The sequence below is a fragment of the Marinobacter sp. HL-58 genome (assembly GCF_001314605.1).
In the GTDB taxonomy this organism is placed as follows: domain Bacteria; phylum Pseudomonadota; class Gammaproteobacteria; order Pseudomonadales; family Oleiphilaceae; genus Marinobacter.
Genome location: NZ_LIHP01000004.1, coordinates 57,672 through 114,942 on the forward strand (window position 1 = coordinate 57,672; position 57,271 = coordinate 114,942).

Genomic DNA, 57,271 nt, shown 5'->3' on the forward strand with positions numbered 1-57,271 from the left:
CGGTAGCCATCCATGAGCAATAAGGGCTATATCGATCCGGCGTGTGCCTGCTGCGGCGTCTACGGCGGTCTGAATGGCCTCGGGTTTGAGAAAATCTGTTGTGAGGGTAGCGAATTCTGATCCGGGGCTTCGAGCCTTCAGATCATCCGCTACTCTCTGGAGTCGCTCTGCACTGCGGCCTATCAGCGTAAAGTGCGTTGCTTCCTCCTCAGCCCAAATCCTGGCGCACTCATGCGCCATGGCAGACGTGGCACCCACGATTACGATATGCTTCATAGTTGTCACCTAGCTCCCAATGAGACGGCGAGAAAGGCCGGAGCTGATGCCCAGATCCCGATATTGCAGAAATTCGTCCAGGCGAGAATAGCCTGACTCAAAGAGTTCTTTTGGCATTCTTGCATCCTTTGCGGGGTAAATTCTGCCCCCGGCTTCCTGGACGATTGCGTCCAGTTGTTTGAACAGTTGGTGGGTATGGGGCCCTTTATTCGGGAAGTCGAGTGCCAGGGTTACACCATGCATGGGAAAACTCATCATGCCGGCTGCCGGCCTTTTCCCAAAAGTTTTCAGTACAGCGAGGAACGAACCTTCTCCCGAACGCTGTATTGCGTCCAGCATAGCGCGCGTGGCGTCTAGGCCATTAATGCGGGGGATTACACTTTGGTACTGGTAAAATCCTTTAGGTCCATACATTCGATTCCAATTCCGAATGTTATCCAGAGGATAAAAGAATGGCTGATAGTGACTGATGCCTCGACCAGCCTTGCGGGTCTGAAGATAAAAATAGGCAGTATTGAAAGGCTTTAGTGATAACTTGTTGATTAGTGAAACCGGTGGCACAAACGGCATGTTCAGTTGTTTGCTTTGCGGTGGAAAGTCTGGTGAGGCGGTCGTGGGGTTGCCGCGCATAAAAATACCACGGCCCTGACGTCCACCCAGGCAATCAATCCAGGATACAGTGTTTTCCCAATGGGCTTCGGAACTGTCTGCCAGTTCAAAAAACTCTTCGAGGCTATGATAGGGCAGAGTTTCGGTTTCCAGCCACGGGCCATCCACTGCTCGTAATTTGATTTCTACTTCAAGAACTACTCCGGTAAGCCCCATGCCCCCAACCGTCGCCGCAAGCCAGTCCTTATTTTTTGTCGTTGAGCACTCGACTATCTGGCTGTCTGTTCTTACCAGCCTGAGATACTGGACATGATCTCCAAAGGTACCGAATCGATGGTGGTTTTTACCATGAACATCGTTAGCGATCGCGCCACCTACAGTAATCAACTGGGTGCCCGGGGTTACGGGCAGCATCCAGCCTCTTGGCACGACAACCTTCTGAATGTCTTTGAGTAATAAGCCCGCCTCACATCGCAGAAGTCCGGATTTATCATCAAACGAAATGAAATTATTTAGATCGGTGGTTTGCCAGGCCGTCCCCCGTGGGTTAAGGCAAATGTCGCCATAACTTCTCCCCATGCCATAAGCAATTCCGGGAAACGGTGGCCCGGAGATTTGTTCTGAGGCTTTCTCTCGCGATAGTGGCACCGCATAGTGCAGTGGCGCCTCCAGTCGCCCCCAAGAACTCAGCGGTGTCATGTTCTGGCTTCCTGTCTAAGGCTTCCAAATGCATAGTCAATATAGAAGAACAAAAACGGTAAGAAAACGAAGTGGAACCGAGTGGTACCAAAGAACACCATGTACACGAACGTGCCAGCAAATACCGCAAGCACCGGTATGAACTGGCTGTAAGATTGTGTTTTTAAGCATTGTCTTGCCGTGTAAATAACGCATGGGACAGCCAGAACGACCAGTAGCATATAGGGTATCTGTGCCGCCCATTTGGCAACGTGGAGAGAGCTCTTCTCAAGTTGACTGGGAGATTCTATGCCTTCGAGGTTCCAGGCGATGCCTTCCGCATCGGTTTTGTATAGCGCAATCAGCTTTAGTGGAATCATTTTAATGAAAGTGACGGGCTCATCTCGAATAAACTCAATGGCGAGTTTTTTCGCTTTCTTGTCACGCTCTGTTTCATCTAGCCCCTCCAGCGGCGCAACAACCTCATCGTCATATTTGTAGCCACCGCTGGCGTGAGGGTTGTTGCCGATGTAAAGGTTGATACCACCGTTGTTGGATACCGGGACCACCGCATCAAAGTGTTCGTAATTTCTTAGACCCCAGGGTATAACCATCACGATAGTGGTCAGTGCGATGATAGCAAGATGGCCCAAGTGGGCGGGGCGGCGGTGGAGAAGGGCAAAGAGAAGCAGAACAGCGCCAGGAAAGATCACAATTTGGGGCTTGACAAACGCCCCAAAGGCGGTCGCCAGTGCTGCGCAAATAATCAATTTCGCGCTAGATTGTTTGACGATTCTTATCAGGAGATAAACAACCAGGCTTACAAAGAACAGGGCCAGAGGTTCGGACGCATAGAGATTGGCGTAGGCAATGTGATTGGGGGATAAGGACAAGTAGCCAATAATGAATAGTCCAATGCCGGTTTTCTGGTACAGGCGTGCAATCCTGAAAAAGATGAATGCCGTGACGATGTACAAAACAATATTTACGAGTTTTCCTGCGAGGAGGGAGCCCTGGGCCAGCCAGAGAACACTGCCGAGAAAGGCCGGATATCCCACTGGCCAATACGCAGTCGGTTTACCGTCCGGATACACATAGCCTTCGCCCGCGGCGATCGACATCGCTCGGGAAAGATAAACCATCGTGTCGCTTACTGGCGAGGTATCTACGAGCGAAATCCAGATAATCCTGCTTAGAACTCCTAAAGTCAGCAAAGAAAAAAATACGCTTCTGGATGAAGCTTTCTGGTAAACCTTGGAAAGTTCCAGCAGAGTAGGTTGCATTGGATTATATCGCCTCCGTGCGAAATACATAACGTTTGTCGAGATGGTATTTGGCCACATAACCAATGGCAAGCCCAATGATTCCTCCGAGATAACGCATTTCTTTGGTTTCGAAGAGAAAGTGAAAGCCGAACTCGAACCCCCAGAAAATGACGGTAGTGGCGACGCCCATCACGGTGTAGAGGACAAATGTCTGGCCATCATGTACCATATTTTTGCTCTGGAATCCGAAGATGTAACGTTTATCCAGTATGTATTTGAGCACAAGGCCAACGCCTGTCCCGACGATGACGGATGCTATCAGGCTGAAATGCCCTGAGTAGACGCGGAGAGTCAAGTCCTGCGCACCAATATTTGCTGCCGTAGCGATTAGTGCGAGAATTGCGTAAACCAGAGCAAGTTTCATCAGGAAGCCGGTATATATTAAAGGGATATTAGGGTTATGAGCCATGGATAGTACAGCAGTAAACCGCTCGCCTCTACGGCAGTTGGCGGGTTTGATTAAGCTCATGCGCCCGCGTCAGTGGGTAAAAAATGGTTTTGTTCTGGCTCCGCTTGTTTTTGCCGGCGAATTTCTCGATCCCTCTTCCGTAAGCAGCGCTCTCCTGGCAGTCGCGCTATTTTGCCTGGCCTCCTCTGCCACCTACATTATTAATGATGCCCGGGATATTGAAGACGATCGGAGGCATCCGACAAAGTGTCGCACCCGCCCACTGGCGGCTGGGACAGTTAAAATGCCTGCAGCTATGGTTTTGCTGGCGTTGTTGTATGCAGTCTTGGTTGCCGCATGGTTTGTTGCCCCTGCCGTCGTGGCAGTTATTCTGGTGTATATGGTACTTAACCTGGCGTACAGCTTCAGTTTGAAGCACCAGCCGGTACTGGATATTTTCACTATAGCAATCGGTTTTGTATTGCGAGTATATGCCGGAGCCGTCGCTCTGGATGTACCAGTCTCAGAATGGATGTTTGTCACGACTCTTTGTCTGGCCCTGTATCTTGCAGCTGTGAAGCGTCGGCAGGAAATCAGCCAGAGTGGCAACGAGGGGCGGAAGGTCCTGGGTAGTTATTCGGTTGCGCTTGTCGATCGCTATGCGGAAATGTCGGCCACCGGTGCCCTGGTGTTTTACAGTATGTTCGTGATGGAGTCGCGGCCCGAGTTGGTTATGACAGTACCTTTGGTGTTATTCGGGTTGTTTCGTTATTGGTACGTGGTCGAGGCGTTGGAGGGCGGCGAATCTCCTACAGATGCACTGCTATCTGACTGGCAGTTGCTCGTGACGGTCGTGTTGTGGATTGGTGCTTGCGCGTGGTCACTCTGGCCGATGGCGGTAACATAATGGATTATTCTTATGCCCTTACGCCCTTTTTGGCTTGGTTGGTAGCCGGTGGGCTAAAGTTTGCCATAAACAGTGTTAAGGCGGGTAAGCCTGCGTTCGGTCTAATTGGTTACGGTGGTTTGCCGAGCAATCATAGCGCCATCGTAAGTAGCATTGCGGCCTTGATCGCTTTTAAAGAAGGCATTGAGCACCCGGCATTTGGGGCGGCAGCGGCTCTGGCATTTATTGTTGTGCTGGATGCAAGCAGCCTTCGCCGCCAGATCGGTAGGCAGGCAGATGCGATAAATCAGCTAGCAGAATCCCAGGGGATGTCCATCCCTCAACTGAGGGAACGGATGGGTCATACCTTGATCGAAATAATTGCCGGCATAGTCACGGGTATTTTGACTGCAGCGGGTGTACATTGGGGAATGCAAATTTAATGTAACTTTAGGTGGTGATCACATTTAGTTCGGTTCGTTGCCTCTACCGCGGCTACAATCGATTTTAAGTGATCGTTGCAGGGTTTAGTTTATCGAGTGTTCGGCAAAGAAATGTGTGTTTTTGAAATCCTGTGCTGTGAGTCGCCGATCAGGAAGGCTGTCAGGGTAATATAAGTCGAGATTACAGACACGCCTAAGATGTATATTTGGAGAAGAAAATGAAAAGCCGAAATGTGTATAGCTTGGCTACGGTGTTAGTGGCGTTTTCACTCGCTTCCCCGCTAGTGTTTGCTGCCCCCCAGATTTCTCAGGTTACAAGTCAATCATTGGAGCAGGGAGGCACGCTGACAATCCAAGGTTCCGGCTTCGTCCGCGAGTCGTCTGATCCTCATGCAGTTATGTTCGATATGGTTGATAAAGCTTATATTAATGGCGAAACAAATACACACCATGAGTCTTTTGATGAGTTAGATCCGGTTTTGCGGATAGATGAGGATCCAGATACCCTTTGGTGGAAACCGTCACGGGGCTCGACAGATGCATTGCAGGCGCCAAGTATTGTGAGGGATTTAGACGGTAGAGGAATTCAAAACGGAGCACTCTATCATCTGAAGGGTTATAACTCATGGCTCGGTTGGCCTTCAGCCTACGGGGGAAATGACACGCCAGCGGACAACACGAAGCTCTATGTTGCTTGGTATCTGAAAATGTCTTACGACCCTAGGTATTATTGGACAGTCTCTCCTCTTGAATTGGAGGGTCAATTTATTCCCAATGAAAAGATAATAGTTAATGGTTTTGAAGGAAGGTATATTGGAATCGGAACAGAGGGTCACTCCGAAGGGATGCTTCATTTCGAAATCCTCGGCAAAGGCAATACGAATGATATTCGCGGAGAGGAAATCGTAGGTCAATCTTCGGGGGCTTCTACAGTTTTCCCTACCGATTCGGCGCGCGGCACCGGTGTTGGTTTTGAAAATCCAGGCTCAAACAAGTATCTTCGTGTTTGGGAAGACCCTCAGGGGAAAGAGGGAATCAGGCTATCGTGGACTCAAATGACGGTGCATGATGAGTGGGAGGCGGCACCTGTTACGCCTGGTGAGTGGCACTTAATGGAATTTATGCTAGATACTGATGAGGGTGTGGTCCGAGCTTATACCGACAGGCAGCTTGTTGCTGAAGTCGATGTCAGTGATAAAGAGAATTACCCTGGTAAATGGAGTCCCACCATCGCGTTGCTAGGTTTCAATGGTAAAACTCAAGAATTCCAAGACATCCAAATCGATGACATCTATATGGATAGTAGCTTCTCACGTGTAGTAATTGGAGACAAACCAAAATATTCAGAATTGGACCACTATGAGTTGCAATATCCTATCAAATGGAAAAGTGGGGAGATTGAGGTAAGGCTTAATTTTGGGGCAATTGACCCTAAAACCCAAGCTTACCTTTATGTAGTTGATGAGAGTGGAAAAGTAAACGAGGAAGGTTTTTCATTATGTGATGATTGCCGTGTTCCTCCTTCGAAAGTCCAGCTTGATGTCAATTAGCTATTACAGTTGTCCAGTTGATTTATTGGCGGGTTGAAAGAAAATGTATTTATCAATTATATATTTTATAAAATCGGTTGTTAAGAATGGAATCAAGGCAAGGTTTAGTTTCAGTCGTTATCCCCTCGTATAATCGGGCAGCTTATATTGAAGAAGCAGTAGATTCGGTTCTTAAGCAATCTTATAAGTCTATACAGTTAATTGTTGTAGATGACGGTTCAGATGATGGTAGTTATGAAAAGCTTGGAAATTATGAGGCTTTGGGTGTACTTGATTTGTTGACACACCCTGATCGTCAGAATCGCGGTCAGTCTGCGGCCATTAACCTCGGAATTCGTCACGCAAGCGGAGAATATTTTGCTGTACTGGATAGTGACGATATGTTTGCTAGCGAAAAAATTGCCAACCAAGTAACTTTTTTGGAAGAGCACCCGGATATTGGAATGGTTTATGGACAAGGGCACGCAGTTGATGTGGAGGGCAATTTCCTATTCAAGGTTCCCGGAGACGAACATTTAGAACTCGGAGATCCTAATTACCTCTTGCTCGACTGCTACATGGCTCTTCCTGGCGGGGCGTTGATTCGGAAATCGGTTTTAGACGAAGTTGGATTTTTTGAAGAGTCTTTTCGTGCTGGGCAAGATCACGATATGGCTTTGCGGATTATGGAGGCCACGAAAACAGCTTATCTTCCGAAACTTGCGTTTTACTACCGAAAGCATGGAGATTCCATAAGCGCAAAAGGTTTGGAGCGCCGCTGGAAAACCGGCATGGAAATTCTAGAGCGCGCCCGCCAGCGTTATCCTTATGAAAGTAGCACCATTCGTAAACGCAAGGCTGTTCTGCACTTCCGTTTGGGCCAGACCTATTGGCGGGAAGGTGATAGAGTGAAGGCATTGCCGCATCTGGTCACCTCTGGTGCACTTGATCCAGCCCGAGCGCTATCCGTTATCCTTGGCCGGGAACGGGTTTAGGCCAATAGCTATAGCAGGAAGCACAATTAATGCCACAGCAGGATGTTCCCCAGCCAATCCTTTTTGTAATTGACCATTTCCGTAATCCCAATGCCGGCACGGAAGGTCAGTTGTTCAATCTGGTCAAAGGGTTGGACAGGGCCAGATTTGAACCCATTCTTTTGGTGTTTCGTGATTCCGAGTATTTGCAGCAAAATGGCTTCCCCTGTGACTACCATGTCCTGGGGCACACAAGGTTGTTCGCTCCGGCAACCTGGGTTGCACTCTGGGCATTGGCCCGAAGGTTCGGGGCTTCTGGGGTTCGGTTGGCTCACATTTTTTTCAATGATCCTTCCGTAATCTGCCCCCCGGTGTTCCGGTTGAATGGCATAAAAACCATTATCTCCAGGCGTGATATGGGGTACTGGTACACGACGGCCTATCGTGCAATGCTGGCTGTATCGGGGCGATTCGTGTCCGCGGCTATCACCAACAGTGATGCGGTAAGGCAAGTGACCGTGAAGTCGGAACCATTCAAGCTGTCCAGGGTCCATGTTATCTATAATGGTTACGATGGGGGGGAGACAGGTTCTGACTTGCCAGATGATCTTGTGAGCCTCAGGAATAAGCATCCGAACGCTGTGTTTGCTGGGCTGGTTGCCAACATTCGTCCGATCAAGCGGATGGAAGATGCCATTAAAGCTGTTGGTCAGCTCCATGAAAGTGGCCATGATCTGCACCTGATATTGATTGGCGATGGCGACCAGGCGGATCTGCGGTTATTGGTCTCAAAGTATGGAGTCGCTGATAAGGTGCATTTCCTTGGCCCCAGAGCCGATGTGAAAGCCTGTCTCAAGGCGCTGGATATTGGTCTGTTATGTTCAGAGTCCGAGGGGTTTTCCAATGCGATTGTTGAGTACCTGCAGGCAGGTCTGCCGGTGGTTTGCAGTAATGTAGGAGGCAACCCGGAGGCGGTCGAACATGGTGAAACGGGGTACCTGTACCCCTGCGGTGATATTGCAGAGCTGACAAACCACTTGCAGGCGTTGACCAATAGTAGTGAATTACGCGAACGTATCGGCCACAATGCCATTAAGCGAGCCAGGGAGCGATTCAGTATGGAGACGATGGTGGCAAAACATCAAGATATTTATGAAGAGCTGATTGAGCCCGGGAGCGCCGGGTAATGGGACTGTTTTCCAAATCAATCCGCAAGCTCGGCCCTATGGGTGGTTACCGGTTTGCTCGCCAGATCTGCAGGAACCAGCCGAGAATACTGATGTATCACCGTTTTTCGGATCTGCCGGTCAAAGGCTGGGCAAGCCCTGAGTTTTTTGAGCAGCAGGTCAGGTATATTCGGGAGCATTACAACCCTTATTCCCTGGTCGGGCTGATGAAGTATCTGCGAGAGCATGGCCGCATGCCTTCCCACGCGGTGGTCATTACAGTGGACGATGGCTACCGGGACTTCTACGAGCACGCCTTTCCCATTCTGCAACGCCATGGCGTGCCGGCCACCCTGTTTGTGACAACCGGGTTTATAGAAAGACGACTATGGCTCTGGCCGGACAAGATCACCTGGATTCTGGATCAGATCACCCATATCGACCGGGAATTTACGATTGGTTCCCTTACCGTAAAAGTGGGGGCCCTGGATGGCGGTTTGCGGAACCAGCTTTGGAAGCAGTGGATTGCTCACGCCCTTTCTTTACCCGATGAAGACAAGCATGAGTTCATAACGGCTCTGGCCAGCGAGCTCGGGCTCAGCTTTCCAAATGAAATTCCAAAGGCCTTTGCACCGCTAAATTGGGTTGAGTTAAAGGAATTGCAGGCTGGAGGCATTGAGATTGGCGGCCATACGGTAACCCACCCTTCACTGGGGCGCGTTACTGAAGCCCGGGCAAGGGACGAGATTTTCGGCTGTCGTGATGCGCTTAATCAGCACGTTGGACAGCGGGAGCGTACCTTTTGCTATCCCAATGGCCAACCTTCGGACTTTCAGCATTTTCTGCCAGAGTTGGTGCGGGAGGCAGGTTTCCTTGGCGCCGTTACTGCATTCCCCGATTCTCAAGGAATAAATGATCCATACCTTATGAGACGGCATGCCAGCGGAGATAATATGTTTCAGTTTCATAAAGCTGTTTCGGGTTTCGAGCTTCTGGGGCATCGAGTAAAGGGCGATCGAAGGCTTGAGCCAGGTTCTTCTGCCGCATGAAACAGGGAATGATGACTTCCACTCGGCAAGCAAAGCAGGGCGTCCTTTCGAAACTGGATACAGAAATCGTAAATCAGTTCAGCTTCGTTTTGTATCTATATTTCATCCTCGACTTTTTTCTCCGTTTTTCATCCCGGATTCCAGGATATGGTGTCATCAGACCAACCTTGGTGGCCGTAGTTGTTATTAGCCTTCTATTATTTTTGCAGCGTGAAAAGCTGAGGGGCCGTTTCAACGATCCGATCTTTAAAGCACTCTTTGTTCTGTTTGGTTATATCGTCATCAGTCTGCCTCTGGTCGAGTGGCCGGGGAGTGTAATCCGCTCGAACCTCGATCCGTTCATTAAAGCCGTTGTGTTTTTGTTCTTCACAGCACTGATTGTGGATACAGAAAAGCGCCTTAAGTGGTTTATTGGCGTGTTCGTGTTCTGCCAGGTGTTCCGTGTGCTGGAACCGCTATACATGAATATTACCCAGGGTTACTGGGGAAGTTCCACGCACCTGAGTGGGGGTGATTTTGCGGATCGACTGGCAGGCGCTCCGGCCGACGTGATTAACCCCAATGAGTTGGGTTTTGTGATTGCGACCGCCATTCCATTTCTTCATTACCTGCTATGGCCGCTGGGCTGGAAATCCAAGTTAATTTACCTGGTTTTGATGCCGGCCATGCTATACGCACTGCTTCTTACCATGTCCAGAGGTGCATTTGTTGCGCTGCTGGTCGTTGCGTTTCTTGTGTTCAAGGAGTCGCGGCATAAGATGGGGCTGATTGTTATGGCCGTGGTATTGGTTATTGGCGCTCTTAATGTGATGACGCCTCTTCAGAAAGATCGATATCTTTCGCTGGTAGATAGCAACACTGCGGGGGGGGCCTCGGCCGACGGTCGTTTGAGAGGTATGGTAGGAGAATTCAAGCTTGGATTGACGCGACCCGTTGCAGGTCATGGACTTGGAACTACTCCCGAAGCAAAGTATCACAAATGGGGGTCAACAAAGGCTAGCCATAATCTCTATGCTGAGATTGTTATCGAACTGGGGTTGATTGGATTTGTCATTTTTCTCCGTTTCCTTTACCAAATTGCACGCAGACTCTCCGTTGTACGATCGCGGTTCGCGGCTCTGGACAAGAATAACCAATCCTATTATTCAAGACTGAACAAGTGCCTTATTGCGGTGTTCTGGATGTACGCAGTGTACAGCCTGAACTATTGGGGCTTGTCCCAGTACTATTGGTATCTTTTGGGGGGGCTGGTGATCGCCTTCGGGCGTTTGGTGTCGCACGAGCTTTCAGCCTCTTGCGAGCTATCTTCGTCCTCCAGACACACTGACGAGGTCCGGCCCAGCTATCCTTTGGCAAGCAGGATAAGAGGGTGAGTGTGAAGTGGCTTGAAAATGAGTTCAAAGAAATTCAATTTTTTCTGTACCGGGCACGCAATCGCTTGTTCTCCCAGCAAGACTGGGTTGTCCTGTGTAAACTGCTTGATGGGAATGAAGTCAGGACGGCTGCAGATTGCATTGACGTAAAAGAGGTGAATGAGAGTGATCTTGAGCGTGTAGCTGATGCATTACCGGATGAGCTTGCAGGCCGGCTCACTGATGAGAGGCAGTTAGCAATGGTCAGGTCTCGTTTCAAGGCTGGCGTGCCCTGTGTAATTGCATTCAATACCAAAACGTCAGAGATTCTCGGTGGTTGCTGGTGCCGCCCTCTGGCTAACGAACATGCTTTACGTTCATTGATTCCAAATTGGTCCAGCGTATTTGAGATATCAACACTTTTTGTGACCCCCGAGGCAAGGGGTAAAAGAATCGGAGCTGTGTTGATAAATAGGGCCTGTAGCCTTATGAAAGGAAAAGGGGTTCAGGGATGTGTTTCGCTGGTCTGGTATACCCGCTCCCCATCCATCAAGTCCCATCTCAAACTCGGGTTTCGGCCGGTTGGTGAAAAGGTTACAGCATCGGTTATCGGCTTCAGGAAGACCTGGTTTCGCGCTCAGTATCGTTCCAAGGCGCTCCCGCAATACGAAGGACACACTTCATGATGGTTCCTGCCTTGATGTATCACCATATCTCACCGATAAATGGACCGCATTCGGTTTCGCCGGCAGTATTCCGCGAACACCTTCAGTTATTTGCTGAGCATAATGTTCGGACGCTCTCCCTGTCTGAATTTGAAGCCTGGAGGGCAGGGGAACTAACTCTGAGTCAGCCGGCTGTGCTATTGACGTTCGATGATGCCTGGTTGGACAACTGGGTGCACGCGCTTCCTATATTGCAGGAATTTGAGTCGAAGGCCGTATTTTTCGTGGTGACATCATGGCCCGGAGATTTGGGCCCGAGGTGGGATCTTCAGGGCTCAGATAGCTGGAAGCAGCCCTCTCATGCAGCTTCAATGGCGCTTGCTGGAACACCTGAAGGTGATGAAGTGTCAATGAGATGGTCTGAGTTGTTGGCTGCCAGAGATACGGGCCTTGTGGACCTGGCCAGCCACTCCCATCGGCATGGCAACTGGTGGGAGCAGGGAGCCACTTGGGAGGAGAAACTGGCTATTTTGGAAGAGGATCTTGCCGAAACCCGGGAGGTGTTGCAGAAGAGGGCGGGCGAGTGCTCTCCAAATTTTTGCTGGCCAAAAGGGCAGTTCAGTAATGAGATGGTCCGGATTGCGAGGAGTTGCGGGTTTTCCTCGCAATTCTCAACTCTGCGTGGTGGGAATGGCATGGGTACTTCGAAGCTTGTCCGCCGTATCAATGCAGAGAACAAGCCTGCCTCCTGGCTGGAAAAGCGACTGATAACCTACCGTAATCCGGTACTGGGTAACGTCCTGGGTCTGGTTCATCAAAAACTGCATGGTGCTCGCCTGGCCAGGCGTTTTGCTTCCGCGCCGAGGAGCGAGTTCCGTTTTCCCCTCCTGGCTTCAGTTTAGACAGGCCTGTTTTGCGTGCTCGTAGATCTCCTGGTCAAACCGGCACATTTCCTCCACTTTCTTCCTTAGCTCCGGGGTCACGATTTCTGAAACCTTCTTGTCGCTGGTTGTGCGCTTGTTCTGCACGCCAAAAGAAACCCGGACCCCAAGTTCCCTGCGAACATCCGCCTCGAAGCGCTCCATGTCATCGGTAAAACCGATCACGGCGAAGTGCTTCAGGTTCGCCTTGGCCCTCTCAACCAGCCTGGCCGGTTCATCGATAACCAGCTTGGTATCGCCACAGAAGTATTCGCAGAATTTCAGGGCGTTCCGCTGGCCCAGGGGGGAGTCCAGGTAGCTTTCGAAATCCAGTTCAATCCTGGATTGGTGGTCCCGCTGGAAGTTATAGAAGTATTCAGAGATGAAACGCTCTACTGGATCCCGTAGCACGGTAATCAGCTTGTATCCCTGGAACTGGTCGTAGGCTTTGCTATTGAATGGAACGTGCCCGCCAATAAAGTAGATATCTTTCCACATCAGGTAGTGGAGCAGCTCCACCCGAAATGTACGTATGCGGTTGAAGTCTTCCAGGCGGGAAAAATCCAGGGGGCCGTGCTGGCGCTCCATTACTGCGGCTGTTCCCGGTGCAGCGATGGATTCCTCGGATAGAAAGTAGCGCAAACGCAAGGCCCGGGACACGGACGTGCCAGCGCACTTGGGCACATGGTGAAACACAACACGCTTGCCCATGATCGCCTGTTTGAAGCGGTTGCGATTGTTGTAGAGGTTCTGGATCCAGCTCATTTCATCGTCCCTGGTGCAGTTGAAAATAGTGGCGTTGTCCGGCCTGTTTCCGCTGCGGATTCTCCCATAAATGCAGAGAAACTCCTATCGTTGGGGGCGTGCTGAGGTTATTTGGGTACTGGATAGCTACGGCGTATGACATTCACGCTCACTTGCCTCATAATGCTCTGTCTGTTGGGAGTTGAGCCCGTAATACGGGTTTGCGAGTCTTGGCATTCGTTGTCGCTAAATCCAGGATGGAATTAAGCAATGCGCATTCTCATGTCTGCTCTTCAGCCCGGTGGGGGCATTCGCACCTTCTTTTGTTACATTTATAGCCAGCCTTGTTTCAGTGAATGCAGTTTCACTCTGGTCGCACCCGATAATGGCCTTTCTGATTTTCTGTCCCAATATGTTCCCGGCAACCGCATCACCGTATTACCTGCTCGGCGGGGTAGTGCTGCGTTTACCAGGCAGCTCCGGGAACTGATTGCCAGGGGTGAGTTCAACCTGGTCCATTCCCATGGCTTTTCTGCTGGTTTGTTATCTGAAATTGCTGGAACTGGCTACGATGTACCGCACCTGATGACGGCCCATGATGTTTTCCTGCCTGCCCAGTTCGCTGGGTGGAAAGGAAGGGCTAAGCAGCTGGCAATGTCGCTGCTGTTCCGACGCATGACGGCCATTCACACGGTTACCGAAGATGCGAAATCCAACTTGCTGGAGTTTTTTCCAGCAATAGATCAGAGCAGGGTGCATGGGATTCTGCATGGTGTCGATACGGAATACTTTCGGGACCGTGAGCCAAGAGCGCTCAAAGCGGAACTCGGGCTTGATGAGAAGACCCCCTTACTGGGATTTTTTGGCCGCTTTATGGGGCAGAAGGGTTTTCGTTTACTCGTGGATGCTTTTGAAGAGATACGCCAAAGTGGAGCTCTGGATCCCTTGCCCCATGTTGCCACTTTCGGTTGGGGTGGGTTTATTCGAGAGGACTATGAATATCTGACGAAAAAAGGGTTAGACAATTATTTTCATCAGTGCGATCAAACGAACGATATGGCGGCGGCGATCAAGGGCGTTGATGTGGTTGTTATGCCTTCACGCTGGGAAGCTTGCGGCTTATTGGCAATGGAAGCACTGGCTGCGGGAAAACCCATCATTGGGTCCAACTGCATCGGTTTGAGGGAAGTTCTTGAGGGAAGTCCTGCTGATATGTGCGAGGTTGGTGACTCGCAAAGCCTGAAAATGAAGCTTGTTGATTACGTTCTTGGAATAAATGAGAAGGTTCAGCAATTTCAGGATTATCAGAGCATCGCAGTAGATAGGTTTTCCATCAGTAAACCCGCCAACTCTCTGAGGCACTTATATACAGAGATGGTGAATAGGTGAGGTCTAGGTTATGAGTGGGGAAAACTCGATTGATGTTAGGCGTGCAACCATCGACGATATACCGATGCTTGAAGCATTCTACGATAAAGTATATGGGCGAAGAAAAAAATATAAGTATCCGGAACGATGGCACTGGCTGATGTCTTCAGGAGACCTGGGACATTTAACAGAGTTTCCGGTTTATATTGCGGTGAGTGATGGCCGGGTCGTCGGTCACAATGCAGCATTACGAGTTAATTGTAAATTATTTGATAGAACTGTGCCTCTGGCTTGGAGTATTGATACTTACGTTTTTAAAGAATATCGGGGAAGCGGTTTAGGAAGTCAGTTACAAAAATTAAATCGCCAGGATCACAACTTTTTTGCGAGTCTGGCAATGACACCAACAAATCAAAGGCTAAAAATTAAGCTTGGTGCCCATATTGGACCCTCCTCGAAATTATACTGTAAGATTTTTAAATTTAGAGGACAGCCTGAAATAATGAAACAGCGTTATAAAGGGTTTTCGGTCTTGGCTGTGGGGCTAGGGTTTGTTGCTTTTTCTTCCATTAGAGCAATCGGTTTAGTGAAAGAGCGTTTAACCGGTAAGGAGCATAAAACGCTTAAAACTTCAGATCCGAAGCCAGCGATTTTTGATGAGCATGATTCTGAATTATGGCGTAGATCCAGAGAGCGTTATGATTTCGCTGTTGAGAGAGACCAATCCTATCTATCCTGGAGATACACCCATGCTCCCTGGATGAATTACTATTGCATACGGGCCTATGACACTAATAATAAACTTTCAGGATTGCTTGTTTTCAGGTTGGCCGATGAGGCAATCGAAAAAAGCGCAGTTATATGTGAGCTTTTTGATAGAGAAGGCGATATTTCGGTAATAGCCAAGTTGTTAGAAGTGGTGGAGGGCTATCTGCGAAGAATTGAGGTGGTTCAAGTTCAGGTGGCATCCAGTGATAATATTTTAATTAATATTCTAGCAAAGAAAGGTTATTTACAGGTTGAGAATCGTCCGTTAGTAATTGACAGTAAGTCGGAAGATTTATCAATGGTCGATCCTGATATTTCCACGCTCTTGACTAAAGGAGATCATGATTGGGATCAATATCCAAGGTTTAGATTTTATGATGTTGTTTACCCTTTGTATCAATGGTTAAAAAGAGTGACTCAGTTGACGGGTCGGTAAGTTAGGTCAGCGCACTTCAATAATTATACACACTTCAAGTGATCTTATTTGATGCTAAAAAGGATAATTGTTAACACTAGTTCAAACATGGCCCAACTGATTGTCAGTATGGTTGTTACCTTTGTGATGGCACCTATTTACCTAAAAGCAATGGGGCACCATGACTACGGCCTGCGCGAGATGGTGCTGGCTTTGGTGGGCTATATGGGGATGCTTGACTTGGGTATGCGACCGACTGTCAGCCGATTCGCTTCTATGTACAATGCCCAGAAAGACCGTGACGCACTATTGACCGTTTACGCTTGCAGTCTTGTTTTTCTTGGAATCGTAGGTTTTTTACTTGCGAGCTTTTTCTGGATATGGGCGACGACCTATCCTGAGTGGCTTAATCCCAGTGGTGAAGAAGAGATGGCGAAGTATGTGCTTTTCTTGCTGCTTGTTGGGGTGCAATTGCTTTTTGTTTTTCCCAAATATGTCACAGAAAGTTATCTGGAGGGTCTGCAGCGCTATTACTTCAAGAATATGGTCAATATTCTCACGACCATAGCCATAGCCGTTATTAGCTATATATATATTACACCTGAGAATGGTCTTGTTTTACTTGTGGGGCTGGGAGCTGCATCCCAGGTGATCAAGCTGCTGATTTTCGGTCTAATTCTCCTTAAACCTGCTCTTGGCACTATTTACCCCAATATTCGGTACTTTTCTCGGAAGAAACTCCAAGAGATGCTCTCATTTGGGCTTAAGTCGTTTATTCAGGGCGCTGCCTACAAGGTTGAGCGGCTTTCAGACAAACTCGTAATCGGCTCCATACTTGGGCCCGCTGCGTTACCCGTATATACCATTCCCTCTACTCTGGTGGGATATATTTCAAGTGTTACGATGACGTTGACTCATGTGTTTATGCCTTTGTTTAGCGATCTCAACGCCAGAAATCAGCAAGACAAAATTAAATCAATATATATGGTTGCCAGCAAACTGGTGGTTGGGTTGGTCATTCCAATGGGGGTGGGGGTCTGCCTTATTGGAGGACCATTCATCGCCATTTGGCTTGAGGGGGAGTTTGATCCGGCGCTGGTAGATGCGATTATCGTGCTGCTTGTTGTCTACACCCTTGTGCCCAAGCTAAATCCTTTCGCAAGCCGTTATCTAACCGCTATTAACAAACACGTAATTTTTGCCAAAGTTGCGCCACCAGCCGCGCTGGGAAATTTGGGCCTTAGCATCTGGCTGGTTTTTGAATATGGCGTCATTGGTGCGGCGTTGGGTTCAGTGTTGCCAGTATTTGTCGTTATGCCGATATATCTGAAGGTCGTTGCAAATAATCTGGAGATAACAATGCTTCAGTTTGTGAAGCAAGTGATTCTGCCGGCACTTATTCCGGTGACTGTTATGGGTGTTGGCCTCGCCTTGTGGCGGGTTGAGTATGGGTTTCCGGGCTACCTTGATATTGTTTTGTCCGTTGTGGTGTCGGGCGCGGTGTATGGCCTGCTGTATTGGCTGGTGGCCCTCAAAGAGGAGGAGCGTGAATTGCTGATGCGTATTGTGCCAGCATGTTTCAGGCGGAAAGTACCATAAAGGGAGTTTTCTGAGTGTGTGGGTTTGCAGGATTTGCCGGGACGGAGTTGCCTGGTACCAGAGGCCAATGGGAAACTGTACTGGATAGCATGGGGCAGGCCATTATCCGCCGAAGCCCGGATGCGGGTGGCGTCTGGTTTGACGGGGACTTACGCCTGGGGCTGACCCACCGCAGCCTGGCCATTATTGACCTGTCCGAGCTTGGCGCTGGGCTATTAACGCTGCATCATCTTATCTACTTTTGCCGACACCTCTGAATGTCCAGTATGGTATCGGTAAACAGATGTTGCGGTCGGTGCTATATCGCCACGTGCCCCATAAACCCATCGCTATGGAGCGAGCCAGTATCCATATTCGCATTGCCAGTTGAATGTTTAGTATCTGGGAGACCAAAGTCCTGAAACATTTAGGTTGAACTTAAATAGGGAAAATCAGAATGGATATAAAGAAAAAACCTCCCATTTTCGAAATTGGTGTTGCTCGGTCAGGGACTACAATTCTGAGCTTGATGCTGGACTCCCATCCCAGAATTGCGATTCCCTACGAATCCCATTTTTTTACCGAATATTACAGGCATAGGGAATCTATCAATGATGAGTTGAATCAACCAGAACTGCGGCAAAACGTGGTTGAAAGAATCCTTAATGAGAAGTATGTGAAAGGATGGGATTACACGCCGTCCATCGAGGCCATCGATTTATCGAACTGCAGTAATTTGGCGGAAACCATTCGCGAATTATACGTCGCCTATGCCCGACACCATGGAAAGGATATCTGGGGGGATAAAACGCCAAGCTACATAACGAATATTGATGTGCTCAATAATTTATTTCCTGATGCCAAGTATATTCATCTGGTGCGGGATGGGAGAGACGTTGCACTGTCATTAATGCAGCAATGGTTCGGACCGAATGATTTTATAACTGCGCTAAATTTCTGGAAGGAGCGTATCATGGTCGGCCAGAAGATGCTGGCTATGCTACCGCCTGATCGGGTATTCCTGCTCAAGATGGAAGACCTTGCGGAGGCGCCGGAGGAGAGGCTTCATGATCTTTGTGAGTTCCTCGAGGTAGACTATGCGCCTGAGATGCTCACTGCTTTCTCACGGAAGGCGGCCAATAAGGTAGGTAATCGGATAGATAGCCACCATGCGGGGCTTTCTGGGCCCATTGATATTGGAAACGTGACAAAGTGGAAGAAAGTTCTCTCTGGGCCTGATCAGGCCATTGCTTGGGAGTATGCTGGAAGCATTCTCAATGAACTAGGCTATCCTCCCGGCACAAAGCGTCATTGGGCGAAAAATATTTTCAAGGTTAAGCATCGGCTTACTGAAGCGGTGAAAGCGAGACCAAGACGATTGTCTAGATCAACCTAAAAATAGGAATTCGATAATCCGAGGAAGCGTCGTCTGCTTTCTGGACTCAGATAACTAGTGGGGCAAAACAAAGGTCGCTGAGAGATGCTGATGCGCATTATACAGGCACCTTTCAGGCGGGGCATATGGCAAAGGGAGTTTACTGAATGTGTGGCTTCGCAGGATTTGCCGGGCCAGTGCCACCTAGTGGCAGGGAGCAATGTGAATCCATACTGGACAGCATGGGCCAGGCTATCATCTATCGTGGCCCCGATGCGGGTGGCATCTGGTTTGACGGGAACTTACGCCTGGGTCTGACCCACCGCCGCCTGTCTATTATTGACCTGTCCGAGCTTGGCGCTCAGCCCATGGCCTCCGAATCTGGCCGGTATGTTATTTCCTTTAACGGTGAGGTCTATAACTTCCGGAACCTGAAAGCGGAACTGGAAGCGGCTGGGGCCAGTTTTCGCGGCCATTCCGATACGGAGGTGATGCTTGCCGCGTTTGAGGCCTGGGGCGTTGAACAGGCGCTGACGCGGTTTAATGGCATGTTTGCCTTTGCCGTGGCAGACAGGGCGAAGCGAAAGCTTTATCTGGCTCGGGACCGCATGGGCGAGAAGCCGCTGTATTATGGCTGGCAGGGCCAAACCCTGTTGTTTGGATCAGAACTCAAGGCCCTTACGCGCCATCCGGCCTGGCAAGGGGAGATCAACCGTGGTGCATTACCGCTGTTATTGCGCCACAACCTGATTCCGGCGCCCCATTCCATCTATTCCGGCATTTATAAGCTGCTCCCGGCTTCCTTCGTAAGCTTGGACCTCGACCAGCTGGTGCCCGGAAAATTGCCCGACTCCACCCGCTATTGGCGCCTGGAAGATCAGTTTGTTGAGGGGCAGGACTGGACTTTCAACGATGCGTCCTCCCATCTGGAAGCGCTTCTTGAAGATGTGATCGGAGATCAGATGGTATCGGACGTGCCGTTGGGAGCCTTTCTGTCCGGCGGTGTGGATTCCTCCACCATTGTTGCCCTGATGCAGAAGCAGGCGAGCCAGCCCGTTCGCACCTTCAGCATTGGCTTTAATGAAGAAGGCTTTAATGAGGCGGTACACGCAGCAGCAGTGGCAAGCCACCTGGGCACCGACCATACTGAGCTTTACGTGACAGAACAGAACGCCAGGGATCTGGTTCCGCGGCTGCCGCAGATTTACGACGAACCGTTTGCCGATTCTTCCCAGTTGCCTACGTATCTGGTCAGCGAGATGACCCGCAAGCATGTGGCTGTCGCGCTTTCCGGCGATGGTGGTGACGAGCTGTTCTGTGGTTACACTCGCTACCCAGGCATGTTGCGGGCATGGCAGCGGCGTGGTTCGGTACGGTCCCGAATGAAAGCGCTTTCCGGCCGGCTTCCGCCTGGACCAACCGCCAGGGCTATTCGCGCTCTTGTTCCGTCCCAGAGAGGGCGCAGTGTGGATGCAATTAGGTTGCTCCTGGCACGGGCCCGAACCATTGCTTCTGCACAGAGTCTGTCAGAGTTCTATCGCCAATCTGTTTCTATTTGGCCAGACCCGGCTATGGCGTTGGCAGAGTCAGGGGAGGGCGATTACGGGCTGAGAGGGCCACTTCCGGATCAGGTGCCGGAGGATGACTTGAAAACGCTGATGTGGCGGGATCTCAACTGGTACCTGCCCGATGATATTCTGACCAAGGTGGATCGCGCCGCTATGGCCTGTAGCCTGGAAACCCGCATTCCCATGCTGGACCATAGGGTGGTGTCGTTTGCCATGGGGCTGCCTACATTTCTTAATATGAACGGTAAAGTAGGGAAGCAGGTGCTCCGGTCGGTGCTTTACCGCCATGTTCCCCGGGAACTGATTGATCGGCCCAAGCAGGGGTTTGCGGTTCCTGTCGCAGCCTGGTTGAGGGGATCTTTGCGGGAGTGGGCTGAAGAATTACTGGAGCCGGTGCGCCTGCGTGAACAGGGCTACTGGAAGCCCGAGATGGTTCGGCAGGTATGGAACGAACACCTTTCAGGTCGGGAGGATTATAGTTTTGAATTGTGGGGTATTTTGATGTTTCAGGCCTGGTTAAAAGATCAGGAACATGGATTGGTTCAGGAATGAAAAATGAATAAGTCGACTAGCCCCCTGGTGAGCATAATCACCCCCACCTATAACCGGGCTGACTTTATAGAACAGGCGGTCAATAGTGTTCTCGCCCAGACTTTCACGAATTTCGAGTTGCTGATTGTTGACGACGGTTCAACAGATAATACCTGGGACCTGCTCGAGCCTGCATTGGCGGATTCACGGGTCCGGTATTTCCATCAGGAAAATCAGGGCCAGAGCGTTGCCCGCAATCTTGCCCTGGTCGAGGCAAAAGGTGACTTTGTATGTTTCCTGGATTCAGACAATTACTGGCCCGCTGAGAAGCTTGAGCAGCAGGTTGAACTTTTCAGGGAGCATCCGGACTACGATGTTATCTATGGAGACATCATCGTTATCGATGAGGATGGCAAGGAAGTGACCCGAAAGAACATGAAGCGGTATTCGGGCCACATAGCCACTTATATGATTCGTGACAACTGCGTGAGCATGAATACGGCCATGGCACGACGCCGATGTTTCGACGAGCTCGGTGCGATGAGCGGTACGCGGCGGGTTGCCGATGACTATGATTTGTGGCTTCGATTTTCGGCTAGGTTTCGATTTCTCTATGTCCCGCAGTATTTCGCCTACTACCGGGTAATGGACGACCAGATTTCTTCTGACAAGACCCGACGTTTTGATTCCAACTGGCAAATCATCAATGATTTCAGGCGGGAATTTCCGGATGCCATGTCAGAGAAGGAGTTCGATTTCGGGTTTGCGGCTTTTCACAGTAGAAAGGCCCGCTACCTGGCTAGCCATGGCTCGAAGCGCGAGGCGCTGGGGGAGATGGCAAAGGCGCTTCGGCGAAGCCCGTTTCGTCGTGCCACTTGGCGCAGCCTTGCCGCCGTTGTGCTGAAATAGGTGATGCCTGGAATGGTATCAGGGGTTTGCAATGGCAACCGTTAGCGTAGTGACGCCAACCTACAACAGGGCCCGGTTTTTGCCGGATGCCGTTAACAGCGTGCTGGCCCAGACTTACCCCGACTTTGAGCTGATCATTGTGGATGATGGCTCTATGGACAATACCCGCGATGTGCTGGAGCCGTTCCTTGCTGATCGGCGAGTTCGTTATTTCTACCAGGAAAATCAGGGGCAGAGCCGCGCTCGTAATCTCGCCCTTGACCAGGCTGCGGGAGATTTTATTGCGTTTCTCGATTCTGATGACACCTGGGCTCTGGATAAACTTGAGAAGCAGTTGGCTGTACTTCACGCACATCCCGACGTTGAGATCGTCCATGGTGATGAGGCCACCATTGATGAGCATGGTACAGTTATCAGCGTTGAGAACATGAAGCGGTACTCAGGCCGGATCACGCGACAGCTTTTGGCTGACAACAGCGTGAGCATCACCACCGCGCTGGTCCGGCGGCGGTGCTTTGATGAGATGGGTGGTTTCGATACCTCGGTGGGCGTTGCCGATGATTACGAACTCTGGCTTAGGTTTTCCGCCCGTTACCGTTACCACTATGAGCCGGGTGTTGTTGCCTCGTATCGGGTGATGGCAGATCAGATTTCATCCGACAAACGCAGGCGATTTGCCGCCAATGAGCGGATTATCCGGGCGTTCCTGGCAAGCTACGGGGAAGTCCTGTCTCCGTGGGAGCGTCGCTGGGGCCTGGCCAGGTTCTTTTGCCGCAAGGCAAGGTATCTGGCCCGCGAGGGAGAACGTGGTAAGGCTGTCGGCGCTATCGCAGGTGCACTCACTAACGCGCCTTTGGATGCTGTTGTCTGGAAAGCCCTGTACCGCGTAATGGTGCCGCGCAAATGACGCAGGATGCGAAGGTAAGGTCCGTGTCGGTAAGTGGCGGTTTGCCCCGGTGTGTTCCCTGGCAGGCAAAATACCGCGAAGGTGTGCTCCAGCTTTTCGGCGATGTTCCCTACAAGGCTGAATTATGGCATTGGCAGTTCGAGTCCAATCCGTTTGGTTTGCCGTTTACGCCCGTTGTACTGGTTGATGACGACGACAGGGTAGTGGGGTTCAACGGGGTGATGGCAGTTCGCGCATCCGATCGGGGGAAAGGCCTATCGGTACTATGGAGCTGTGATTTTTACCTCGCTGAACAGTGGCGAGGCAAGGGGCTGGGCAGTGTCATCAAACATGAGTTGCATACGATGGCGCCCGTGATAATGGCCTTTGGGATCAGTGACCGGGCGTGCGAAGTACTCCGTCACCTTGGCTGGGTTCCCGATGAATCGGTAAGAAGCTACAGGATGCTGCGTCGCAGGAAGGGGCTCAGGAGCTGGTTGCTGACTTGTCTTCAGTGGTTGAACAGGTTAAGGAAGGCTTTCTCTGAGAGGCCCGACGCTGCAGGATTGCGCATCAATGTGTGCTCCCGACTCCCCGAAAAAAAGCGGGTTGATGAACTCTGGGAGCATTGCGTTCCAGAGTACGGAAGGGTTGTTCAGAGACGCTATGCCTACCTCGACTGGCGGTACCAGAAGCACCCATTGGCCAGGTACGGGTTTGTCTGCGCCTGGCAGGATGATGAACTTAAAGGAATTCTTGTTACTCGCTTCAGCCGGGGTTCGCTCCGTATTGTTGATTATTGCGGCCCCGCCCGGAATCACCCCCTCAAACGAACTCTTGTGGGTACAGCCGTCCGGCACTGGCCCCATGCAAATCAGGTGGTCTCGGTTACTTCAGACCCTGAATTGGCAGCAATTTTTCGGGCTGAGGGTTTTGTGCAACTAAGGGGGCGGCCACGTTTCTACATTTATGAACCGGCGGCGGAGAACTCCGCTGACCCGTCATCATGGTTTGTTATGGCCGGTGATTCGGATGGTGAATTCCTTCAGGCTGCGGGTGATTTCTATACCACCGAAACCATACCCGGCGTGTCAGCCGTGGAGCGCACGCCATGCTGAGTATCAAACCTGTTTCCGAGGCAAGATTTGCCGCAATGGCAGAGGAATGGCAGGCGTGTCTCGGCGCTTCTGATTCAGATCCGCTGTTCATGAGCTGGCCCTGGCTTTACAGCTGGTGGGAAACATGGTCTCAGGTTCTCGGTATGGAGTTGGTGCTTTTAGAGGTTTTTGATCAGCAGGGCGAAGTGGTTGGCATTGGCCCTTTCTGCCGCCGGGTTCTGATGACCCCAGCGGGGATTCGAGTCTCTCGTCTTTATATGCTTGGCAATGCATGGCGACTTGCCCCGACTGTGCGAACAGAGTATTGCGGGATTATTGCTCGTCGGGGTTACGAAAAACCAGTTGAAGCCGCGATTGTTTCGGCCCTGGAGCGTCTGGGGTGGGATGAGCTGATCTGTTCGGATGTGCCCGAGAACCAACTCGAGATGCTGAAGACCGGATGCTTTGCCGGGCAGGGTGGCTGCCGGGTTATTCCACGTACTGACGATGCAGGCATTCGTATTGATACGACGGGATGCTTTGATAACTGGTTGGGGGGGCTTGGAAAGAATACCCGGCTTAAAGCCTATAACCGCAGATCGTACCTGAAAAAGCAGGGTGAGCTGGCTCATCTGGACCACGATGAAGGCCGGGATGGCGATTTTTTTTCGTGTCTTAATGCTTTTCATATGAAACGTTGGGGGAAACCGGCGTTCGAGCGGGAAGCGCTCCGGTTCCATCGGCTGCTTCTGCAAAGGCTCCATCTGTGTGGCGGTACGCAGGCGATGACGGTGATTCTTTTTAACAATCGTTGTGTGTCTGTTTTGTATGATCTGGTGGTGCGGGGTTGCCGGTACAATCTTCAGGCAGGGTATGAGGAGGAATTCGACACAAAAGTGTCTCTTGGCTATCTTCACCTAGGTTTTGCGATTGAAGCGGCTTTCCGCCACCACACTACGGTTGCTTACGATTTACTGGCGGGAAACGGGAAAAAGCAGTTCTATAAATCACACTTCCACGGCGAAACGGTGCACTTCTCAACGTTTCAGGTTGTTCGCAGCCCGCTGCTTAAGGCTCTGTACCGTGTCCAGGCCGCCAGCCCCCCGCTTGTGGCAAGGGCGTTCAGCCGTAGGGTGGGTTTGTAATCCTGTCGTGGTAATAACTACTGCGTGCAGGCACAATGAGTTGAAGGTCGACTAACACGCAAGGGATGTAAACGTATGACTTTTGAAGGGATTCGTTTTCGGAATTTGATCCAGTCAGTATTTCCATTCTTTGTAGTATTCGGCGCGCTTTTCCTGCTTATCTGGCCTACTGTTGAGGGCATTGTCAGCCGTTGGTTCAAGTTTGACGAATCCTACTCCCACGGATTGTTACTTCTTCTGGTTTCCGCTGTCCTTATTGTCAGAACCGTAAAACGGGAAGCGCCGACTCCCGGATTTTATCCTTTGTGGCTGGTGCCGTTTGCCCTGGCGTTGATAGCGTATGGCCTCGGCGATATTTTGCGTGTGCAGGCACTGCAACAGTTGATGGTTATTCCCCTCTTTCTGGGCGCTCTTGCCATTCTGCTGGGTTGGGGGCAGGTGAAGGCATTTATTCTTCCAGTCGGGCTGCTCTTCTTCACGGTGCCGATATGGGATTTCCTTTCCTGGCCGCTTCAGTTGATTACGGTTGAGATCGATCAGTTGCTGTTGGGGCTTTTTGACATCGAGTTTGAAGTGGAGGGCGTGTTTGTCTATCTGATCGGTGTGGGGGCTTTTGAGGTTGCACACGGGTGCTCTGGTTTGCGGTATCTGCTGGTCGGGCAATCACTGGCCTCGCTCTATGGCGAACTGAATTTTCGGCGCTTGCAATCCCGCGTCCTATTTTTCCTCATTGCTGTGCTATTTGCGCTGATGGCCAACTGGATCCGGGTTTTCGTGATTATCTATATGGGCTATGAGACTGATATGCAGACCAGTCTGATCGAAGATCACGATAGTTTTGGCTGGTGGGTGTTTGCCGCCACTCTAGTCCCCCTGTTTTTTATCGGCCGCAAACTGGAAATGACCAAGGCGGAACAGGACACCACTCCAGAACCTGTGCGGTCTGCTTACGCAACAAAAAGCAGTCGCCATACAATATGGACGGGTGTTCTGGTCACCTCGGTTCTGCCAATTCTCCTTCTTGTAATCTTGCCGTCATCTTCGGGAGAAATAAAGCCGTCACCGGATTCGTTTGAGCTGAGTTTGAACACTGAGCGCTATGGACCATTATTCGAGAATCGGCTGAATGGCTGGAAGCCGCAAGTTCGGAATCCGGATCTTGTCTATGTACAAACAATGTATGACATAGGATCTGTTACAGGGAGTTCAGGTCCTGCCCAGAGACTGTATGTGGGTGTTTACAGTTACGAGTACCAGCGCCACAGGGCAGAACTCATTCAGTATTTTAACCGTATCTATGATGGCGATGAATGGCTGCCAGAAAGGTTTTTCGAAGTAATCTCGCCTTCTGGCGTGCGCTTGCAGGGTGTGACGCTTCGCAGCATGTCCTCGAGGGAGCATGTACATCTTGCCTATGGGTACTATGTGGCTGGTTTGTGGGAGACAGATCAGTGGCGAGCTAAATTCGCACAAATATTGAGCTTTTTCAGTCCACGCACGGACGCATCCCTGATTATTTTTGGCGCGGCATGTGACGACTGTGACGGTGAGTCCGCAGTGCAAGAGTTGGTTAGCGATGTGATGCCACCGATTGTTAGTCAGGTCGATGGGCATTTTCAGGAGTAACGTCTTATTGCGCTGGGCTCGGATTACTCGCTTATTTCGTGAGAAACGATTTCTGATGGTGGGCTTCCCAGGCCGTTCGTATCAACTACTCTAATTGTAAAATACCAGGTGCCGGGCGAGAGGTTGTTGAACTCGTAGGATGTTTCCGCACCATCAATAGGCTGGTTTTCAGTCAGGTTCTCAGAATTCTGACCGTATTGAATTTCGTAGTAGTCTATTTCACTTAGGGAGATTGATGTCCCGTCCATACGTGTACCGGGTGGGGTCCAGGAAAGAATAACCACGCCTCCTGCGGGCGCTTCTGGTTGGCTGGTTTCGGGGTCGGTAGTTTCTGGGCTTCCACTGGCGGTGATCGCCGGCTCCAGTGTCCACGGGTTAAGGTTATTGTTGTAGGCTTCCCGATTTGAAACGCCATCACTATTAACTATCTCCAATGCGTCGTTTCGCCAAGGATTCAGACCATGCCTTAGCTCCCAGGTATCTGGTATGCCGTCTCCATCTGAATCCTTTGAATGGCTGTCATTCAGGTTGGGAGCCAGCATCGTGTTTTCAACCGAAACAGTGTCTCCGTTCGAGAGGTCGGTAATCGAGAATTCTGCAATGGCAGCGCCCCGGCTCTCGAAGAATTCCACGGTCACACCTACCGTTTCCCCTGGTTGCATTGTTGCAGTATGGTTGAAAGCCTTTAATGAATGAGCGCTCCAATCATCGATGACCATTTTATCGTCGAGGTAAAGACGATTCCCATCATCTGTTTTAACGGTAAAGCGATAATCCCGCCCGCCATTCGTATGAGGGGCTGTGAACTCTCCACTCCAGCGCACACTGAACTCATCCTCGGGTATTCCAGGGAAAGGCTTGCCTCTGCCCCAGTTAAAGTCGATAAAGGAATCGTGGCGAGCGTTTACAAACTCATCGAAATTCGTGCCGGTAAAATACTGGCCTACGAATCCGGTAGAATAGACGGGTTCGGTCTCAGGCATATCACTCGAATCGTTCATCCCGGTGCCGGCAGAATACTCTTCCAGATTGGTGAAGCCGTCGCCGTCCAGATCACCCAAGGCATCATCAGGATCTATGGGGTCAAGGCCAGCAGCGTATTCCATACCGTCGGGGATGCCGTCTCCATCTGTGTCCGGATTGTTTTCTGCGGTTCCGATCAGGAATTCATCCGCTGCTACAATGAGGTCATTGTCAGGGTCTGACAAGGCATCGTCAGGGTTTGTCGGATCCAGGCCATGGACCACTTCCCAATTGTCATAGATGCCGTCCCGGTCTTCATCGAGAGGAGGGAATTCCGGATTAAAGGCGAGCGCCTCGGTGCCGTCCAGAAAGCCGACGCGGTATCCGAGGGAGTAGGCTTCTGCAGTTGCCAACTCATCGCTTGATGACGGCTTTCCCAGAGAGTAAATATGGTCACTGCCAATGACTTGTTGGCTGATTCCAGGCCCTTGCCAAGCCACACTGAAGTGATCGTCTCCCAGTCCTTCTTTGAACCGAACTTCAAAGTAATAACGGTTACCTCCGGAAAGGGATTGGATGGGAGAGGTTTGGGAACTGTATTTGTTATATCTGTTGCGGGTGGTGTATCCGGTAACGGACGCGATCAATGAAAGATTGTCATCCGTACTGTCAGTTGAGAGCCATAGCTGGGTTTGATCGTCGCCACTGACAAAGAAAGTGTAATCGCCACTGACCGGGGGCACTATGAACCCTCGTGCCAGCGCTCCGTACTTATCCCCCCTGTTTTCGACCATCTCCAGAGAAGTCATTTCGATAACTTCATCGGGATTGTCAGGGTATTTTGGGCTTTCAAGAAGCTCTTTAATCCTCGAACCTGGTATGTCCTCGAATAATCTCAGCTCCACTCTTCCCCGTGTGCTGGTGTCGGGTAAAGACGCAGTAGGCGGCAAAGATTCAACGTCGCCAATCTGCCAGCTTTGGCAGCCACTGACTACAATCACGAAACCCGCAAGTCCCAACAGTCTTGCCTTTGCCATGCCACACCTTCCCTGCGCAACATTACGATGTCTGAAGTATTGTTGCGAAGCATGGCAGGCGCCACCAAACCCTTGGAACGTTTTGGTATGGCGCAGATGTAGTTATGCCCTTTCTTTCTTTTTCGTCCTTAACCCTGATTACTAAATTTTTCCAGCACTCGTTTTGCGTCAGATTCGCGGCCCGCGGCACGATATGCTTCTGCCAGATGCATCGCAATTTCCTCTGAATCGGGCTGCAATTCGTGAGCTTTTTCCAGTACTGGCAGGCTGTCTTCTGTTTCCCCGGCCTTGAACAGAATCCAGCCATACGTATCGGCGACGGCGGCGTTGTCGGAGCTGAGTTCAAAGGCTTTTCTTGCCAGTTCCATTGCACGATCGTCCCCTTTTTCGTGGTAGATCCATGCTAGATTGTTCAGGGCTACAACATTCCGGGGTGTAATCTCCAGTAGCTCTTCGTATGGTGAAATTGCCTTTTCGGGTGCTTCGTCTTCCTGGTGCAGCATGGCCAGGTTCATCAGAATCTGAGGGTTGCGTGGAAACTTCTTGCGGGCATTCTCAAGTGATTCTATCGCTTTACTGCGGCTGCCCGACCGGGCAAGTGCCCGGGCATGGGCAACTTCGAGTTCTGCTGTCTCTTCCTTATCGAGTGCAAGCTGATACAACTCTGCAGCTTCCTTGTGTTCTTCCTGTCTTTCGAAATAGCGGGCTTCGACACGGAAGGGGGCTGCAGATTCGGGATGTTGTTGTTTGACGTCTCTCAGGATCTCCCGGGCCTCGTTGGTGTTACCTTGGGTGAACTGAATGGCAGCGGCCTGAATGCCGATTTCTTCATTATCCGGGAAGAGAATGCGCCCCCTGCGCAACACATCGGATGCCTGCTCTGTTTTTTCTCTTTCGGCCAACTGAGTGGCGATACCATGATATATCGAGGCTACCAGCGACTCAGCCGGGGCAGGGTCGGATTCGCCTTCACGTTCCAGCAAGCTCGCTGTCAGTTCATCCGCCTGTTCGGTATCGTTGTTGATCAGCGTCGATTCCAGCAATACCAGCCTGGGGCCATATGCCTCGGGGTTTTGTTCCCTGATCCGCTCCATCAGTGTTGTCAGCTCTTTTCGCTCCATTACGGAGGAGAGACCCCGAAGAGCCTGCCGGTTATCCGGCGACATTTCAATGGCTCGGCGATAGTAGTCTCTTGCCTCGTCTCTTTCATTACGTATTCGTGCCAGATCGCCAAGGGCATTTAGCCCGGCTGGATTCTCTTTGTCCGCTTCGACAGCTCTCTGATAGAACTCTTTAGCCTGTTCAATATTATCGGCGTTGGCGGCAACATTGCCGCGAGTAACCAGTGCAGCCACATTGTCTGGTTGTTCTTCAACCCAGTCGGAAGCGGCGTTGATGGCTTCATCGTTATTTTTTGCGGATACATGGGCCTGGACGACCAGCATTCGTGCCTGCTCTGATTCCGGATCGCTCTCCAGTACCTGATTGGCCTGTTTGATGGCCTTGTCAGTTTTACCTGATCGTATCAGATAAGTCGCATACCTCAGCCGTAGGTTGGTGTTATCTGGGGCCAGTTCGAGGGACTTCTCGATGAATTGTTCACCGCTTTCGGTATCCCCGCTAACCAGTGAGGCGATACCGACGAGTGCCAGAGTTTCCGGGTCTGAATCCTGGTTTTCCATGTTGGCAAGTATGTCTCGCGCGCCTTCCGGGTCGCGCATCTGCAAGCGGGTGGCTGCAAGGAGCTTTCTGGCCTGTTCGGAATCACCCATGTCCGCAACCGGCGCTAGCAGGTCTTCTGCTTCCTCGGCACGTCCCTGGCGAAATCGGACCAGACCAAGCATGAGTGATGCCTGTTCGTGCTCAGGAACCTGAGCAAGAACTTCCTCAAGGTAACGGCCCGCGTCATTAAGTTCGCCGCTGTTAAATGCTTCCTGTGCTGCTTCAAGGTTACTCTTGATAGTGCCCGGCGCTGATTTGGCCAGAATCTCCTCGTAAACGAAGGCTTCAGAGGATTTACCCTGTTCGCGCAGAACATCGATGAGCGCAGACATGGTTTCATACTTCTTGTAGGTCATTACATCAATCTGGCCAATCGTTTCCAATGCATTTATGTACGCCTGTTCAGCTTCTGGCCAGTCTTCTTCTGAATGTGCAATCTCGGCTTTCCAGAGCCAGAGTTCAACATGCTCCGGGTCGAGTTCCTCCGCCTGGGCAATGTAGTCATCGGCCTTATCACGGTCACCCTGGGTGAAGGCTACTTTGGAAAGTCCGATCAATGGCCGGGCCGCGCTGCCATCAGTTTCCCGGGCAGCGGAATACGCTTCTTCTGCCTCGTTTGGTCGGCCGGCTGCGAGATGGATTTCTCCCCTAAGCAGCGAACTTTTCAGTTGTTGAGTACGGTCTGGATCTTTGAGCTCATTCAGAGCCGCCAATGCATCTTCATACTCTTGTTTGATCAGCCTGGCTTCGGCTCGGATAAGTGAAGCATCATTCAGGTTCTGCTGATCAATTGCCTTCTCCCCAACGTTATCGACCAGTTGGTCGAGTTGTCGCTCAGCATTGCGGGCGTCCCCTGCGGTTACCAGGTTGTTGATTATCACCAGGTACGGCTCTATCTGATCCGGCTGTATCTCGATCGCACTGCGTGCCTCCAACGTGCTAGCCTTCAGCTCCCCCTGGCGCTGGAAGAAGCGCGACTGGTCCATATGGCTGAGGTACTCGATATCCTCCTGGCTCATTTCTTCATCGTTGTCACCGCCACAGCCGGCGAGGGCCAGCGAGATGGCAACTGAAAGAAGGGTGGCACGTACTGCTGAAGCTGGTTTCATGGCCCTGTTCCTTTCCTTTCCAGGTATTGTTTTGGATTCCCTGCCTGTTACTCAGGCGCTTGATGATTCTGCTGAAGTTTCTATCCGGTACTTGTCTGTCAGGTTATAGAGCGTTGGCCGGGTAATGCCCAGCAGGCGCGACGCCTGCGCCATGTTAAAGCCGCAGGACTGTAGTGCCTGTACTATGGCTGCCCGTTCGGCATTTTCCCGCACCTGGCGGAGATTTAGCTGGCTTTCGGTGGCATCCTGATCACAACTGAGTTCAAGGTCTGCGGCGGTTACCCGTTTGCCGTCCGCCATGATCGTGGCCCGTTTGACCTTGTTGATCATTTCCCGCACGTTGCCGGGCCAGGGGTGGCTCTTGATGGCTTTGATGGCGTCTTCGGTAAAGGCGAGGTTGGGGCGGTCCATCTGCTTGCCCAGGGATTGCAGTAACGATTGCGCGATCACCAGGGCGTCACCCTCCCTGTCTCGCAGCGCCGGCACATCCAGGGTGATTTCGCTGATGCGGTAATAAAGGTCTTCGCGAAAGGTACCTTCGTTTATCAGTTGCTGCACATCCCGGTGGGTGGCACAGACTACCCGTACATCCACGGGAACCGGTTTTACCGAGCCAACCCGGTCTACCACACGCTCCTGCAGGAAACGCAGCAGTTTGGCCTGCAGCGCCATTGGCATGTCGCCGATTTCGTCCAGGAACAGGGTGCCGCCGTTGGCATTTTCGATCTTGCCTTTCTTGCTCTGGGTGGCGCCGGTGAAAGAGCCTTTCTCAAACCCGAACAGTTCGCTTTCCAGAAGATTCTCTGGAATGGCGGCGCAGTTGATGGCTGCAAAGGGCTTTTCGGCCCGGTGGCTCAGGTCATGGAGGGCTCTTGCCAACAGTTCCTTGCCGGTACCGGTTTCGCCGGTGATCAGCGTGGTTACATCCGTGGGCGCGACCTTTTCCAGCGTGCGGCAGATGGACAGCATTTGCGGGCTGGCGGCTACAATGCCCTTGATGGTGGTGCCGTTGCGCTGGCGGGCCAGCTCCCGGTTGTCCCGCTCCAGCTCTGCCAGTCGGAAAGCGCGGTTGACAACGAAGGTGAGGATGTCGGCGTCCAGGGGCTTCTGGTAGAAGTCGCTGGCCCCCATGCCGATGGCCTTGACGGCATTTTCTTTGTCTTCACGACCGGTGACCACGATGATTTTGCTCATGGGGGCCAGGCGCAGGATTTCCTCCAGCAACAGGAAACCTTCTGACGCTCCGCCGGGGTCGGGGGGAAGCCCCAGGTCCAGCGTGATCACGTCTGGTTCGGTTCTTCGCAAGGCTGCCAGGGCAGACTCACGGTCGGCGGCAACGGCTACTTCCAGGTCCTCGCTGAAACACCAGCGCATCTGGCTTTGCAGTCCCGGATCATCCTCTACGATTAAAAGTCGTCTACTCACAATGGCCACAAATCCCTTTTCTGTATTGTGATGGTCTTGCAGGGCTTATTCTTTACCCCTGATTCTTAACCGAACATTGACACTTTGCAATGACAGTGTGCGATTGATTTGATTTGCGCCAGTTATTTGGCGTTTTGCTGCTGCTCTGTTTCGCCGGTAACCAGACGCTCTGGCTCATCTTCGGCCGGTTTTGTTGCCTGTGCTGGCCTGGCCAGTGGAAACCGGATTGAAAAACAGGAGCCCAGGCCGGGTTCGCTGGTAACGTCTATGTTGCCCCCGACGTTTCGTACGTACTCCCGCGCCTGGTAAGCGCCAATGCCCATGCCGGTGAGCCCCTTGGTGCTTTCAAAGGGCTTGAACAGCTGGGTTTCGATAAATTCTTCAGTCATGCCGGAACCTGTGTCCTGAATGAACAGTGCCACGGTGTCCCTGGCGGTTTTCAGGGTGAGGGTAATCTCACCATCCGGCGGTGTGGCATCCTGGGCGTTCTGTATCAGGTGGCCGAGAATACTGTAGAGCTGTTCCTTGTCCGCATTAATGTAGATCTTTCCGGTGTCCCCGGCTACCCGGGGTGCTGGCTGACGGCGGCCGTAGTGGTCCGCCAGGTGCCTGACCACGTCGCTCAGCTCGATCACCTCGGTCACCAGGGTGTCGTCCGCCGGCCTGCGGATATGGTCCACCAGGTTGGACATCTTGCGAACGGCGTGGTCGGTGGTGTTGATCATATCGTCGATAAAGGCCGGATTATCCCGGTGCCTGGGGGCGTTTTTTACCAGCAGGGACAGTTGGGCAATGAGGGTTTTCAGATCATGCACCATGAAAGCAGACGCCTTGCTGACGGCCTCGAACTGCATGGCCCGCGAGAGCCGGTTGCGGGCGTCTTCCTGGGCCAGCAGGTTACAGGTTTGCCGGGCCACAACCTTGATCAGGTCAAAATTCTCCCAGTTCAGTTCCACCCGGGCGTAGGGGTTGCCGATCATGGCGATGCCGTACAGGTCGTTACTGAGGTAGAGCGGAATCACCAGCCAGCCCTCAGGAATTTTCGAGATGGAGTCTGGAATTTCCAGCAGGTTGTAGCTTACCGGGTCACTCTTGTACTCGTGCAGGTCGATGATCCACTCCCGGTTGCCAAAAAACCGCACCAGTTCCGAATCGGCGTCAATGGTTGTGTATTTCGGGGTTACCATGTTGATGGCGGTTTTGAGCAGGAAATCGCCCCGGTCCTCCCGGATCCACAGCGCTCCGGCGTTGCTCTCCACCAGGCTCGTGAGGATACGTATGACCCTTTCCGGTAGTGGCGGGTTGTCACTGAGGTCCGCCATTTCCCGGGTCATTTTCAGCCACTCTTCCCGGTAGTCGTACTTGTAGTCGAAGAAGTTCTGGCTGATAAACACCATCAGCCGGGCCCTTACGCGCCTTGAGGTGAGCAGGGTGGCAAGGAACACCAGGGCGATGGCAAGGAACAGAACCTGCAGGGCTTCTCCCCACTCGCCGCCGAGGGTTTTGACATAGTAGCCCCCCAGTGCCAGGAACAGGAGATAGGCGCCGGCCAGAAGCAGGGTGCCGGCGTGGAATACGGCGGACCGGGAGAGCTGGAAATCCACCGGCTGTTTGCGGGTGTTGATGACATTGACCGCGAACAGCGGAACCAGGGCCGCGTTGAGCAGGCCACGGGCGTTCCAGAAGGAATCCGCCACCTGGCCAAACAGCAGCGCATCGGCATACATGAAGAAGTCAAAGGCGAACAGGGTGGCGACGGCAATGCAGACATACTTCATGCTGGAGCGGCCGAACGACAGCGAGTTGCGCCAGATCTGTTCAACCAGGGAGAGCCCGAGCAGGGAGAGGGCAATCTGGCCTACCACTTTGGTTTTGCCGTCCAGGATGGTGAGCCCGAAGAAGAACTCAAGTACCCCGGAACCCAGCAGCAGTACGACGAGAGTCACCGTGGCTGTGGCGAGGATGCGCCGCAGACGGCCCACCAGATTGGATGTGCGGAACGAATCCCGCAGCAAGGCAAACAGCACAGTAATCCAGGCCGCGTCCCTTAGAAGTTCCAGCATGTAGCGAATGAAGAAGCCGGGTTCGCCCCAGAGGCTCTGGGCGATGAGGGAACCGGCCCAGATGAGGGTCACCACGGAAGCCAGCAGCAGGGACCGGTCGATATCGCGCCGGAGGTATCGGGTGGCAATAACCAGCGCGAGCAGCCCATAGGCAATGGCTGCCGCGGAATGACTGATCAGGCTGAAATCGTCCAACATGGCTCGCGTCCTGCGTTATGCGCCATTACTCAGACCGGTTTTTTGTTCTCGCGGTAAAACCGGAATATTTCTTTCAGCGGCCGCCTGGGGGTAAATCCGAATTCCCGGGCGAATGCTCTGCCGTCTATGACGACAGGATACTTGAAAAACGCCATCAGATACGAAGGAAAACTTCGCAGATTCAGGGTACGCAATATCATCTTTGGCAGCACGGGCGGTATGGACGGTATCGGCAGTGGTTTGCAGCCGCAGAGTTTCAGTGCGTGCTGATAGGCCACCCAGTCTTCCGGTGCCACATTAAAAACGCCCCGCTGGGGCTTGTTATAGGCCAGCACGATGGCGTCTGCCATATCATCGATATGGATAAACTGCATCATGGGTGAAAACCCGGCCAGTACCGGGGCCCGCTCCATGCCGAGCAGGGTGCTGATGGAGTTGCGTACGCCGGGGCCGACGATATTGCAGGGCCGCAAAATGGTGATGTTCAGGTCCGGATAACGCCACAGGTAGATGTTGGCCAGGTTTTCCAGCTCCACGGAGTCGATCAGGTCCGCGCTCAGGCCGGCACTTTTCAGGGGTGCCTCTTCGTCGATCAGTGCCGGGTTGTAGGCGACTGCGCCGTAGACGTGGAAGGTGGACAGGACCACCACCCGTCTGATGTTGTACTTGTGGCTCAGGTCCAGCAGCTTCTGGGTACCCAGCACGTTGGCGTTGTAGCGGCGCATGCGGGTGAGCTGGCTGGACATGATGCGGCCCAGATGGATAACCCCGTCAAACTGGTAGCGGCGGAACAGGTCTTCGAACGAGCGCTTGTTGAAGTCGATGCAGTAGCTGGGAATGTCATCGCCCAGGTAGACCTGTTCCCGGAAATCCACGGCAACCAGATCGCAGGTGTCCCGCAGTTGATTGATGACTTGTTGTGCAAGGGCACCGGCGGCACCGGTGACCAGAATATGAGGTCTGCGTTGTTCGCCCATCAGAACAGCCTTTTCCTTTCGCTCAGTCCGGTGTCGATCAGTTCACTGATTGCGGCTTTTACCTGCTCAACCCGCTCGGTGATCTGTTCCTCGGGTATCTCCAGGTCGTCAAACATCATCGGGTCACCGAAGTGCAGATGAACCTTGGCGGGCAGGATGACTGGCGCCGCCAGTGGGGCATAGGGGATGCCCAGCAGCTTTGCCAGGGGCTTGATGTTGGCAATGGCGGGAATGGTTTCCTCGCAGCCCACCACGCCAACAGGAACAATGGGGGCCTTGTACTTCATGGCCAGGTGCATGAAGCCGTTACCGAAGCGTTTGAGCTGGTAGCGGTCCTGATACAGCTTGCCGGAACCGCGAACGCCCTCCGGAAACACGATAACGGCCTCGCCATTGGCCAGCATCTTGGCACAGTTGGTCGGGTCACCCAGCACGGCACCGAATTCGTTCAGAAGGTTGCCAAGGTAGGGGACTGTCGGGAAAAAACGCTCGATCATGGCCCGGGGGATGCGGGGATTTTCTTCACGGGAGGCCAGGGCATAGGCAATCAGCAGGCCGTCGATGGGTAACTGGCCGCTGTGATTGGGAACAATCAGTACCGGGCCGTCGGCCGGTATCTTTTCAACGCCGGTGGCTTCTACCCGGAAATACTTCTGGTAGATCTGCCGGGTGAGGGAGAAGCCGTATTTCATCACCTCATTGTTATAGCCCCAGGGATCATAACCGAGTGAACCGATGGGCTTGCGGATTCGATTGATGTGGCTGTCCAGCTCCGCCGGTATCAGCCTGGATTTCAGATACGATGCCAGACCCATTTGGGCTCCCTGATGGTTTAGATTCGTCCGATCATAACGCCAAGCGTATGGCTTTGGCCTGCATTAAGCACCCGATAATCGCTGAGTGCATTGGCACTTTCGACACACAGCATGGACTGCCAGGCCTCATCCGGGAAGTCCGACAGCCGTGCCGCCTTCTCGGGGCCGGGGTTCCACACCACCGTGGAGTCACTGCCAATGGCGGTCAGCTTCCGGGCTCCGGCGGGTGTGGAGACAATAACTGGCGCGCCGCTCTCGTAGATGCGGTCGGTTTCGCCGTCAAACTGCACGGGGCCCTGTTGGGTGTGGTAACTCCAGTCTCTGAGGGAATCCACGTAGCCACAGTTCTCCAGCCCTTCAATCCGGGTCTGCCGGATATCCGTTGTGGGCAGGTAGGTGTGCAGTGCCTGGGTAAAGGCCAGTGGTTCCGCTCCGGGGTTGGTGGTGGTCAGCGCCAGCTGGCAGCCGCTGGCGGAGAAACTGAACGTCATCAGCAGCAGTGCGCGCCCCTGCCACTCGTCGGCAAAATCGGTGTTTGCATCCAGGGACAGGCTGATTTCCACTTCCCGGGCGGTCTCGCGAACATCTTCCAGTTTCCACACCGCTGTGCGGGCGAAGCCATGGGAGGCGTCTGTCAGTATCCTCCGCCGCACTTCCGGAGGGTTCCTGTCGGGTACGCCAAACCATGGCCAGCACACGGGGATGCCGCCACGAATGGCCCGGCCCGGTTCAAATCGGGCGGTTTTGCTGAGCCAGAGCCAGTCCGGTTCGTCACGGGGCGCAAAATGGCTCAGGTGGGCGCCCTGTAAAAAAAGGCGCGCATGGAATTGGGGGTGGTTTACTTCAATAGCTTCCAGATGCCCGACGGTTGTCCAGCGGGTAAACGACCAGTGCCCGGGTTTCAGTGTCACGTGTTGCCTCGTTACTGCGTATTAGCGTGGCCGAACCACGCGTGGTGCTGTTACGGCATTTCCTTACGGTCAGGGTAAATTAAAACTGTCTTTACGGCGAGAAACCGGCCTAAAATCCGTCGTCCCTGCCGGAGTTCCGTTTAATGAATAACCAGATTGTTGCACCCGTTTTCCCGTCCAGCCGGCCAGCCCCCGCGGTGAGTGATCATTGGCTGGATGAGCTTGCCGATGGTCTGACCGAACACGGCTGGATGAGTCAATGCGTGGCTTCGCGCCTGGGTGCGGATCTGTTGCAGGGTCTTCGCAATGAAGTTCAGATACTGGACCGGACAGAGGCGCTGGCGAAAGCCCGTATAGGGCGGGGTGCAGATATGCTGCGGGACCGCTCGGTGCGCCGGGACAAGATTGCCTGGCTCCAGGGTGTGACTCCGGTCCAGGCGGAACTGTTCGCCTTTTTTGAGTCTGTGCGGCTCGGGCTGAACCAGCGTCTGTTCCTCGGGCTTCGCCGGTTCGAGGCCCATTATGCCACCTACCACGAGGGGGATTTCTATCGCCGACATGTGGACAGTTTCCGGGGAAGGGCGTCACGGGTTGTGAGTCTGGTGCTGTATCTCAACGAGAACTGGCAGGAAGCCGACGGCGGCGCACTGCAGGTCTGCAACCGGGAAAATGAGGACGAGATCTGCGGCACCATCTTGCCCGAAGCGGGGCGGATGGCACTGTTCATGAGCGAGGAAATCCCCCATGAGGTTCTGCCTGCCAACCGCACCCGTTACAGCGTGGCATGCTGGTTTCGTTGTGATGAAGTGCCGTTGCCGTTGTAGCGACTTTGGCATTGTAGTGGTCAGGGCCTTTTGCTAATATGCGCGCCGCTTCGGGAGATTTCGCCCTGAAGCCCGTTATGGTGGCTCCATTGGTGCCTCCGCAACGATAAACCGTGAACCCGGTCAGGCCCGGAAGGGAGCAGCCGAAGCGGTGGACTTGTGTGCCGGAGTGTCGCTGATGGGGTCACCCCCATCCCCCGTACCCTTCCTGTCTTCTTCTAACACCATGACCGTGCTATGGTTAAACCCATTTTTAACGGCAGTTGGCAGAACATGAGCTACCAGGTACTTGCCCGCAAGTGGCGCCCCCGTACATTCGAAGATATGGTCGGCCAGGAGCATGTGCTCCAGGCGCTGATTCATGCCCTGGACAACCAGCGGCTGCACCACGCCTATCTGTTTACCGGCACACGGGGGGTGGGCAAGACCACGATCGGGCGCCTGCTGGCCCGGTGCCTGAATTGCGAAACCGGTGTTACTGCCACCCCCTGTGGCATCTGCTCCAGTTGCCAGGAAATCCAGGAAGGCCGGTTTGTTGACCTGATTGAAATCGACGCCGCTTCACGCACCGGTGTGGATGACATGCGGGAGCTGACTGACAACGTTCAGTACTCGCCATCCCGCGGCCGTTTCAAGGTGTACCTAATTGACGAGGTGCACATGCTGACCAACCAGTCCTTCAATGCCTTTCTGAAAACCCTGGAAGAACCACCGGAGCACGTCAAATTCCTGCTGGCGACCACCGACCCACAGAAGCTGCCGGTGACCGTTCTTTCCCGCTGTCTGCAGTTCAATCTCAAAAGAATGACACCCGAGCATATCGCCGGGCACTTAAGGCACGTGCTGACACAGGAAGGCATTCCCTTTGAGGAACCGGCCCTGTGGCTGCTGGCCCGCGCGGCCGACGGCAGCATGCGGGATGCCCTGAGCCTGACCGACCAGGCCATTGCCTTTGGCAACCAGAAACTCAGTGGCAGTGATGTCAGCAACATGCTGGGCACCATCGACCAGCGTGATATCGAAAAACTGGTGAATGCCCTGGTGGAGAGTGACGGGCCTGCGCTGCTCTCTGAAATCAGCCGTATTTCCGATTTTGCACCGGATTACAGCGTGATTCTCGCGGACCTCCTGTCGCTGTTCCATCGGGTGACCATGGAGCAGGTGGTGCCGGGCAGCGTGGACAACGCCCTTGGGGATGCTGCCCAGGTGGAGTCTCTGGCCCGCAGGCTGAGCGCGGAAGATGCGCAGCTGTTTTATCAGGCCGCCTTGATGGGCCGTAAAGACCTGGCGGTGACACCGGATGCGCGTATGGGGTTCGAGATGACCCTGTTACGAATGCTGGCGTTCCGCCCCGGAGCGGACCGTCGCGAACCGCCAACGCTGGCCTCGGGTAGTTCGTCGTCTGGCCAGGAATCACGGGAAGACCCTGAACCTGGCCCGGCAGCGTCCACTTCTACTCCCGCTGAGACTGCATCTGCCTCAGAACCGGAACCGGTGCCGGAGCCCGAACCCGCCCCGGCATCAGAACCTGAGCCTGAACCTGAACCTGCGCCAAATCAGGACGCAGGGCCGCCACCAGTAGAGGCGGATGATGCGTGGCTGGCCAGCCTGGATGCGGCTGCGGAAGCGGGTACGGAAGAGCCTGCCGGTGCCGATGATTATATGCCCGGGCCAGTGGTTGAGCCTGAACCGACGCCACTGGATGAGCCTGAGGCTGCACAGGAACCCGTCGCTGAAACGCCGCAGGCAGAGGCAATTGCAGATGATCTGCCGGAAACCGGGGAGTTTGTCTGGGAGCGGGATTTCCGCAGCCTGGGGATTGTCGGTATGCCGGGAAACCTGGCCAGCAATGCGGCGATGACCCGCAACGGTGACGAGATCGTACTGACGATTGACGAAGGCCACGCCCGTTTGCTGAACGCGCGCCATGAAGAAAAGATTCTGGAGGCATTGAGGAATCGGTTTGGCGACACCATAACTCTGCGTGTAGAGCAGGGCGATGCCGGTGGCAAGACGCCGGCCGCCTGGGAAGAACGCCAGCGCCTTGCCCGCCAGCAGGCCGCGGAGGAAGCTATCCGCAACGATCCGGCGGTGCAGTCCATCGTTGAACGATTCGAGGCGCGGGTAGTCGAAAAGAGTATTCGGCCTGTGTGAGGCACTCTCAAGCCATTTCCGGAGAAGGTGAGCATGATGAACAATATGGGCGACCTGATGAAAAAGGCCCAGCAGATGCAGGAACAAATGAAGAAGGCCCAGGAAGAGGCCGCAAAAGCCGAGATTACCGGCGAGTCCGGTGCCGGCCTGGTGAAGGTGACCATGAACGGCCGTCACGATGTACGGAAAGTGGACATTGATCCTTCCCTGCTGAGCGAAGACAAGGAAATTCTGGAAGACCTGCTGGCGGCGGCTATTAACGACGCGGTTCGCCGGGTGGAGGAAAACCAGAAAGAGAAAATGTCCGGCATGATGTCCGGAATGGGTATGCCCCCGGGCTTCAAAATGCCGTTCTGATGAGGATTGCTGATGGCTTTTAGTCCGTTGGTAGACGAGCTGGTGGAATCGCTACGCTGTCTGCCTGGTGTCGGTCAGAAAACGGCCCAGCGAATGGCCTTTCACTTGCTGGAAAGGGGACGTTCAGGCGGTGCGCGACTTGCCGATGCGCTGGACCGTGCGATGACAGGGGTGCGCCGCTGTGAAAGCTGCCAGAACTTTGCCGACACGCCTACCTGCAATATCTGTGAGAACCCCGAGCGCCGTAACGGCACCCTTTGCGTGGTGGAAAGCCCGTCAGACCTGCTGGCCATCGAGCAGGCCGGTGACTACCGCGGTAGCTACTTTGTGCTGATGGGGCATCTGTCGCCGATTGATGGCGTTGGCCCTGAAGAAATCGGCATTGAACGCCTGTTACGGCGTATCCAGGATGAGGGCGTGACCGAGCTGATCCTGGCAACCAACCCGACGGTGGAGGGTGAAGCCACAGCGCACTATATTGCCGACAGGCTGGATGGCCGTGACATTCTTATCACCCGCCTTGCCCATGGTATTCCCGTGGGCGGTGAGCTGGGATACGTGGACGGGTTTACCCTGACCCACGCCTTCCGTGGTCGCAAACCCCTGACTGATTAAACCTGACCTGGCTTTTACTATGGACAATACCAACCCGGCCGCAGTTGTTCCCGCGGCGCCCGAGACTGTTTCCTGGATTCGGGAGCCGGAGGACCTGGACCGCTGGATTGCCGAAGGCAAAGGTGAGCCCCTGGCGCTGGATACTGAATTCGAGCGCGTGAATACCTTTTACCCGATCCCGGGCCTGGTGCAACTTGGCCTGGGTGACAGGTTCTGCCTGGTGGACCCTGAGGTTGCCGAAGCATCCGCAGGCTTCCGCAGGATCCTCACCGACCCGAACGTGCCCAAGCTGCTCTACGCCATGAGCGAGGATCTGGAACTCTTTCGCCACTGGTTGCAGCTGGAGCCGGAAGGCCTTGTCGATCTGCAGATTGGCGCGGCCCTGGCCGGGGCAGGGTTCTCCGTGGGGTATGCCCGACTGGTTGAAACCTTGTTCGGGGAAACGCTCGATAAATCCGCCACCCGCTCGGACTGGGTTTCGCGGCCGCTGACCGAGGCTCAGGAGCGTTACGCGCTGGACGATATTCGTTTTCTGGCGCTCATGTACCAGTGGGTAATGGAACGGCTCAGGGAGCGTGGTCTTGAACAGGCGCTCGCGGAAGAGTCCACACGGTTTTCGAAAGAGCTGGCGGCGCAGGATGACCCGGAGAATCACTATCTCAAGCTCCGGGGTGGCTGGACTCTCAGACGGCAGCAGCAGGGTGTATTGCGGGATCTGGTACGCTGGCGTGAACAGGAATCCCGGCGGCGGGACCGGCCCAGGGGCCGGGTGGTGGCGGATGCGTTGCTGATTGCCATTGCGCAGAAACTGCCGGGGTCGGCGCGGGAATTGTCCTCCGTTCAGGGTGTTCCCCCGGCGGTGGTTCGTCGTTATGGTGATACCATTATCGACATGATTGCCGACGCGGTTTCCGCGGATAACTCTGCCATTGAAACAATTGCCCCGCCACTGAGCCGGGAACAGCAGATGTTCTACAAACAGCTCAAGCGCCTGATGGTGCAGGCAGCCGAGGCCAGGGATATTCCCGTGGAGCTGCTGGCCCCCCGCAGGCGCCTGGAAGCGGTGGTGCAACAGCGGGACCTTTCCGCCGGGCTGTTTGACGAAGGCTGGCGCCAGGAAACCCTGGCACCGGTGCGGGAACAAATCGAGGAATTGTTGACAACATGACGGACAAAACCTTTGTATCGGTATTCCGCAGCAGCAAGAAACCGGATACCTATATCTACGTTCGCCGGGGCCAGATCTGGGATGATCTGCCGGAAAGCCTGCGTGAGATATTCGGCACCCCCGTGCACTCCATGGATCTGATCATGACCATGGACCGCAAGCTGGCGCGAACCAGTGGCAGGCAGGTACTGGAAGCCATTGCCGACAAGGATTTCTTCCTGCAGATGCCGGAAGAAAGCAGCGGCTATGTGGTGGATTTCCGCCGCAAGCCGGAGCAGAGCCGGTAATGATTGCCGGGATTCCGTTCTGGCAGCGCAAGCGCCTGGATGAGATGACGCCCGCGGAATGGGAATCCCTCTGTGACGGCTGTGGTAAATGCTGTCTCGCCAAACTGGAAGACGAAGATACCGGTGACGTGTATTACACGGACCTGGTCTGCCGTTACATGGACCGGGACAGCTGCCAGTGCACGGTGTACTCCGAAAGGTTGCAGAAGGTGCCGGCTTGCACGGTACTGACACCGGACACGCTGTCGGACTACCATTGGCTGCCATTTACCTGCGCGTATCGTACACTTGCGGAAGGCCGCCCGCTGGCGGACTGGCACCCGCTGCGATCGGGTGACCCGCAAACAGTGCATGAAGCCGGTGTGTCGGTTCGCCATCGGGTGATCTCGGAGGCGGACGTGGCAGAAGAAGACTGGGAAGAACACATTATTCACTGGATCCTTTGATGATAGACGTAGAAACCAACATCGCTTACGGAATATTCTGGGCCGCGTATGCGGTCGCTTTCGTGGTCTTTTTCTACATGATGTCGCGGCTGTTCCGGATTATTCCGGTTTACGCCATCCGCACACTGTTACAGGCCGCTCTGATCGTCATATTCCTTACCCCGGTGGAGTCCGGCGAAGTGGCTGGCTGGTGGATGCCTGCATGGCTGCACGGGGGCTATGAAACCATTCTGGGTGATGCCAGCGAAGCCGGGCGGGCCTTTCTGAACTTCGGTATTGCCGCCCTGGTCATGGTTCTGGTGTGGATCCTCGATCTGGTGAGATACCGGCTTGTGAAACGCTGAACCCTTCCTGAACTGAGAGCCTGTCCGGAGCCCTGATGCAGAGAATACTGAACTGCCTGCTTGTTGCTGTTTTCAGTCTGCCGCTGGTGGTGGCTGCCCAGTCATCACCGAACCTTGAACTTCCGGACGACGCCGATATCCGCATCATTGTGGATATATCCGGCTCCATGAAGGCCAACGACCCCGACAACCTTCGCCAGCCTGCAGTCAGGCTGCTGGCGCGAATGCTGCCGGAAGGCGCCAGCGCCGGTGTATGGACGTTCGGGCAGTATGTGAACATGCTGGTTCCTCACGCCGGTGTAACCGACGGCTGGCGGCAGCAGGCCATTGAACGCTCCGATCAGATCAATTCCGTGGCTCTTCGCACCAATCTTGGCGAGGCCCTCAGCGTTGCCAGTGACCGATACCTGTCGGGCAGCGATGAACTGGGCAATACCGATTTTATCCTGCTGAGTGACGGTAAAGTGGATATCTCCGATGATGCCGGCGCCAATGACGCGGAGCGGGAAAGGATTCTTGGGCCTTTGCTAGAGGAGCTGGATAACCGGGGCGCCACCATCCATACGGTTGCCTTGTCTGATGAGGCGGACCAGGCATTGCTTGAAAGACTTGCTGCTGAAACCGGCGGCAGCTATTCCCTGGCACCCTCGGCAGAAGCACTGACACGCGCCTTTCTGAAAGCTCTCAACACCGCCGTGCCCCAGCAGCAGATACCCATCGACGGTGACGGTTTCTCGGTGGACGCAGGCGTTGATGAGTTCACGGCACTGATTTTCCGCGCGGACGAACAGCCGTCAGACACCCGGGAGCTTGGTCTGATCAGCCCTGAAGGCGAGGAAGCGACGGCCGACTCGGTGCCTGACGGAATGCGTTGGGTGCGGGAAACCGAATACGACCTGATTACGGTGAGTGATCCCGCCGCCGGCCAGTGGCGGATTGACGGCGAGCTGGGCGAGGGTAGCCGGGTGACGGTTGTCAGCGACCTTCGGATGGTGGTGAGCCCGGTACCACCCATGTTTACAGAGGATGAGCCGGTTGAACTCCGCGTGGCGTTTTTCGAGGACGACCAGAAAATTGATAATACGGATTTCCTCGGAGTAATTGATGTTCGGCTCACCCTGACTTCCGGTGACGGCCGCAGCGGTACCAAGACCCTTTCTGGGGACGAACCCCCGGCAGATGGCGTGTATACCGACGATATATCGCGCCTGCCGGACGAGGGCGAGTATGAGCTGGATGTCGTGGCTGATGGCCAGACCTTCTCCCGGCGGTTCAGTGCGGTTACCCGTTTTACAGTACCGGAAGGGGAGGAAGCCTCCGTTGCGCCGGAGCCTGTTGAAACGATCCCTGAGCCGGAACCGGAATCCGAACCCGGGCCGGATGTGGCAGGGCAACCGGCCACTGATGACCCCGGCCTCATTGACACAAGCCAGGTGGAAGAGCCGGACACAGCGCCCGTTGCCGAAGAACCTTCCGCCGACGACGCAGAGGAAGGCCAGCAGGAACCGGCTCCGGACACTGCGGAATCAGGCGGGATACCAGTTTGGGCAATGGCAGCCGCTGGCGGTTTTGGCCTGGTAGCTGTCGCGGGCGCGGTGTTTGTGGCAATCCGCCGGAAGAAAACAGGCGCAGATAACGGCGAGGAGGACGAGCCTCCGGTTATAGCCCCGGAAGAGCAGGTTGACGAGGAGCCGGAACCGGAGGACGAATTGCCGGAGGATGAAATCCCCGTTGCGGACACGGAAGTGGACGAATCCGAGCCAGAGCCAGAACCAGAGGAAGAGTCAGCGGAAACGCCTGAACCCGAGCGGGAGGCCGAGCCTGAAAGTGAAAAGGCAGAGCCGGAGGAAGATGACGACGAGGAGTTCGGTCTTGAGGATTTCGATCTTTCCGAGTTTGATGATCTGCCGGATACCGAAAATGACAAGGGGCTCCTGGACAAAGACGATGAGCCTGACGACGGCAAGAAAAAGTAACCGGGCCTTATCAGCGCGGCTTTGGTTCTCTATACTTGAACGCTGATTTCAAACAGTCGTTTAACCGTTAACTGAACAGGATACTGACAGCATGAAGTTTACCGGTACCGAGAAATACGTAGCCACTGACGACCTGCAAATGGCGGTGAATGCGGCGATCACGCTGCAACGCCCGCTGCTGATCAAGGGTGAACCCGGCACCGGTAAAACCCTGCTGGCGGAGGAGATGGCTTCCGCCCTGGGCATGCGCCTGATTCCCTGGCACATCAAGTCCACCACCAAGGCGCAACAGGGCCTGTACGAGTACGACGCCGTTTCCCGCCTGCGGGATTCCCAGCTCGGTGATGAAAAGGTCAAGGACATCAGCAACTACATCGTCAAGGGCAAACTGTGGGAAGCTTTTGAATCCGAAGAGCAGGTGGTGCTGCTGATTGACGAGATCGACAAGGCGGATATCGAATTCCCCAACGATCTGCTGCTGGAACTGGATCGCATGGAGTTCTTCGTGTACGAAACCCAGCAATCCGTGAAGGCGAAACACCGGCCTGTCATTGTTATTACCAGTAACAACGAGAAGGAACTGCCGGACGCCTTCCTGCGCCGCTGCTTCTTCCACTACATCAACTTCCCGGATCACAGCACCATGCAGAGCATCGTGGATGTGCATTTCCCGGGCCTGCAGCAGCAGGTGGTGCGGGATGCCCTGGAAGTGTTCTTTGATGTGCGCAAGGTTCCGGGGCTGAAGAAGAAGCCGTCCACCTCGGAGCTGATTGACTGGCTGAAATTGCTGATGGCGGATGAGTTGTCTGCCAAAATGTTGCAGGAGAAGGACACCAGCTCGGCCCTGCCACCGCTTTACGGAGCCCTGGTGAAGAACGAGCAGGATGTCCATCTGTTGCAGAAACTGGCCTTCATGGCCCGTCGTCGCAGCTGAAATCCGGCAAGAGCAACACGGTATGTTGATTGATTTTTTTCTCGAAGTCCGGCGCGCCAAAGTGCCTGCCAGCCTGCGCGAATTCCTCGATCTGCTGGAAGCCCTGCAGAACCGGCTCGCCTTTGCCGATATGGAGGAGTTCTACTATCTGGCGCGGGTGTGCCTGGTCAAGGACGAACGCCATTTTGACAAGTTCGACCGGGCGTTCCAGGCCTATTTCGAGGGTATTGAAAACCTCGACGACCTGATGGAAGCGCTGATACCTGACGAGTGGCTGCGGGCCGAGTTCGAAAAGCAGCTGTCTGAGGAAGACAAGGCGAAGATCGATTCCCTAGGTGGCCTGGAAGAGCTGATCGAAACCTTCAAGAAGCGCATGGAAGAGCAGAAGGAGCGCCATCAGGGTGGTAACAAGTGGATTGGTACCGGCGGCACCTCACCGTTTGGTGCCAATGGCTATAACCCGGAAGGTTTCCGCATCGGCCAGAACAAGGGCCGCCATGGCCGCGCGGTGAAGGTGTGGGAAAAGCGTGAGTTCCGGGATCTGGACGACAGCGTTACCCTCGGCATCCGCAACATCAAGGTGGCCATGCGGCGGCTGCGGAAATTCGCCCGCCAGGGCGCTGCGGACCAGCTCGACATGGACGACACCATCCGCTCAACCGCCCGCAATGCCGGCTATCTGGACCTGAAAATGGTCCCGGAGCGGCACAACGCGGTAAAGGTGCTGATCTTCTTTGATGTGGGTGGTTCCATGGACCCGCACGTGAAAGTGTGTGAAGAGCTGTTCTCCGCCGCAAGGCTGGAGTTCAAGCACATGGAGTACTTCTACTTCCATAACTTCATTTACGAGAGCGTGTGGAAGAACAACATTCGCCGGATGAATGAAACCACCAGCACCTGGGATATCCTTCATAAATACACCCCGGACTATAAAGTGATCTTTGTGGGGGATGCCACCATGGCACCCTACGAGATCTCGCACCCGGGCGGTTCCATCGAGCACTGGAACGAGGAAGCCGGCGCCACCTGGTTCCAGCGTATTACCGAGCATTTCCGCAAGGTTGTGTGGATCAACCCGCTGCCAGAGAATTACTGGGGGCAGGGTGGTTCCCTGGGAATGACCCGGCAGCTGGTGAACGACCACATGTACCCGCTGACGATTGAAGGCCTGGAATCGGCCATGAAGCAGTTGAGCAAATAAAAAAAGCCGATGCGGTTGAGGGCATCGGCTAAGCTCGGCATATCAAACGGGGTGCTCGGTTGACCACCCCGCATTCCTTTCTACGCAAATCCGGGGCCACTTAATAATAGGTACCGGAAATCAATCAATTAGAGTGCCTCCGACGTTTCCTGTCTGAATATGACAACCTTCTCTGTTTCGCCCGTGTCAAAAATACCGACACTTACGGATCTCCATTTGGTGATCTGGATACCGTTCTTGGCTGTTACCAAGTGTTACTCTTTCCGCCAGTTTGTTACAGAACATTGCAGGAGGCAGGAGGCGTATGGTGGCCGGAGCGCAGTTAACACAGCCTGTCAGGCGTAAATTCGGAGTTACAGCAGCCACTCTGGCGGCACTGTTCATCGCCCTGGTTCTACCTTCTGGCCCGGGCGTCGAAGCCGATACCCTGGACGGCGACATTGACCGTCTGAAGGCCGATGTGGCCGACCTCAGCCAGCGACTCTATGAGCTGGAGGAGGACGTACTTTACCCGGCGGATACCCAGGTGGCAGTTTTCCTGACACTCAGGGACAGGGACGGACTTGAACTGGACACCATTGAGCTCTACCTCAACGACACCCCCGTGGCATCCCATCTTTACACCGAACGGGAGCGGGACTCCCTGAAGCAGGGCGGTGTGCAGCGGCTTTACATGGGCAACCTCCCACATGGGTCCCATCAGCTGAAGGCAGTGCTCACCGCCAGCTCGGCGAACGAGCGCTTTGTTCGCCGGGAAGTGACCCACGCTTTTCGCAAGAGCCCCGGCGAATCCCGCATCCAGATGACCCTGGACGCGAAGGCGCCTGATTATGAACCGGATGTTTCGTTTCAGGAATGGAAGTAGGGCGGAACCATGATGCTGCAACTCCGGTTCGCTAAATGCACTGGTTTTCTGGCGCTGGCGCTGGCCTTTACGCCGCTGCCGGGAAACGCGGCAGGGGATGACCAGGCCCGGTTGTCTGGTGGTCTGGCAAAATTTGCACTGGATTCCGGAGATCCGGCGGCCGCCTTGCGTTATACCCGCAACCTGTCCGCTGAAGCAGCTGTGCTTGTACGTGCCAAAGCACTGCTGGCCACCGGTGATTCTGATAGCGCGCGACAGTTACTGGAGCAGCTTTCGTCGGGGCAGTACCACCGTGGCGAAGCAGCTCTGCTGCTCGCCGAACTGGCTTCGGCAAGCGGCGACGATGAAAACGCCGGGAAACATCTGCAAACCGCAGCCCGGCTTGCCCATGGCGACATCCGGCAGCAGGCACTTTACCGGCTGGCGGAGCGCCACCGTGAGGCGGGGCAGACCGACAGGGCCGGGCAGGTGCTGGCCTCCATGGACCCGGGATACTGGGCTGCACTGGGCTACATGAACATCGCCGCCGACTATGGCCGGCGGGACCTGAACCCGTCCCGGGCACTGGTGGCGCTGAGGGTTGCGCTGGCCATGGCCGAAGAGGATTCAGACAGCAGTCGCAGCAACGAACTGAAAAGCAGGCTTCTGGTCAGGGCGGGGCACCTTGCTCACAAGCATGAAGACTATGACAAGGCCATCAGTTTTCTGGAAAAGGTGCCCCTCGAAAGTTACAGCACGCCCCAGGGGCTGTACCTCCATGGTCTCGCGCTCTCCGCCAATGGTAACCACCGGGCTGCCATGCAGTCCTGGCATCGTGCCAAAAAGTACCCCCTCGCCTATCCCGGTGTGGCCAACGCCTGGTTGGGAACCGGTCGGGGTTACGATCTCTCCGGGTATCTGGGTCAGGCTGGCGAAGCCTATCTGGCTGCCAATGCGTCGTTCGAGAGCGAACGGGTTACGCTGCGCAAACTCGCTGACCAGATCCGCGACAAGGGCGCCTACCAGGCACTGGTAAGGGATGCCCGGGATTCCAATGCGGAATGGTTCCTCGCCGACAGCCGCACGCTGACCCAGCCGAGAACCGCCTATCTGCTGCAGTTCATGGAAGATCCCGGGGCTCAGGAGGCGGTCAGTCGCGTGGCGGAGCTCGAGCAGATTGGTCTGCAACTGGCGCGGCATGAAGACAGCCTTGTGGTTTTCCGGGGCGTTATCCGGGAGCGTCTGGAATCGGGAGATCATCCTCCGGCAGACGTTGCCCGCTATAAGGACGAGATCGAGGCCCTGACAGAGCGGATGTCCGGGCTTGACAAGCAGGCTCTGACGGCTGAACAGCAAGCGGCGTTGAGAAACACGGCCGGCACCCTGGCAGAGCTTGGATCGTCCCTTGACAAGCTGGATCAGAGGCTCGCGCAGAAAGATCAGCGCCTATCCGAATTATTGTCCCGTAGTGACCGTGCCCTGGAAAGGATACAAGCCAACCGGAGCCGTACCCGACGGTTACAGGAAAGGGCGGAAGCCGCCCTGAACGAGATTGCCCTGGCCTATGTGGACAAACAGGATGATCGCATGGCGTTTGCCCTGGACCGCACCGAGCAACAGATTGCCCATCTGTATGAGTACCTCGCCATCAGGAATATTGAACGGGGTGAGCCATGAGACGCCTGCTGATCGTGCCGGTCACCGTGGCGCTGTTGATCTCGGGCCAGAACCTGGCCGCACAGGAATCATTCCGGGTTGAGCTGGGGCGGGATGGCGAGACCATCGGCGATATGCGGCCCGTGTTTCTCGAGTTCAAGTCCCGCCCGATGCCGGCGATATCCCCCCGGGAAGTGGCCCGTCGCTACCAGCGACTGTTCGACAACTCGGACGAGCCGGAAGTGAGAATTGACGCCCTCAACCGCTTGTCCAATATCCAGGATGTCACCGATGAAGATGTCAGTTTCAGTGATGAACGGGAGCAACGGGTGTACCGCCAGGCACTGGACAGCTATGAGTCCATTCTCGACCGGGGCTCCTATCAGGGCCGGCTTGACGAATTGCTGTACCAGATGGCAAAGGCCCATGCGTATACCGGCGAGGCGGAACAATCCATTGACCGGCTACGCCAGCTGACAGGGCTTTACCCTTCCTCATCACTGGTGCCCGAGGCCCGGTTCCGGATTGCAGAGGCGGCGTTTTCGGCGGGTGATTTTGCCGAAGCGGAAGCGGAATACGCCCGGGTCATATCCGGTGAAGGCGCAGCCAGCCTTAAAACCAAGGCCCGCTACATGCAGGGCTGGAGCCAATACAAACAGGGCCCCTCGGGGTGGGACAGGGCCGGCGAAACCTTCCTCGCGGTGCTGGACCGGTTCAGTGAGGAAACCGACCGCTTCCGCCGCATTCCCGCCAGTGACGCTGAACTTGTTGATGATACTTTCCGGGTGGTTGCCCTGATGGCGGCCGAGGACCAGGGAGCCGGCTCACTGGCCCGGTGGCTCGGGAATGCGGGTGGCAGACGCTATGACTACCTGCTTTACGACCGACTGGCGGATTACTATGCCGGTAACGGCCGCTATGAAGACAGCGTGGCGGTTAACAGTCGTTTTGTTGAGGATAACCGGAACCACGAGGCGGAGCCTGCTTTTCTGGCCCAGAATGTTGACGTCTGGCTAATGGCCGGTCAGGCGGAGCGGGCCCGGGAGGCCCGGACGGACTACGTGAGTTCCTTCGCGGAGCAGGAGCGTTATCTTGAGCTTGCCGATTCCGACCGCCGGCGTTGGCAGGAATTCACCCGGTCATTGGCGGACTACCACTATGATCAGGCGGAAGAGTCCACCGCCGGCGTTCAGCAGGAGCAGTTCCGTGAAGCTGCCCGTTATTACCGCCAGCTGGCGCCAAGGATATCCGCGCCCGGAGAGGTTCTGAGGCTGTCCGGCGATGCTTTCCTGCAGGCCGGAGAATACCGGGAGGCACTCACCGGATTCCGTGAGGCCGCCTACGATACCAGTGGATATCAGGAGGCTGCCGACGCCGCCTGGGCGGCGGTCGTTCTTCAGCGGGGAGCAGTGGACAACCGGTATGCCCTGGCTGCCACGCTGGATGATCTGGCATCGGAAAGCGAGCGCTTTGCTGACGCGTTTCCGGATGATGCCCGGTTGCCTGGCCTGAATGCGGATCTGGCCAACAGGTTGTTGGCGAGGGAGCGACATGATGACGCCTTGCGTTTTGCCCGGGCTGCCATCGCCCATCCGGCGGCCAGTGCCCAGGAGAAATACAGTGCCTGGCTGGCTTCCGGTCAATCCTTTGTTGCCGGTGAGTCTTTCGGTCTGGCGGAAAACGCCTGGCGCAAGTCACTGGCATTGCTGGAGTCGGGTGAGTTGCCAGACAGGCAGGGCGAAGACCGCGAAAATCTGAAACGCCAGCTAGCCAGCAGTATCTATTACCAGGGCGAACAGGCTGCCGCCAGGGATAAAACCGATCAGGCGGTGGCCCATTACCAGAGAGTGGAATCGGTTCTCCCGGGCTCGGACGTTGCAATCAAGGGCCGTTACGATGCCGCCAATACCCTGCTCAAGGCCCGGCGCTGGCAGTCGGCGATCAATGAGCTCAACCGTTTCCGTGACGACTATCCAAAGCATGAGCTTGCCGCCAACGTCAGCGAGAAACTGGTTTTTGCCTACCAGTCTTCGGATCAGCCGGTCAGGGCTGCCGACGAACTGGTGGCCGGTTCAGGGGATGACGCACCATCCTGGGCGCAACGGTTGAAGGCGGCCGAGTTGTATCACCAGGCCGATGCACTGGATCGGCGTAACCGCATTTACCAGGCCTGGCTGAACCGTGATGAAAGCGCCATTGCCCCCACGGATTCCGCCGCCCATATACGCAACCAGACCATGCGTCAGCGGCTTGTGGAGGCGGATGTTGATCAGCACCGGCATCGCATTGACATGGTCGAGCGGGAACTGGAAAGCCAGTGGCACTCGGACGACACCCTGGACTGGGCCGGGCGGGCCGCGATGGTACTGGCTGAAGGCGAAGCCGGGCGGTTTGCGGATGTGCCATTGCAGCACCCTCTGGGGCCCTCCCTGGAAAAGAAACGGCAGGCCCTGGAGTCGGCCCGGCAGCGCCTTTCACAGGCTGAACAGCTCAGTGGCGAAACCTTGCGCTCGGAGATCCTTTACCGTCGCGCGGAACTCTACCGGGTCATGGCGGAAGACCTGATGGCGTCGGAAGCACCCGCCAGTCTGAACGAACTGGAAGCCAGCCAGTACCAGATGTTGCTGGAGGAAGAAGCCTATCCGTTCGAGGAGAAGGCCATCAAGCTCCACGCCGAAAACCACCAACGCCTGGCCAGCGGTGAGTTTGACCAGTGGGTTGAACAAAGCCTTCAGGTTCTGGCCCGGCTGTTCCCCGGCCGTTATGACCGGGAGGTTCGCTGGATGACATGGAATGAGGAGTCTGAACATGGTGCGTGAAATGGCCCGCTCCCTGGTGGTGATGACCTGCCTGGTTGCACTGATCGCAGGATGCGCCAGCAAACCCGAACCTGAGCCGGAACCGGTTGTGGATCAAAGCGCCGAAGCGGGGAAGCTTGCGCGCCAGGCCTGGGAGGCACAGCAACAGGGCAATACCGATCAGGCGCTGGACCACTACCGGGAAGCGTTCAGGCTGGCCCCGGATAACGCCATGACAGCCAATAACATGGCGTTGCTGTTGCAGGATCAGGGGCGGTTCAGGGATGCGGTGGCCCTGTTGCGGGAAGGGCTGGAACATTCACCGGATACCGCGGACCTGCATTACAACCTGGCCGTTATTTCCGAGCTTTACCTGCTGGACCTGGACACCGCGTTGCACCACTACCGCCGGTACCGGGAACTGGCCGACTCCGGTAGCAATACCGAGGCCAAGAAAGTGGCCGGCTGGATTGCTGACCTGGAAAGGAGGGTTGAATAAGTGAACAAAGCCCTCCGGATACCCGCTATTGGCCTGACTGCACTGATGGTGATGGCCTCTTCCCGACTTGTGGCAGGGGAGGCCGATGCAGCCGCGCCGGAAACCGACGTCAAGACAGTATCGCTCGGTGTTGAAGGCATCACCCGGCACACCGGGGATGACGACCCGGGCGTGCTCTATATTCTGCCCTGGCAGCCACCAACACTGCCCCGACGTACACGGGCAGAACTGGAGGCCGGGAATGAGCAATTGCTTGAACCCAAGGATCCGCTGACGCTTGAGCGTCACCGGAAATTTCGTGAAACGCTGAATCCGTCCCTGGATTCCACCCTGTCCCTGCAGTAGAAACGGGAGTCTGATTATGCTGGAAACTGTTGTTCGATTTTTTCAGGAAGGTGGTCCCTTCATGTACCCGATCGCCATTGTGCTGGCCATTGGCCTGGCGATCACCATAGAACGGTTTGTGTACCTGGCCTCGGTGCGGCGCCGGAACCGGCTGGCGTTCGAGAAAGGCATACTGCCCCTGCTGCGAAAGCGGGATTACCAGCGGGCCATGAAAGCCGCTGCCGGTTCCGACAGTGCCATCGCCACCATCATGAGTGCCGGGATTAGCCGGCTTCTGAACAATCATCCCCGCGAGGACGTGGAGTACGCCATGGAAGAGGGGCTGATGGAGGTGTTGCCTCGGCTTGAAAAGCGCACCCAGTACCTTGCCACCCTTGCCAATATAGCCACGTTGCTGGGGCTGCTGGGCACCATCATCGGCCTGATTGCCGCTTTCACGGCGGTGGCTGCGGCGGATCCGTCACAGAAGGCCACCTTGCTCTCGGAAAGCATTTCCGTGGCGATGAACACCACCGCCTTCGGATTGATGTCCGCCATTCCGTTGCTGATGTTCCACGCGCTGCTTCAGACCCGCACCAACGAGATTGTCGACAGTTTCGAAATGGCCGGGGTGAAGCTGCTGAACATCATTTCCGAGCAGGCATCACCTTCATCCTCACCGGGGCAATCCGCCGCCTGAGCCGGGGTTTCGCAGTATGAGACGAAAGCATCGCAGGCTTACCAGTAGTCCCGAACTGGACATCACGGCGTTCCTGAACCTGATGATTGTGCTGGTTCCGGTTCTGTTGCTGGGCATGGTGTTCAGCCAGATTCGTATGATCGAGCTGAACTTTCCCGGTATGGAAGCGGGTGAGGCACCGGAGGCGGAGGAACTGCGGCTGGTGGTTGCCCTGATACCCGCCGGGCTCGAGGTGCTGGACAGCGAACGCGGGGTGATCAGAACGCTGCCCCTGACAGAAGGCGAGCAGGACTTTGACGGCTTGCGGGAAACCCTCAAGCAGGTCAAGAAACGGGTACCGGAGAAGACCGATATCGTACTTGAAGTCGGCCCGGACATTGACTACCAGACCCTGGTCACTGCCATGGACACCCTGCGTTCCTATGAGGCCGTTGTGGCTACCAGTGTGGTGGAAGGAGAGCTGTTTCCGGATGTATCCCTGGCGGATGCACCGGAAGACCGGGTGTTGTCCGATGACGGGGAGGGGGTATGAAAACATCCCGTCGTGCCCGCAGGATGCAGCGCCATTACGGGCGTATGCACCGGCCCGGTGGCCTGAACCTGGTCTCACTGATGGATATTTTCACCATCCTGGTGTTCTTCCTGATGGTGAGCTCTTCCGATGTAAAAGTGATGCAGAATACCGCCGACGTTCCGCTGCCGGAGTCCACCGCCGAGAAAGACGCCGAGGAATCCATGATGGTGCAGGTGATTGGCCAGTCCATTCTGGTACAGGGCCGTGAAGTAGCCCGGGTGGATGGCATCGAAACCGGCGACACGACCATCGGCGGCCTGGCCGAAGAGCTTGCCTGGGTACGGGAACGCCGGGGTGACGTGCCGGAGCAGGGCCATGAAGTGACCATCATGGCCGCACGTTCAACGGATTATCGCCTGCTCAGAAAGATTATGCAGACCTGCATTGACGAGGACTTCCGCCGGGTTCGGCTGGCCGTGGAGTCGACCAGGGAGGTGAGCAGTGGCTGACCGTCAGAACCCGTCTTCCGGCCTTCCCTGGGGCGCGGAAAAAGGTGAGAACCGACGTTTCCTGCTGACCCTGCTGGTCATGCTCGTGGTCTTTCTGCCGCCTGCATTCCTGATTCCGACTCTGGATCTGCCGGAACCGGACCGAAACGAGGCCGAGGAGATTCCGCCTCAACTGGCCAGGCTGGTTGAGCAGCGGGAGCCGCCGGAGCCGGTAGCACTTCCGGAGCCAGAGCCTGAACCCGAGCCGGAACCAGAACCAGAGCCGGCAGAAACCGATACGCCGGAGCCGGACGAACCAGCCCCGCAGGTTACGGAAACGCCGGAGGTGACACCGCCAGAGGAGGCGGCAGAGCCTGAACAAACCGTGGAGCAGGCCCGCGAGACTGCTTCCCGGTCCGGCCTGATGGCGATGAAGGACCAGCTGGCCAGCATGCGGACGTCGTCACCGGAGCCCACAGAAACGCTGACTGCCAACGTGGAGGCGGATGATGGAAGCGAGCCCGGGGATCTTTTCGGAGCTGAGGTGGATCAGGATTCCGCCCTGGCGGGCAGTGGCGGTGTAAGCCGCGAGGCCGGCCCGGAAACCGATGTGGCGGTTGCCGGGCATCAGGTCCGGGAGGTTGAGGTGGCACAGGAAGCGGCTCCGGAGCCGGCACCGGCTGAGGATTCCGGGCCGGGCAGGCGAGCCATGAGTAATATCCGGCAGGTATTTGATGCCCAGAAAACCGCACTCTATTCCCTTTACCGCCGGGAACTGAGACAGGATCCGACCCTGGAAGGAAAGCTTGAACTGGAGCTGGTCATTGAGCCGGATGGCTCCGTGTCCCGTTGCGAGGTAGTGAATTCGGAACTGGACAACGAGAGCCTGGAGCAGCGAATTGCCACCCGGGTGCGGCTGTTCAACTTTGGTGAAGACGACGTGGAAACACGCACCGTGAGATTTCCCATCGACTTCCTGCCCGGTTAGGCTGGACTACCGCTCAATGGTTATTTTGGGCAGCCGGGGCTTGCTGAGGGACATTTTCTGGGTAGGTGCAATCACCTTGGCCTCCCCGGAAACCACCTGTTCGTCATTCTGGTTCCGCACATCGCAGGCGAGGGTAACGCGGTTTCTCCGCCCCTTGGCCAGTACTTTCAGGTTGACTGTGAGCGTGTCGTCGAGCTTTACCGGGCGTTTGAAGGCCAGGCTCTGCTCCAGGTAGATGGTGCCCGGGCCGGGCATCACCGTTGCCAGTGCCGCTGAAATCAAGGAACCGCTCCACATGCCGTGGGCAATACGTTCCCGGAAGGCGGAGTCGGCGGCGAATTCGGAATCAAGATGCACAGGGTTTACATCACCGGACACCGCTGCAAAAAGCACCAGTTCGTCTTCAGTCAGTGTCTTTACATAGGTTGCAGAGTCGCCTTCCTGAAGTTCGTCGTAGGTAATGTTTTCAAGGGTATCGAAGGTATCGCTCATACGGGTTCCGCCGGAGATCCTGATGGGTGAGTGGTCAATTGGGTTATTGGTTATAAGAGCTACAGTTCTTGCTCGAAAACTACCTCATCGTTCACAAAACTGCTATTCTCTCCCGACTTTTCGAGGCTGATACTTTTGTCTGGTTGATTTTTTGATCAAACCGATATCGGTA

53 protein-coding genes and 1 other RNA gene (1 of these 54 running past the window's edge) are annotated in these 57,271 nt (G+C 54.7%); 41 read left to right on the forward strand and 13 right to left on the reverse strand.

Annotation, left to right across the window (positions count from 1 at the left end; all coding sequences use genetic code 11):
* The 4 genes in view from HLUCCO03_RS04045 to HLUCCO03_RS04060 are tightly spaced (at most 9 nt apart) and all read right to left on the reverse strand, a layout consistent with a single transcriptional unit that may run on beyond the window.
* Positions 1-276 carry the 5' portion of an SDR family NAD(P)-dependent oxidoreductase gene (locus HLUCCO03_RS04045; RefSeq protein ID WP_027832217.1) on the reverse strand. Its footprint begins 468 nt before the window's first position, so only the first 276 of its 744 coding nucleotides appear in the window; the start codon lies at positions 274-276; its stop codon lies beyond the left edge, outside the window.
* Positions 277-285: 9 nt separating this feature from the next.
* Positions 286-1,584 (reverse strand): FAD-binding oxidoreductase, encoded by a 1,299-nt coding sequence (locus tag HLUCCO03_RS04050; protein WP_027832216.1) that lies wholly within the window; start codon positions 1,582-1,584, stop codon positions 286-288.
* Positions 1,581-2,846, reverse strand: coding sequence for a glycosyltransferase family 39 protein (locus tag HLUCCO03_RS04055; protein WP_027832215.1), 1,266 nt, complete (start codon positions 2,844-2,846; stop codon positions 1,581-1,583). Before HLUCCO03_RS04055 ends, HLUCCO03_RS04050 begins: the two co-directional genes overlap by 4 nt.
* A 4-nt stretch (positions 2,847-2,850) precedes the next feature.
* Entirely contained in the window at positions 2,851-3,252 is a 402-nt protein-coding gene (locus HLUCCO03_RS04060) for a GtrA family protein (protein WP_027832214.1), read from the reverse strand.
* 43 nt (positions 3,253-3,295) lie between these two features.
* On the opposite strand from HLUCCO03_RS04060, the gene HLUCCO03_RS04065 reads away from it, so the two are divergent.
* From HLUCCO03_RS04065 to HLUCCO03_RS04105, 9 genes are all read left to right on the forward strand, one after another.
* On the forward strand, positions 3,296-4,183 hold the full coding sequence (locus tag HLUCCO03_RS04065; protein WP_027832213.1) for a decaprenyl-phosphate phosphoribosyltransferase: 888 nt from the start codon (positions 3,296-3,298) through the stop codon (positions 4,181-4,183).
* Positions 4,183-4,605: a divergent PAP2 family protein gene (locus tag HLUCCO03_RS04070; RefSeq protein WP_036197522.1), complete on the forward strand. Its 423-nt coding sequence runs from the start codon at positions 4,183-4,185 to the stop codon at positions 4,603-4,605. The genes HLUCCO03_RS04065 and HLUCCO03_RS04070 overlap by 1 nt, the downstream gene beginning before the upstream one ends.
* Positions 4,606-4,823: 218 nt before the next feature.
* On the forward strand, positions 4,824-6,155 hold the full coding sequence (locus tag HLUCCO03_RS04075; protein ID WP_027832211.1) for a hypothetical protein: 1,332 nt from the start codon (positions 4,824-4,826) through the stop codon (positions 6,153-6,155).
* 86 nt (positions 6,156-6,241) lie between these two features.
* Entirely contained in the window at positions 6,242-7,129 is an 888-nt protein-coding gene (locus tag HLUCCO03_RS04080; RefSeq protein WP_036197519.1) for a glycosyltransferase, read from the forward strand.
* 29 nt (positions 7,130-7,158) lie between these two features.
* Positions 7,159-8,295 (forward strand): glycosyltransferase, encoded by a 1,137-nt coding sequence (locus tag HLUCCO03_RS04085; protein WP_027832209.1) that lies wholly within the window; start codon positions 7,159-7,161, stop codon positions 8,293-8,295.
* The gene (locus tag HLUCCO03_RS04090) at positions 8,295-9,323 is read left to right on the forward strand and encodes a polysaccharide deacetylase family protein (RefSeq protein WP_051603872.1); all 1,029 of its coding nucleotides are present in this window, start codon (positions 8,295-8,297) and stop codon (positions 9,321-9,323) included. The genes HLUCCO03_RS04085 and HLUCCO03_RS04090 overlap by 1 nt, the downstream gene beginning before the upstream one ends.
* An 8-nt stretch (positions 9,324-9,331) precedes the next feature.
* Entirely contained in the window at positions 9,332-10,696 is a 1,365-nt protein-coding gene (locus tag HLUCCO03_RS04095) for an O-antigen ligase family protein (protein ID WP_292016616.1), read from the forward strand.
* 2 nt (positions 10,697-10,698) lie between these two features.
* Positions 10,699-11,361, forward strand: coding sequence for a GNAT family N-acetyltransferase (locus HLUCCO03_RS04100; RefSeq protein ID WP_155939948.1), 663 nt, complete (start codon positions 10,699-10,701; stop codon positions 11,359-11,361).
* On the forward strand, positions 11,358-12,242 hold the full coding sequence (locus HLUCCO03_RS04105) for a polysaccharide deacetylase family protein (protein WP_051603871.1): 885 nt from the start codon (positions 11,358-11,360) through the stop codon (positions 12,240-12,242). Before HLUCCO03_RS04100 ends, HLUCCO03_RS04105 begins: the two co-directional genes overlap by 4 nt.
* On the opposite strand, the gene HLUCCO03_RS04110 is transcribed toward HLUCCO03_RS04105, so the two are convergent.
* Positions 12,234-13,025 (reverse strand): sulfotransferase family 2 domain-containing protein, encoded by a 792-nt coding sequence (locus tag HLUCCO03_RS04110; protein ID WP_027832207.1) that lies wholly within the window; start codon positions 13,023-13,025, stop codon positions 12,234-12,236. The genes HLUCCO03_RS04105 and HLUCCO03_RS04110 overlap by 9 nt on opposite strands.
* 249 nt (positions 13,026-13,274) lie before the next feature.
* Between HLUCCO03_RS04110 and HLUCCO03_RS04115 the strand changes: the two genes are divergently transcribed.
* The 11 genes from HLUCCO03_RS04115 (at position 13,275) to xrt (ending at position 26,270) form a co-directional block, all read left to right on the forward strand.
* The gene (locus HLUCCO03_RS04115) at positions 13,275-14,393 is read left to right on the forward strand and encodes a glycosyltransferase family 4 protein (protein WP_027832206.1); all 1,119 of its coding nucleotides are present in this window, start codon (positions 13,275-13,277) and stop codon (positions 14,391-14,393) included.
* Positions 14,394-14,403: 10 nt separating this feature from the next.
* The gene (locus HLUCCO03_RS04120) at positions 14,404-15,576 is read left to right on the forward strand and encodes a GNAT family N-acetyltransferase (protein ID WP_081813553.1); all 1,173 of its coding nucleotides are present in this window, start codon (positions 14,404-14,406) and stop codon (positions 15,574-15,576) included.
* 51 nt (positions 15,577-15,627) lie between these two features.
* Complete coding sequence (locus HLUCCO03_RS04125) at positions 15,628-17,154, forward strand: oligosaccharide flippase family protein (RefSeq protein ID WP_081813552.1); 1,527 nt, start codon at positions 15,628-15,630, stop codon at positions 17,152-17,154.
* Positions 17,155-17,201: 47 nt separating this feature from the next.
* Positions 17,202-17,411 carry a hypothetical protein gene (locus HLUCCO03_RS04130; protein WP_155939946.1) on the forward strand — a complete coding sequence of 70 codons (210 nt, stop codon included), beginning with the start codon at positions 17,202-17,204 and terminating at the stop codon, positions 17,409-17,411.
* 179 nt (positions 17,412-17,590) lie between these two features.
* The gene (locus HLUCCO03_RS04135) at positions 17,591-18,529 is read left to right on the forward strand and encodes a sulfotransferase (protein ID WP_051603869.1); all 939 of its coding nucleotides are present in this window, start codon (positions 17,591-17,593) and stop codon (positions 18,527-18,529) included.
* A 146-nt stretch (positions 18,530-18,675) separates the two neighbouring features.
* A complete protein-coding gene (gene asnB, locus HLUCCO03_RS04140) occupies positions 18,676-20,628 on the forward strand; it encodes an asparagine synthase (glutamine-hydrolyzing) (RefSeq protein ID WP_027832204.1) in 1,953 nt (650 codons plus the stop codon).
* Positions 20,629-20,631: 3 nt separating this feature from the next.
* Positions 20,632-21,516: a glycosyltransferase gene (locus HLUCCO03_RS04145; protein WP_027832203.1), complete on the forward strand. Its 885-nt coding sequence runs from the start codon at positions 20,632-20,634 to the stop codon at positions 21,514-21,516.
* Between the two features lie 31 nt (positions 21,517-21,547).
* Entirely contained in the window at positions 21,548-22,423 is an 876-nt protein-coding gene (locus HLUCCO03_RS04150) for a glycosyltransferase (protein ID WP_027832202.1), read from the forward strand.
* Entirely contained in the window at positions 22,420-23,520 is a 1,101-nt protein-coding gene (locus tag HLUCCO03_RS04155) for a hypothetical protein (RefSeq protein ID WP_027832201.1), read from the forward strand. The genes HLUCCO03_RS04150 and HLUCCO03_RS04155 overlap by 4 nt, the downstream gene beginning before the upstream one ends.
* Positions 23,514-24,644, forward strand: a complete 1,131-nt coding sequence (locus tag HLUCCO03_RS04160; protein WP_027832200.1) for a GNAT family N-acetyltransferase — start codon at positions 23,514-23,516, stop codon at positions 24,642-24,644. Before HLUCCO03_RS04155 ends, HLUCCO03_RS04160 begins: the two co-directional genes overlap by 7 nt.
* Before the next feature lie 75 nt (positions 24,645-24,719).
* Positions 24,720-26,270 carry an exosortase gene (gene xrt, locus HLUCCO03_RS04165; protein ID WP_027832199.1) on the forward strand — a complete coding sequence of 517 codons (1,551 nt, stop codon included), beginning with the start codon at positions 24,720-24,722 and terminating at the stop codon, positions 26,268-26,270.
* A gap of 23 nt (positions 26,271-26,293) precedes the next feature.
* Here xrt and HLUCCO03_RS04170 read toward each other — a convergent pair whose 3' ends face one another.
* The 7 genes from HLUCCO03_RS04170 to HLUCCO03_RS04200 form a co-directional block, all read right to left on the reverse strand.
* On the reverse strand, positions 26,294-28,270 hold the full coding sequence (locus tag HLUCCO03_RS04170) for a PA14 domain-containing protein (protein WP_027832198.1): 1,977 nt from the start codon (positions 28,268-28,270) through the stop codon (positions 26,294-26,296).
* A gap of 128 nt (positions 28,271-28,398) precedes the next feature.
* Positions 28,399-31,101, reverse strand: coding sequence for a tetratricopeptide repeat protein (locus HLUCCO03_RS04175; RefSeq protein ID WP_027832197.1), 2,703 nt, complete (start codon positions 31,099-31,101; stop codon positions 28,399-28,401).
* 51 nt (positions 31,102-31,152) lie between these two features.
* On the reverse strand, positions 31,153-32,526 hold the full coding sequence (prsR, locus tag HLUCCO03_RS04180; RefSeq protein ID WP_027832196.1) for a PEP-CTERM-box response regulator transcription factor: 1,374 nt from the start codon (positions 32,524-32,526) through the stop codon (positions 31,153-31,155).
* 122 nt (positions 32,527-32,648) lie between these two features.
* Positions 32,649-34,787: an XrtA/PEP-CTERM system histidine kinase PrsK gene (gene prsK / locus HLUCCO03_RS04185; protein WP_027832195.1), complete on the reverse strand. Its 2,139-nt coding sequence runs from the start codon at positions 34,785-34,787 to the stop codon at positions 32,649-32,651.
* A gap of 29 nt (positions 34,788-34,816) precedes the next feature.
* Positions 34,817-35,764, reverse strand: a complete 948-nt coding sequence (locus HLUCCO03_RS04190; RefSeq protein ID WP_027832194.1) for an SDR family oxidoreductase — start codon at positions 35,762-35,764, stop codon at positions 34,817-34,819.
* Complete coding sequence (locus HLUCCO03_RS04195) at positions 35,764-36,579, reverse strand: lysophospholipid acyltransferase family protein (protein WP_027832193.1); 816 nt, start codon at positions 36,577-36,579, stop codon at positions 35,764-35,766. Before HLUCCO03_RS04195 ends, HLUCCO03_RS04190 begins: the two co-directional genes overlap by 1 nt.
* A gap of 17 nt (positions 36,580-36,596) precedes the next feature.
* Complete coding sequence (locus tag HLUCCO03_RS04200; RefSeq protein ID WP_051603976.1) at positions 36,597-37,484, reverse strand: D-hexose-6-phosphate mutarotase; 888 nt, start codon at positions 37,482-37,484, stop codon at positions 36,597-36,599.
* Between the two features lie 149 nt (positions 37,485-37,633).
* On the opposite strand from HLUCCO03_RS04200, the gene HLUCCO03_RS04205 reads away from it, so the two are divergent.
* The 21 genes from HLUCCO03_RS04205 (at position 37,634) to HLUCCO03_RS04305 (ending at position 56,607) form a co-directional block, all read left to right on the forward strand.
* Positions 37,634-38,314, forward strand: coding sequence for a 2OG-Fe(II) oxygenase (locus tag HLUCCO03_RS04205; protein ID WP_027832191.1), 681 nt, complete (start codon positions 37,634-37,636; stop codon positions 38,312-38,314).
* An 87-nt stretch (positions 38,315-38,401) separates the two neighbouring features.
* Positions 38,402-38,498: signal recognition particle sRNA small type (gene ffs, locus HLUCCO03_RS04210), an RNA gene on the forward strand.
* An 89-nt stretch (positions 38,499-38,587) separates the two neighbouring features.
* Positions 38,588-40,468 (forward strand): DNA polymerase III subunit gamma/tau, encoded by a 1,881-nt coding sequence (gene dnaX / locus HLUCCO03_RS04215; protein ID WP_027832190.1) that lies wholly within the window; start codon positions 38,588-38,590, stop codon positions 40,466-40,468.
* Positions 40,469-40,501: 33 nt separating this feature from the next.
* Complete coding sequence (locus HLUCCO03_RS04220) at positions 40,502-40,825, forward strand: YbaB/EbfC family nucleoid-associated protein (protein ID WP_027832189.1); 324 nt, start codon at positions 40,502-40,504, stop codon at positions 40,823-40,825.
* A gap of 12 nt (positions 40,826-40,837) precedes the next feature.
* Complete coding sequence (gene recR / locus HLUCCO03_RS04225; protein WP_027832188.1) at positions 40,838-41,440, forward strand: recombination mediator RecR; 603 nt, start codon at positions 40,838-40,840, stop codon at positions 41,438-41,440.
* Positions 41,441-41,459: 19 nt separating this feature from the next.
* Positions 41,460-42,608, forward strand: coding sequence for a ribonuclease D (gene rnd, locus HLUCCO03_RS04230; RefSeq protein ID WP_027832187.1), 1,149 nt, complete (start codon positions 41,460-41,462; stop codon positions 42,606-42,608).
* Entirely contained in the window at positions 42,605-42,895 is a 291-nt protein-coding gene (locus tag HLUCCO03_RS04235) for a YcgL domain-containing protein (protein WP_027832186.1), read from the forward strand. Before rnd ends, HLUCCO03_RS04235 begins: the two co-directional genes overlap by 4 nt.
* Positions 42,895-43,341, forward strand: coding sequence for a YcgN family cysteine cluster protein (locus HLUCCO03_RS04240; RefSeq protein WP_027832185.1), 447 nt, complete (start codon positions 42,895-42,897; stop codon positions 43,339-43,341). The genes HLUCCO03_RS04235 and HLUCCO03_RS04240 overlap by 1 nt, the downstream gene beginning before the upstream one ends.
* Entirely contained in the window at positions 43,341-43,685 is a 345-nt protein-coding gene (locus tag HLUCCO03_RS04245) for a hypothetical protein (RefSeq protein WP_027832184.1), read from the forward strand. Before HLUCCO03_RS04240 ends, HLUCCO03_RS04245 begins: the two co-directional genes overlap by 1 nt.
* A gap of 35 nt (positions 43,686-43,720) precedes the next feature.
* Positions 43,721-45,661, forward strand: a complete 1,941-nt coding sequence (locus tag HLUCCO03_RS04250; RefSeq protein ID WP_027832183.1) for a vWA domain-containing protein — start codon at positions 43,721-43,723, stop codon at positions 45,659-45,661.
* Between the two features lie 91 nt (positions 45,662-45,752).
* Positions 45,753-46,595 (forward strand): MoxR family ATPase, encoded by an 843-nt coding sequence (locus HLUCCO03_RS04255; protein WP_027832182.1) that lies wholly within the window; start codon positions 45,753-45,755, stop codon positions 46,593-46,595.
* 22 nt (positions 46,596-46,617) lie between these two features.
* A complete protein-coding gene (locus HLUCCO03_RS04260; protein WP_027832181.1) occupies positions 46,618-47,796 on the forward strand; it encodes a VWA domain-containing protein in 1,179 nt (392 codons plus the stop codon).
* A 304-nt stretch (positions 47,797-48,100) separates the two neighbouring features.
* Positions 48,101-48,661 (forward strand): AraC family transcriptional regulator, encoded by a 561-nt coding sequence (locus HLUCCO03_RS04265; protein ID WP_081813551.1) that lies wholly within the window; start codon positions 48,101-48,103, stop codon positions 48,659-48,661.
* A gap of 9 nt (positions 48,662-48,670) precedes the next feature.
* The gene (locus tag HLUCCO03_RS04270; protein WP_027832179.1) at positions 48,671-50,317 is read left to right on the forward strand and encodes a lipopolysaccharide assembly protein LapB; all 1,647 of its coding nucleotides are present in this window, start codon (positions 48,671-48,673) and stop codon (positions 50,315-50,317) included.
* Positions 50,314-53,115, forward strand: coding sequence for an outer membrane protein assembly factor BamD (gene bamD, locus HLUCCO03_RS04275; protein WP_036197513.1), 2,802 nt, complete (start codon positions 50,314-50,316; stop codon positions 53,113-53,115). The genes HLUCCO03_RS04270 and bamD overlap by 4 nt, the downstream gene beginning before the upstream one ends.
* Positions 53,105-53,593 carry a tetratricopeptide repeat protein gene (locus tag HLUCCO03_RS04280; protein WP_051603867.1) on the forward strand — a complete coding sequence of 163 codons (489 nt, stop codon included), beginning with the start codon at positions 53,105-53,107 and terminating at the stop codon, positions 53,591-53,593. Before bamD ends, HLUCCO03_RS04280 begins: the two co-directional genes overlap by 11 nt.
* Entirely contained in the window at positions 53,594-53,938 is a 345-nt protein-coding gene (locus HLUCCO03_RS04285; protein ID WP_036197510.1) for a hypothetical protein, read from the forward strand.
* Between the two features lie 16 nt (positions 53,939-53,954).
* Positions 53,955-54,617, forward strand: coding sequence for a MotA/TolQ/ExbB proton channel family protein (locus HLUCCO03_RS04290; protein WP_027832176.1), 663 nt, complete (start codon positions 53,955-53,957; stop codon positions 54,615-54,617).
* A gap of 16 nt (positions 54,618-54,633) precedes the next feature.
* The gene (locus HLUCCO03_RS04295) at positions 54,634-55,149 is read left to right on the forward strand and encodes a biopolymer transporter ExbD (protein ID WP_027832175.1); all 516 of its coding nucleotides are present in this window, start codon (positions 54,634-54,636) and stop codon (positions 55,147-55,149) included.
* Positions 55,146-55,640 (forward strand): biopolymer transporter ExbD, encoded by a 495-nt coding sequence (locus tag HLUCCO03_RS04300; protein WP_027832174.1) that lies wholly within the window; start codon positions 55,146-55,148, stop codon positions 55,638-55,640. Before HLUCCO03_RS04295 ends, HLUCCO03_RS04300 begins: the two co-directional genes overlap by 4 nt.
* Positions 55,633-56,607 (forward strand): AgmX/PglI C-terminal domain-containing protein, encoded by a 975-nt coding sequence (locus HLUCCO03_RS04305; protein ID WP_027832173.1) that lies wholly within the window; start codon positions 55,633-55,635, stop codon positions 56,605-56,607. Before HLUCCO03_RS04300 ends, HLUCCO03_RS04305 begins: the two co-directional genes overlap by 8 nt.
* A 6-nt stretch (positions 56,608-56,613) precedes the next feature.
* Here HLUCCO03_RS04305 and HLUCCO03_RS04310 read toward each other — a convergent pair whose 3' ends face one another.
* Positions 56,614-57,099 carry a MaoC/PaaZ C-terminal domain-containing protein gene (locus tag HLUCCO03_RS04310; protein WP_027832172.1) on the reverse strand — a complete coding sequence of 162 codons (486 nt, stop codon included), beginning with the start codon at positions 57,097-57,099 and terminating at the stop codon, positions 56,614-56,616.
* Positions 57,100-57,271: the final 172 nt, after the last annotated feature.

Bases quoted from the DNA above. Each gene is read 5' to 3' on its own strand.
- HLUCCO03_RS04155 (WP_027832201.1), top strand. From the start codon at position 22,420: ATGACGCAGGATGCGAAGGTAAGGTCCGTGTCGGTAAGTGGCGGTTTG.
- HLUCCO03_RS04160 (WP_027832200.1), top strand. From the start codon at position 23,514: ATGCTGAGTATCAAACCTGTTTCCGAGGCAAGATTTGCCGCAATGGCA.
- HLUCCO03_RS04170 (WP_027832198.1), bottom strand. From the start codon at position 28,270: ATGGCAAAGGCAAGACTGTTGGGACTTGCGGGTTTCGTGATTGTAGTC.
- HLUCCO03_RS04120 (WP_081813553.1), top strand. From the start codon at position 14,404: ATGAGTGGGGAAAACTCGATTGATGTTAGGCGTGCAACCATCGACGAT.
- HLUCCO03_RS04250 (WP_027832183.1), top strand. From the start codon at position 43,721: ATGCAGAGAATACTGAACTGCCTGCTTGTTGCTGTTTTCAGTCTGCCG.
- HLUCCO03_RS04050 (WP_027832216.1), bottom strand. From the start codon at position 1,584: ATGACACCGCTGAGTTCTTGGGGGCGACTGGAGGCGCCACTGCACTAT.
- HLUCCO03_RS04240 (WP_027832185.1), top strand. From the start codon at position 42,895: ATGATTGCCGGGATTCCGTTCTGGCAGCGCAAGCGCCTGGATGAGATG.
- HLUCCO03_RS04080 (WP_036197519.1), top strand. From the start codon at position 6,242: ATGGAATCAAGGCAAGGTTTAGTTTCAGTCGTTATCCCCTCGTATAAT.
- HLUCCO03_RS04090 (WP_051603872.1), top strand. From the start codon at position 8,295: ATGGGACTGTTTTCCAAATCAATCCGCAAGCTCGGCCCTATGGGTGGT.
- HLUCCO03_RS04085 (WP_027832209.1), top strand. From the start codon at position 7,159: ATGCCACAGCAGGATGTTCCCCAGCCAATCCTTTTTGTAATTGACCAT.
- HLUCCO03_RS04310 (WP_027832172.1), bottom strand. From the start codon at position 57,099: ATGAGCGATACCTTCGATACCCTTGAAAACATTACCTACGACGAACTT.
- HLUCCO03_RS04195 (WP_027832193.1), bottom strand. From the start codon at position 36,579: ATGGGTCTGGCATCGTATCTGAAATCCAGGCTGATACCGGCGGAGCTG.
- HLUCCO03_RS04290 (WP_027832176.1), top strand. From the start codon at position 53,955: ATGCTGGAAACTGTTGTTCGATTTTTTCAGGAAGGTGGTCCCTTCATG.
- HLUCCO03_RS04055 (WP_027832215.1), bottom strand. From the start codon at position 2,846: ATGCAACCTACTCTGCTGGAACTTTCCAAGGTTTACCAGAAAGCTTCA.
- HLUCCO03_RS04070 (WP_036197522.1), top strand. From the start codon at position 4,183: ATGGATTATTCTTATGCCCTTACGCCCTTTTTGGCTTGGTTGGTAGCC.
- HLUCCO03_RS04260 (WP_027832181.1), top strand. From the start codon at position 46,618: ATGTTGATTGATTTTTTTCTCGAAGTCCGGCGCGCCAAAGTGCCTGCC.
- HLUCCO03_RS04105 (WP_051603871.1), top strand. From the start codon at position 11,358: ATGATGGTTCCTGCCTTGATGTATCACCATATCTCACCGATAAATGGA.
- HLUCCO03_RS04300 (WP_027832174.1), top strand. From the start codon at position 55,146: ATGAAAACATCCCGTCGTGCCCGCAGGATGCAGCGCCATTACGGGCGT.
- HLUCCO03_RS04110 (WP_027832207.1), bottom strand. From the start codon at position 13,025: ATGAGCTGGATCCAGAACCTCTACAACAATCGCAACCGCTTCAAACAG.
- HLUCCO03_RS04075 (WP_027832211.1), top strand. From the start codon at position 4,824: ATGAAAAGCCGAAATGTGTATAGCTTGGCTACGGTGTTAGTGGCGTTT.
- HLUCCO03_RS04125 (WP_081813552.1), top strand. From the start codon at position 15,628: ATGCTAAAAAGGATAATTGTTAACACTAGTTCAAACATGGCCCAACTG.
- asnB (WP_027832204.1), top strand. From the start codon at position 18,676: ATGTGTGGCTTCGCAGGATTTGCCGGGCCAGTGCCACCTAGTGGCAGG.
- dnaX (WP_027832190.1), top strand. From the start codon at position 38,588: ATGAGCTACCAGGTACTTGCCCGCAAGTGGCGCCCCCGTACATTCGAA.
- HLUCCO03_RS04190 (WP_027832194.1), bottom strand. From the start codon at position 35,764: ATGGGCGAACAACGCAGACCTCATATTCTGGTCACCGGTGCCGCCGGT.
- HLUCCO03_RS04150 (WP_027832202.1), top strand. From the start codon at position 21,548: ATGGCAACCGTTAGCGTAGTGACGCCAACCTACAACAGGGCCCGGTTT.
- HLUCCO03_RS04235 (WP_027832186.1), top strand. From the start codon at position 42,605: ATGACGGACAAAACCTTTGTATCGGTATTCCGCAGCAGCAAGAAACCG.
- rnd (WP_027832187.1), top strand. From the start codon at position 41,460: ATGGACAATACCAACCCGGCCGCAGTTGTTCCCGCGGCGCCCGAGACT.
- HLUCCO03_RS04245 (WP_027832184.1), top strand. From the start codon at position 43,341: ATGATAGACGTAGAAACCAACATCGCTTACGGAATATTCTGGGCCGCG.
- recR (WP_027832188.1), top strand. From the start codon at position 40,838: ATGGCTTTTAGTCCGTTGGTAGACGAGCTGGTGGAATCGCTACGCTGT.
- HLUCCO03_RS04295 (WP_027832175.1), top strand. From the start codon at position 54,634: ATGAGACGAAAGCATCGCAGGCTTACCAGTAGTCCCGAACTGGACATC.
- HLUCCO03_RS04175 (WP_027832197.1), bottom strand. From the start codon at position 31,101: ATGAAACCAGCTTCAGCAGTACGTGCCACCCTTCTTTCAGTTGCCATC.
- HLUCCO03_RS04095 (WP_292016616.1), top strand. From the start codon at position 9,332: ATGATGACTTCCACTCGGCAAGCAAAGCAGGGCGTCCTTTCGAAACTG.
- HLUCCO03_RS04135 (WP_051603869.1), top strand. From the start codon at position 17,591: ATGGATATAAAGAAAAAACCTCCCATTTTCGAAATTGGTGTTGCTCGG.
- HLUCCO03_RS04220 (WP_027832189.1), top strand. From the start codon at position 40,502: ATGATGAACAATATGGGCGACCTGATGAAAAAGGCCCAGCAGATGCAG.
- prsK (WP_027832195.1), bottom strand. From the start codon at position 34,787: ATGTTGGACGATTTCAGCCTGATCAGTCATTCCGCGGCAGCCATTGCC.
- xrt (WP_027832199.1), top strand. From the start codon at position 24,720: ATGACTTTTGAAGGGATTCGTTTTCGGAATTTGATCCAGTCAGTATTT.
- HLUCCO03_RS04270 (WP_027832179.1), top strand. From the start codon at position 48,671: ATGATGCTGCAACTCCGGTTCGCTAAATGCACTGGTTTTCTGGCGCTG.
- HLUCCO03_RS04115 (WP_027832206.1), top strand. From the start codon at position 13,275: ATGCGCATTCTCATGTCTGCTCTTCAGCCCGGTGGGGGCATTCGCACC.
- HLUCCO03_RS04255 (WP_027832182.1), top strand. From the start codon at position 45,753: ATGAAGTTTACCGGTACCGAGAAATACGTAGCCACTGACGACCTGCAA.
- bamD (WP_036197513.1), top strand. From the start codon at position 50,314: ATGAGACGCCTGCTGATCGTGCCGGTCACCGTGGCGCTGTTGATCTCG.
- HLUCCO03_RS04065 (WP_027832213.1), top strand. From the start codon at position 3,296: ATGGATAGTACAGCAGTAAACCGCTCGCCTCTACGGCAGTTGGCGGGT.
- HLUCCO03_RS04265 (WP_081813551.1), top strand. From the start codon at position 48,101: ATGGTGGCCGGAGCGCAGTTAACACAGCCTGTCAGGCGTAAATTCGGA.
- HLUCCO03_RS04205 (WP_027832191.1), top strand. From the start codon at position 37,634: ATGAATAACCAGATTGTTGCACCCGTTTTCCCGTCCAGCCGGCCAGCC.
- HLUCCO03_RS04280 (WP_051603867.1), top strand. From the start codon at position 53,105: ATGGTGCGTGAAATGGCCCGCTCCCTGGTGGTGATGACCTGCCTGGTT.
- HLUCCO03_RS04145 (WP_027832203.1), top strand. From the start codon at position 20,632: ATGAATAAGTCGACTAGCCCCCTGGTGAGCATAATCACCCCCACCTAT.
- HLUCCO03_RS04060 (WP_027832214.1), bottom strand. From the start codon at position 3,252: ATGAAACTTGCTCTGGTTTACGCAATTCTCGCACTAATCGCTACGGCA.